This is a genomic window from Caballeronia sp. M1242, from assembly GCF_017220215.1.
Classification (GTDB): domain Bacteria; phylum Pseudomonadota; class Gammaproteobacteria; order Burkholderiales; family Burkholderiaceae; genus Caballeronia.
The window spans coordinates 172,341-230,011 of record NZ_CP071132.1 but is presented as its reverse complement, the minus strand read 5'-3'; the positions used below and the strand labels follow the sequence as shown (position 1 = coordinate 230,011).

The 57,671-nt window shown below is 64.5% G+C and carries 44 protein-coding genes (2 of these 44 cut by a window edge); 35 read left to right on the top strand and 9 right to left on the bottom strand.

Features of this window, described 5'->3' with window-relative positions; translation table 11 throughout:
- The 11 genes from JYK05_RS24560 to JYK05_RS24510 form a co-directional block, all read left to right on the top strand.
- Positions 1 to 89, top strand: the end of a protein-coding gene (locus tag JYK05_RS24560; protein WP_206470864.1) for a glycogen-debranching protein. 2,002 nt of this gene lie to the left of the window's left edge; only the last 89 of its 2,091 coding nucleotides appear in the window; the start codon falls outside the window, past its left edge; its stop codon occupies positions 87 to 89.
- 104 nt (positions 90 to 193) lie between these two features.
- Complete coding sequence (locus tag JYK05_RS24555; RefSeq protein ID WP_206470863.1) at positions 194 to 1,783, top strand: TrkA C-terminal domain-containing protein; 1,590 nt, start codon at positions 194 to 196, stop codon at positions 1,781 to 1,783.
- A gap of 22 nt (positions 1,784 to 1,805) precedes the next feature.
- Positions 1,806 to 2,801, top strand: coding sequence for a 2-hydroxyacid dehydrogenase (locus JYK05_RS24550; protein ID WP_206470862.1), 996 nt, complete (start codon positions 1,806 to 1,808; stop codon positions 2,799 to 2,801).
- A 5-nt stretch (positions 2,802 to 2,806) separates the two neighbouring features.
- Positions 2,807 to 3,499, top strand: coding sequence for a hypothetical protein (locus JYK05_RS24545; RefSeq protein WP_206470861.1), 693 nt, complete (start codon positions 2,807 to 2,809; stop codon positions 3,497 to 3,499).
- Between the two features lie 154 nt (positions 3,500 to 3,653).
- On the top strand, positions 3,654 to 3,809 hold the full coding sequence (locus JYK05_RS24540; RefSeq protein WP_206470860.1) for a hypothetical protein: 156 nt from the start codon (positions 3,654 to 3,656) through the stop codon (positions 3,807 to 3,809).
- Positions 3,810 to 3,969: 160 nt separating this feature from the next.
- Positions 3,970 to 5,196, top strand: a complete 1,227-nt coding sequence (locus tag JYK05_RS24535; protein WP_206470859.1) for a DUF3300 domain-containing protein — start codon at positions 3,970 to 3,972, stop codon at positions 5,194 to 5,196.
- An 8-nt stretch (positions 5,197 to 5,204) separates the two neighbouring features.
- A complete protein-coding gene (locus JYK05_RS24530) occupies positions 5,205 to 6,122 on the top strand; it encodes a DUF2950 domain-containing protein (protein ID WP_206470858.1) in 918 nt (305 codons plus the stop codon).
- A 46-nt stretch (positions 6,123 to 6,168) separates the two neighbouring features.
- Complete coding sequence (locus JYK05_RS24525; RefSeq protein ID WP_175945383.1) at positions 6,169 to 6,642, top strand: glycine zipper family protein; 474 nt, start codon at positions 6,169 to 6,171, stop codon at positions 6,640 to 6,642.
- A 43-nt stretch (positions 6,643 to 6,685) separates the two neighbouring features.
- Positions 6,686 to 7,273 (top strand): hypothetical protein, encoded by a 588-nt coding sequence (locus tag JYK05_RS24520; protein ID WP_206470857.1) that lies wholly within the window; start codon positions 6,686 to 6,688, stop codon positions 7,271 to 7,273.
- Between the two features lie 2 nt (positions 7,274 to 7,275).
- The gene (locus JYK05_RS24515) at positions 7,276 to 7,788 is read left to right on the top strand and encodes a hypothetical protein (RefSeq protein WP_206470856.1); all 513 of its coding nucleotides are present in this window, start codon (positions 7,276 to 7,278) and stop codon (positions 7,786 to 7,788) included.
- Between the two features lie 13 nt (positions 7,789 to 7,801).
- Complete coding sequence (locus JYK05_RS24510) at positions 7,802 to 8,200, top strand: RT0821/Lpp0805 family surface protein (RefSeq protein WP_206470855.1); 399 nt, start codon at positions 7,802 to 7,804, stop codon at positions 8,198 to 8,200.
- 21 nt (positions 8,201 to 8,221) lie between these two features.
- Here the strand turns inward: JYK05_RS24510 and JYK05_RS24505 are convergent, their stop codons facing one another.
- Positions 8,222 to 9,136, bottom strand: coding sequence for a hypothetical protein (locus tag JYK05_RS24505; RefSeq protein WP_241270148.1), 915 nt, complete (start codon positions 9,134 to 9,136; stop codon positions 8,222 to 8,224).
- 299 nt (positions 9,137 to 9,435) lie between these two features.
- Here JYK05_RS24505 and JYK05_RS24500 point away from each other — a divergent pair, with 299 nt between their 5' ends.
- The 6 genes from JYK05_RS24500 (at position 9,436) to JYK05_RS24475 (ending at position 14,881) form a co-directional block, all read left to right on the top strand.
- Positions 9,436 to 9,648 carry a DUF2964 family protein gene (locus JYK05_RS24500; protein WP_206470854.1) on the top strand — a complete coding sequence of 71 codons (213 nt, stop codon included), beginning with the start codon at positions 9,436 to 9,438 and terminating at the stop codon, positions 9,646 to 9,648.
- A 98-nt stretch (positions 9,649 to 9,746) separates the two neighbouring features.
- Positions 9,747 to 10,004 (top strand): RNA-binding protein, encoded by a 258-nt coding sequence (locus JYK05_RS24495; protein WP_175945391.1) that lies wholly within the window; start codon positions 9,747 to 9,749, stop codon positions 10,002 to 10,004.
- A 71-nt stretch (positions 10,005 to 10,075) separates the two neighbouring features.
- Entirely contained in the window at positions 10,076 to 10,894 is an 819-nt protein-coding gene (gene ppk2, locus JYK05_RS24490; protein WP_175946162.1) for a polyphosphate kinase 2, read from the top strand.
- 48 nt (positions 10,895 to 10,942) lie between these two features.
- Positions 10,943 to 12,649, top strand: coding sequence for a SulP family inorganic anion transporter (locus JYK05_RS24485; protein WP_206470853.1), 1,707 nt, complete (start codon positions 10,943 to 10,945; stop codon positions 12,647 to 12,649).
- Between the two features lie 98 nt (positions 12,650 to 12,747).
- Positions 12,748 to 13,686 carry a phosphate acetyltransferase gene (locus tag JYK05_RS24480; protein ID WP_206470852.1) on the top strand — a complete coding sequence of 313 codons (939 nt, stop codon included), beginning with the start codon at positions 12,748 to 12,750 and terminating at the stop codon, positions 13,684 to 13,686.
- 4 nt (positions 13,687 to 13,690) lie between these two features.
- Positions 13,691 to 14,881, top strand: a complete 1,191-nt coding sequence (locus JYK05_RS24475) for an acetate/propionate family kinase (protein ID WP_206470851.1) — start codon at positions 13,691 to 13,693, stop codon at positions 14,879 to 14,881.
- A 44-nt stretch (positions 14,882 to 14,925) separates the two neighbouring features.
- Here JYK05_RS24475 and JYK05_RS24470 read toward each other — a convergent pair whose 3' ends face one another.
- Positions 14,926 to 15,516 (bottom strand): YSC84-related protein, encoded by a 591-nt coding sequence (locus JYK05_RS24470; protein ID WP_206470907.1) that lies wholly within the window; start codon positions 15,514 to 15,516, stop codon positions 14,926 to 14,928.
- 438 nt (positions 15,517 to 15,954) lie between these two features.
- On the opposite strand from JYK05_RS24470, the gene JYK05_RS24465 reads away from it, so the two are divergent.
- From JYK05_RS24465 to JYK05_RS24440, 6 genes are all read left to right on the top strand, one after another.
- Complete coding sequence (locus JYK05_RS24465; RefSeq protein ID WP_206470850.1) at positions 15,955 to 17,055, top strand: AI-2E family transporter; 1,101 nt, start codon at positions 15,955 to 15,957, stop codon at positions 17,053 to 17,055.
- A 323-nt stretch (positions 17,056 to 17,378) separates the two neighbouring features.
- Entirely contained in the window at positions 17,379 to 18,212 is an 834-nt protein-coding gene (locus JYK05_RS24460) for a class II glutamine amidotransferase (protein ID WP_175945399.1), read from the top strand.
- 297 nt (positions 18,213 to 18,509) lie between these two features.
- On the top strand, positions 18,510 to 19,070 hold the full coding sequence (locus JYK05_RS24455; RefSeq protein WP_206470849.1) for a hypothetical protein: 561 nt from the start codon (positions 18,510 to 18,512) through the stop codon (positions 19,068 to 19,070).
- A 43-nt stretch (positions 19,071 to 19,113) separates the two neighbouring features.
- On the top strand, positions 19,114 to 19,620 hold the full coding sequence (locus JYK05_RS24450; protein WP_206470848.1) for an MOSC domain-containing protein: 507 nt from the start codon (positions 19,114 to 19,116) through the stop codon (positions 19,618 to 19,620).
- A 451-nt stretch (positions 19,621 to 20,071) separates the two neighbouring features.
- Entirely contained in the window at positions 20,072 to 20,908 is an 837-nt protein-coding gene (locus JYK05_RS24445; RefSeq protein WP_206470847.1) for an alpha/beta fold hydrolase, read from the top strand.
- A gap of 459 nt (positions 20,909 to 21,367) precedes the next feature.
- Positions 21,368 to 23,074: an AMP-binding protein gene (locus JYK05_RS24440; protein WP_206470846.1), complete on the top strand. Its 1,707-nt coding sequence runs from the start codon at positions 21,368 to 21,370 to the stop codon at positions 23,072 to 23,074.
- A 57-nt stretch (positions 23,075 to 23,131) separates the two neighbouring features.
- Here the strand turns inward: JYK05_RS24440 and JYK05_RS26770 are convergent, their stop codons facing one another.
- The 4 genes from JYK05_RS26770 to JYK05_RS24420 form a co-directional block, all read right to left on the bottom strand.
- Positions 23,132 to 23,533: a hypothetical protein gene (locus JYK05_RS26770; RefSeq protein ID WP_371826487.1), complete on the bottom strand. Its 402-nt coding sequence runs from the start codon at positions 23,531 to 23,533 to the stop codon at positions 23,132 to 23,134.
- Between the two features lie 37 nt (positions 23,534 to 23,570).
- Positions 23,571 to 24,704 carry a formylglycine-generating enzyme family protein gene (locus JYK05_RS24430; protein WP_206470845.1) on the bottom strand — a complete coding sequence of 378 codons (1,134 nt, stop codon included), beginning with the start codon at positions 24,702 to 24,704 and terminating at the stop codon, positions 23,571 to 23,573.
- 56 nt (positions 24,705 to 24,760) lie between these two features.
- Positions 24,761 to 26,428 (bottom strand): sulfatase-like hydrolase/transferase, encoded by a 1,668-nt coding sequence (locus JYK05_RS24425; RefSeq protein WP_206470844.1) that lies wholly within the window; start codon positions 26,426 to 26,428, stop codon positions 24,761 to 24,763.
- Between the two features lie 243 nt (positions 26,429 to 26,671).
- Positions 26,672 to 28,474, bottom strand: coding sequence for an acyl-CoA dehydrogenase (locus JYK05_RS24420; RefSeq protein ID WP_206470843.1), 1,803 nt, complete (start codon positions 28,472 to 28,474; stop codon positions 26,672 to 26,674).
- Between the two features lie 348 nt (positions 28,475 to 28,822).
- Between JYK05_RS24420 and JYK05_RS26490 the strand changes: the two genes are divergently transcribed.
- Both JYK05_RS26490 and JYK05_RS24410 read left to right on the top strand, forming a co-directional pair.
- A complete protein-coding gene (locus JYK05_RS26490) occupies positions 28,823 to 29,182 on the top strand; it encodes a hypothetical protein (RefSeq protein ID WP_241270139.1) in 360 nt (119 codons plus the stop codon).
- 314 nt (positions 29,183 to 29,496) lie between these two features.
- Positions 29,497 to 29,853 carry a BON domain-containing protein gene (locus tag JYK05_RS24410; RefSeq protein ID WP_206470842.1) on the top strand — a complete coding sequence of 119 codons (357 nt, stop codon included), beginning with the start codon at positions 29,497 to 29,499 and terminating at the stop codon, positions 29,851 to 29,853.
- 113 nt (positions 29,854 to 29,966) lie between these two features.
- On the opposite strand, the gene JYK05_RS24405 is transcribed toward JYK05_RS24410, so the two are convergent.
- The 3 genes from JYK05_RS24405 to JYK05_RS24395 form a co-directional block, all read right to left on the bottom strand.
- The gene (locus JYK05_RS24405) at positions 29,967 to 31,412 is read right to left on the bottom strand and encodes a tyrosinase family protein (protein ID WP_175945418.1); all 1,446 of its coding nucleotides are present in this window, start codon (positions 31,410 to 31,412) and stop codon (positions 29,967 to 29,969) included.
- Positions 31,413 to 31,806: 394 nt separating this feature from the next.
- Complete coding sequence (locus JYK05_RS24400) at positions 31,807 to 32,499, bottom strand: hypothetical protein (RefSeq protein ID WP_206470841.1); 693 nt, start codon at positions 32,497 to 32,499, stop codon at positions 31,807 to 31,809.
- Positions 32,477 to 34,504 (bottom strand): alkaline phosphatase family protein, encoded by a 2,028-nt coding sequence (locus JYK05_RS24395; RefSeq protein WP_241270147.1) that lies wholly within the window; start codon positions 34,502 to 34,504, stop codon positions 32,477 to 32,479. Before JYK05_RS24395 ends, JYK05_RS24400 begins: the two co-directional genes overlap by 23 nt.
- A 1,728-nt stretch (positions 34,505 to 36,232) precedes the next feature.
- On the opposite strand from JYK05_RS24395, the gene JYK05_RS24390 reads away from it, so the two are divergent.
- From JYK05_RS24390 to JYK05_RS24345, 10 genes are all read left to right on the top strand, one after another.
- A complete protein-coding gene (locus tag JYK05_RS24390) occupies positions 36,233 to 41,218 on the top strand; it encodes an autotransporter outer membrane beta-barrel domain-containing protein (RefSeq protein WP_206470839.1) in 4,986 nt (1,661 codons plus the stop codon).
- Between the two features lie 265 nt (positions 41,219 to 41,483).
- The gene (locus JYK05_RS24385) at positions 41,484 to 42,728 is read left to right on the top strand and encodes an SGNH/GDSL hydrolase family protein (RefSeq protein WP_206470838.1); all 1,245 of its coding nucleotides are present in this window, start codon (positions 41,484 to 41,486) and stop codon (positions 42,726 to 42,728) included.
- 306 nt (positions 42,729 to 43,034) lie between these two features.
- The gene (locus JYK05_RS24380; RefSeq protein ID WP_241270138.1) at positions 43,035 to 43,304 is read left to right on the top strand and encodes a hypothetical protein; all 270 of its coding nucleotides are present in this window, start codon (positions 43,035 to 43,037) and stop codon (positions 43,302 to 43,304) included.
- Positions 43,305 to 43,781: 477 nt separating this feature from the next.
- Positions 43,782 to 47,909 carry a chemotaxis protein CheB gene (locus JYK05_RS24375; RefSeq protein ID WP_206470837.1) on the top strand — a complete coding sequence of 1,376 codons (4,128 nt, stop codon included), beginning with the start codon at positions 43,782 to 43,784 and terminating at the stop codon, positions 47,907 to 47,909.
- 197 nt (positions 47,910 to 48,106) lie between these two features.
- Positions 48,107 to 48,286: a CsbD family protein gene (locus tag JYK05_RS24370; protein ID WP_159834173.1), complete on the top strand. Its 180-nt coding sequence runs from the start codon at positions 48,107 to 48,109 to the stop codon at positions 48,284 to 48,286.
- Between the two features lie 163 nt (positions 48,287 to 48,449).
- Positions 48,450 to 48,815 (top strand): response regulator, encoded by a 366-nt coding sequence (locus JYK05_RS24365; RefSeq protein WP_241270137.1) that lies wholly within the window; start codon positions 48,450 to 48,452, stop codon positions 48,813 to 48,815.
- A gap of 184 nt (positions 48,816 to 48,999) precedes the next feature.
- Positions 49,000 to 51,927, top strand: a complete 2,928-nt coding sequence (locus tag JYK05_RS24360) for a bifunctional glycoside hydrolase 114/ polysaccharide deacetylase family protein (protein ID WP_241270136.1) — start codon at positions 49,000 to 49,002, stop codon at positions 51,925 to 51,927.
- A complete protein-coding gene (locus JYK05_RS24355) occupies positions 51,902 to 56,545 on the top strand; it encodes a tetratricopeptide repeat protein (RefSeq protein WP_206470834.1) in 4,644 nt (1,547 codons plus the stop codon). The genes JYK05_RS24360 and JYK05_RS24355 overlap by 26 nt, the downstream gene beginning before the upstream one ends.
- Positions 56,546 to 56,592: 47 nt before the next feature.
- Complete coding sequence (locus tag JYK05_RS24350) at positions 56,593 to 57,138, top strand: penicillin-binding protein activator LpoB (protein ID WP_206470833.1); 546 nt, start codon at positions 56,593 to 56,595, stop codon at positions 57,136 to 57,138.
- Positions 57,139 to 57,142: 4 nt separating this feature from the next.
- Positions 57,143 to 57,671, top strand: partial view of a PelD GGDEF domain-containing protein gene (locus tag JYK05_RS24345; RefSeq protein WP_206470832.1) — the start only. 929 nt of this gene lie beyond the right edge of the window; the window shows 529 of its 1,458 coding nt (coding positions 1-529); the start codon lies at positions 57,143 to 57,145; the stop codon falls past the right edge of the window.

Here is a 57,671-nt window from a genome sequence, read left to right as displayed (position 1 = left end):
ATATTGTTTCGGATCGGGAAACGGCGATAAAAGAGACGGACACCTGTCGCGTCTCGCCGCGCAGTGTAGTGGTCCTCGAATTGCACTGAACGCGGCAAGACCGTGCTAAGCAAACGCCGCTGGACTGCTTCAAACAAACCGCCTTTAATGTTCGTGTATCGCTGCGTTGCCTGATTCAAAAACGGGAGGCCGCATGGATGCAGTCAGAACGTTTCTCGAAAGCCAATCGCTTTTCGCATTGTTTCTCACGATCGCATTAGGCTATCTCATCGGCGAGATCACGATCAAAGGCGTCGCGCTCGGCTCGGGGGCCGTGCTGTTCGTCGGACTCGCCGTCGGCGCCTTTGCGCCGAAGTCGGCGCCGCCGGCCTTGCTCGGCACGCTCGGCTTGCTGCTGTTTCTATACGGCATCGGCATTCAGTATGGCGCGCAGTTCTTCAGAGGGCTCACGAGCCGGGAAGGAGCGAAGGCGAACGCGGCCGCTTGCCTCGGCGTGATTGCCGCGGGTCTCGTGTCATGCGCTTTTATCCGCTTCGGCATCACGCTCGCTGATGCGCTGGGCATGTTCGCCGGCAGCGGGACCAGCACGGCAAGTCTTCAAGTCGCCATTGCGTCGATGAAGAGCAACGATGCGGCCGTGGGCTATAGCGTCGCTTATCCGTTCGGCGTGGCCGGTCCCATTCTGTTTCTCTATGCGCTTAACGTGCTGCTGAAAGTCTCGATTCCGAAGCCGCCAGCGAAGGTACTCGAAACGGCAGAAATAGCGCTCAAGAACGCGAGCTTCTTCGGGCTGCGCTTATCGGAACTATTGAGCCGCTTGCCGCTGGGCGTGTCGATTGCGGCGGTGCGGCGCGCGCACCGTAATCAGTTGCCCGCCGACGACTTCATCGTGCAGTCCGACGACGTGCTGCTTGTCACCGCCACGGACAAGCGCCTGCTCGACGAGGCCACGGCCTTATGCGGCGAGTCGCAGCCAGGACGCATCGCGAGCGATCGCGAAGACATCGACTATATGCGCGTGTTCGCATCGAATTCGGCGGTGGTCGGCATGCCGCTCGGCAAGCTGCGCTTTCCCGGCGGCGTGAACTGTTCGATCGCGCATGTGCGCCGGGGCGACGCCGATTTACTCTCGACGCCCGATCTCATTCTCGAAGCAGGGGACCGCGTGGGCGTGCTCGTGAATCGCGCGCATCGCGCGACGATTCGGGCGTTCTTCGGCGATTCGATCAAGGGCACGGCGGACCTCAGCTTCATTTGCCTCGGAATAGGCGCTGCGGCGGGGCTGTTGCTGGGCGCTGTTCCGTTGCGTGTGCCGGGCCTCGGCAGCTTCAGCCTCGGTCTCGCTGCGTTGCTGCTGCTCGCGCTGTGCCTTGGCAAAGCAAGGCGCAACGGACCGTTCGTGTGGGTCATGCCGCTATCGGCGAATCTGGTTCTCCGCAACCTCGGGCTCACGATTTTTCTTGCGCAGGTCGGCATTTCATGCGGGCCGAAATTCGTGGCGACCGTGGGCACAGCGGGGCCGCTGCTGCTCCTTTACGGCGTGATCACGCTGCTCGTGCTCGTGGGCGTCACAGCCGCGTCGTGTCTATGGCTATTCAAGCTGCCCTTCGATACCTCGGCCGGCGTCGTATGCGGCGCGACCGGCAATCCTGCCATTCTCGCCTTCGCCAATCGTATCGCGCCCACGGATCAGCCCGACGTCATGTACGCGATGATTTTCCCGTCGATGACCATCGTCAAAGTGCTGTTCGTGCAGATCGCAATCTCGCTGGCTAGCGGCTAGCTCTCGTATTGGAGATGAAATCATGGACGTGGCGATATTCAGTTCGACGCGTTACGAGCGCGAGTTTCTGGACCAGGCGAACGAATCCGCGCACCACAGGCTCAAATACCTCGACGTGTCGCTGAATCGCGATACGGTCGGAGAGGCCGCAGGATTCGGCGCGGCGTGCATCTTCGTGAATGACAAAGCAGACGCCGCCGTTCTGGAGGCGCTGAAAGGCGGCGGCACCGGATTGCTCGCGCTGCGCTGCACGGGCTTCAACAACGTCGACCTCGAAGCCGCCGCGCGCCTTGGGCTGAAGGTCGTTCGCGTCGTAACTTATTCGCCGAACTCAGTCGCCGAACATGCCGTCGCGCTGTTGCTCGCCATTAATCGAAAGGTGCATCGCGCCTACAACCGTACGCGCGATTCCAATTTCTCTCTCGACGGACTCACCGGCTTCGATCTGTGCGGCAAGACGGTGGCCGTCGTGGGCACCGGTAAAATCGGCTGCGTCTTTGCGAAGATCATGCTCGGCTTCGGCTGTAATGTGATCGGCTACGATCCGTATCCCTCGCAAGAATTCGAGGCGATGGGCCTGCGTTATACGCAGCCAGGTGAGATCGGGGAAAAGGCCGATGTCATTTCACTGCACTGTCCGCTGACGCCCGCGACGCATCACATCATCAATGCGGACACGCTTCAGCGTGCCAAGCGCGGCGCCTTGCTCATCAACACGAGCCGCGGCGCGCTCATCGACACCGGGGCCGTGATAGAAGCACTGAAAAGCGGGCAACTGGGCGGGCTCGCGATCGACGTGTACGAGCAGGAGGCGGACTTGTTTTTCCGCGATCTGTCCAACGAAATCATTCCGGACGACATCATTCAGCGGCTCATCTCATTCCCCAATGTGATCGTGACCGGGCATCAGGCGTATTTGACACGCGAGGCGCTTACGACTATCTGTGAGACGACGATCGCGAGCATTACTGCGTTCGAGCATAACGACCCGCTCGTGAACGAAGTCAAGACCGGGTGATAGTCATGCTGCCGGACACCACCGCCGACGCCGCACTCGCCGAACCGCGCGGCAACACGCGAGCGCCCGTGCTGGACACGGTCGACCGCGTTTCCGAACTATGCTTCGGGTTGTTCATGGCGCTGACGTTCGTCGGTACGGTGTCGGCGGCGACGAGCGGCGAAGATGCCGGCCGCAAGATGCTGTACACGGCCCTCGGCTGCAATCTCGCTTGGGGGCTCGCGGATGCCGTCATGTATCTGATGCGCACGCTCGTGAACCGGGGACGGCGGCGCACACTCGCGTTTGCGATCAAGCGCGAACTCGACGCGGCCGAAGGCGTGCGAGAACTGCGCGCGAGACTTCCGCCGTTTCTCGCGCCATTCTTCTCGGACGCCGAGCTGGAATCGATTCGCAGCCGGATCGCTCGATACGATGCGCTTCCGGAGCGTCCCTCGCTGGAGCGCGACGATTTTCTTGCCGCGCTCGGCATCTTCATCATTATCGTGCTGTCCACGTTTCCGGTCGCCGCTCCGTTCGTCATCATCCGGCATGTTCCCACTGCGTTGCTCGTGTCACGCGCGCTGACGCTCGTCATGCTATTCGGATGCGGCGTTGCTTTGGGATCCTATGCGGGATGGGGTGCGCTGAAAGCGGGGTTGGCGATGGTGACGTTGGGCGTGCTTCTGACGATGGCGATCATCGCGCTGGGCGGGTAAGTCAGATCGACCGGCCAGCCGATGGATGCATCTAAATGACCGCGCCCGAGTCTTGAATTCGCCAAAGGGTTCGCATATCTTTCAATCACTATCTCGTGCTCATGGCCGCGCTCTTTAGCGCGTTGCGCTATAAGCGGCGAAACCAAAGTATCGAATGAAGACGCTGCTTTGCTCGTGTATTTCCTTGCGCATCGCCTCGTTTTCCAGAGTGCCCGACGCCGCCCGATTCGTCTATGAACAGAAGAAGGCGGAAGCCGCGAAGGAGCGTGATGCGGCGATTGCCGCCGCCCATCATGGCGCGGCTCAATAAGGTATTCAAACGCCCTTAAGCGTCTCTTAAGCATGAATGAATGAGTTTTCTCACTGTCTTAAACGATCGGTGAAAGACCCACTGCGCTGCGAGGCACAGCTTGCGCTTTAGGCGAATTGGTAGAACAGGCGAGAGACGGCCACCCGGTGGCAAGAGAACAATGCCCAAGTTCATCAACGTGCTTCTGCTCGTGTCGGCGCTCGCATGTGGCACGCATTCGCTCGCTCAGGCGCCGGCGGCAAGCGTCCCGCCGCCCGCCGCAATGAGTGCCGCGGATATCGACAAGCTCGTCGGTCCCATCGCGCTCTATCCCGACGACCTCGTTGCGATCATTCTTCCGGCTTCGACGTATCCGGTCGAAGTGGTGCAGGCCGACCGGTTTCTCGAACGCAGAAAGACGGACAAGAATCTTCCGGTCGATGAACGCTGGCAAGACTCGGTGAAGGCGCTGCTCAACTATCCCGAGATAGTGAAGAAGATGAGCACCGATCTCGACTGGACGGTTGCGCTCGGCGAAGCGGTCGTGGCGGATCAGAACGCCGTCTTGCAAGCCGTGCAGCGTTTTCGCCGGCAGACTCAATCAGTCGGCAACCTGAAGAGCGACGACAAGCAGACGGTCGTGGTCGAGAAGGAAGTGATCAAGATCGTGCCGTCTAATCCAGAAGTCATCTATGTACCGCAGTACAACCCGTCCACGGTGGTCGTGAGCAGTCCGACGCCGGTCTATACGTACGCTCCGGCGCCTTACCCCGTCTACTACTATCCGTATGCGCCCGGCGCGGCGTTCGCCACGGGAATGATCTGGGGCGCGGCCATCACCGCGGCGTGGAACGGCGGACGGTACGAGGCCAACTATAACGGCGGCAATAACACCATCAACATCAACCGCGAACAGAACGCCAATCGAGCCGACGTGCAGACCAACCTGAGCAATCGCGCGGCGAACCGGTCGGGATCGGGCGCAACGCAACAGTCGAGCACATGGCGCTCCGAGAAGAAGCCGGGACAGGTCTCCGGCACGGGCGGGCGTTCCTCGATGCAGCGCGTGGGCGACGCGCCTTCGCGTGGGAGCGGAGGAGGTGCGGGTTTCGGCGGGGCCGGCGGCACCGAGCGCGCGTCCGCACGCACGCAACTCGCCATGCAGAACACGCCTCGCGCGCATGGCGCGTCGAACTTTCAGGCGCGCGGCGGCGATGCATTGAGCGGCTATGGCTCGGGTCAAAGCGCCCGCGCGGACAGCGCGCGCGGGGCCGCGAGCCGGCAGTCGATGGCAGGCGGCCAAGGCGGTCGCAACTTCCAGGGCGGCGGCTTCGGTGGCGGCGGAGGCGGCGGCTTCTCAGGAGGCGGAGGTCGCAGCTTCGGTGGCGGCCGCGGGGGTCGTCGCTAGGGGCGCCTATGAACACTAAGTTGACTCGTCTCGTCATTTCGTTCGCGACAGTCGCGATGTTGCTCGCGCCCGCGACGGTCTTCGCAGCGACCGACCAGCAGACATTCGCGACACCCGAGGAAGCCGTCAGCGCACTCGTGCAGGCGCTCAAATCGGACGATGACGCCGCGCTCATCAGCATCTTCGGCAGCGCGCACAAGCGACTCGTCGTGACATCCGACGAAGCCGAGAATCGCCAGTTGCGCGCCAATGCGCTCGCCGAATTCGAGGCGTTTCACCGGCTCGAAGAGGCTTCGCCCGACCGACGCATTCTCGTGATCGGCGACGATGCGTGGCCCATGCCCATTCCGCTCGTTCGAGAGAACGGCGTCTGGCGCTTCGCCACGGAAGAGGGCGAGCAGGAGGTGCTGGACCGGCGTATCGGCGCGAGCGAGCGCGAGGCGATCAAGGTGCTGCGCGCGTATCTCGATGCCCAGCGCGAGTACGCTTCCCAAGATCGCATGGGGGACGGCGTGTTGCAGTACGCGCGCAAGCTCGGCAGTTCGCCCGGCAAGCGCGACGGACTCTACTGGCCAGCGGATGCGACTCGGGGCGAAGAACAAAGTCCCTTCGGTCCGCTGATCGCCGCGAGCTCGACCTATTTCAAGGACCGTCACGCGGGCGACCCGTATCACGGCTACCACTTTCGCATTCTCACGCGGCAAGGCAAGAACGCGCCGGGAGGCGCTTTCAGCTACATCATCAATGGGCGCATGCTGGCCGGCTTCGCGATGGTGGCGTACCCGGCGCAATACGGCGAGAGCGGCGTCATGACATTCATTGTCAATAACAACGGCGTAGTGTATCAGAAGAACCGGGGCCCGTCCGCGCAACCGCTGACGGAATTCGATCCGGACCCGACGTGGACGCGCGTGAACGAACCGTGACGGATAGGATCCCCCGTCTGAAATTCCGACACATAAAGGAGTCCATATGAATGCAACGTGCTGGCGCGCGCTCGCCGCCATTGTGATCGCCTCGCTCGCCCTGGATGCTCTTGCGCAAAGCAAGCCAATCGCGTATCCGTCGAAAGGACAAAGCGCGCAGCAGCAACAGAAGGATGACGGCGCGTGCTACAGCTGGGCGAAGAGCAACACGGGTATCGATCCGGCGACCGCATCGACGGCGCCGCCGCCCCAATCGGGCCCGGCTGTAGGCGGCGGCGAGCGCGTGGCCGGCGCGGCGCGCGGCGCGGCCGGCGGCGCGGTGATCGGCGCGATCACGGGGGATGCCGGCAAGGGCGCGGCCATCGGCGCGACCGCCGGCACCATGGCGGGCGGCGTGAGGGCCCGTCAGAACCGGCGCGCGCAGCAGGCCAACGCGCAAGCGCAGAGCCAGGGCGCCATGGACACGTATAACCGCGCGTGGGCCGCGTGCATGCAGGGACGCGGCTATTCCATCCAGTAGCGTTAGCGAGCCTTCTTGCGTCAATTGAATGAGGAGTGTCGAAATGAAGCGTGTCAGTCTGGTCGTCATCTCATGCCTTGTCCTTTTCGCAACCGCATTCGCAGCCGAGCCGCAAACCGACGCGACCATTACGCGGGACGCGAACGGCGCTACCGTGCAAGGTGTGTCGAAAGTGACCGCGACCATTGTCGGCATCGACCCGGCAACGCGCACCGTCACGCTCAAGACAGCGGCCGGCAAGGTCATGGAACTGGAAGTGACGAACGAGGCGCGCAATTTCGACCAGCTTGCGGTGGGCGATCTCGTGACCGCGCAGTATCGTGAATCGCTGACACTGAGTCTCGTCGACAAGAAGACGTCGCCATCGGCGTCCGAGAAGGCGACGGCCGAGCGTGCGCCCGTTGGCGCGAAGCCGGGCGGGGAAATTGGCCGCGAAGTGACCATCATCGCCGACGTCGTGGCAGTTGACCGTCATGCGAAGACCGTCACGCTGCGTGGACCGCGAGGCAATACGCTGGACCTGCATGTCGAGGACCCGGAACGGCTCAAGCGCGTAAAGAAGGGCGATCAAGTGAAGGCCGTCTATACGGAGGCGCTCGCGATATCCGTGGAACCGGCCGCGAAGAAATAGCCATGCCAAAACGCATCGGAGTGGCGTTATCACGCAGCGCATGCATCGCCGTGTTTGCGCTCGCAGGCTGCGCGCAGCCGGAGCAGCACGTCGAGGCGGGTATGGATCAGCAGGCTATCGTCGCGCGGCTGGGAACGCCCAAAGAGACGTATGACCTGCCGGGCGGCGGCAAGCGGCTCATGTGGCCCACGCAGCCGATGGGCAGCACCACCACCGCCGTCGATGTCGATGCATCGGGCAAGGTGGTGAGCGTCCGGCAAGTGCTTCAGGACAACGAGTTCTACCGCGCGGAAGTAGGCAAATGGACGCGCGACGACGTATTGATGAACTTCGGCCGCCCGTTCGAGACGGCGCATTACAAGCGAATGAATCGCGACGTGTGGTCGTATCGGTACATGGAGAACAACATCGATCATATGTTGTTCCACTTTTATTTCGACGAACAGGGCGTGCTGCGCCAAACGCAGAAGCAGCCCGACCCGAAGTACGATCCGAGCCAACGCAACGTGTTATAAAGGACACCGAACCATGATCGGGATTTCGCGCGGTCTCGCATACACGGTCGCCAAATGCAGCGTCGCGGCGACGCTCGCGATGTCGTGCGCGTGCGCGTTCGCCAACAATCTGAACTTCCTGCGCGACACGCCGATCAGCTATATGAAGCCCGCTGACCGCCAGGCGCTCAACCGCGCGGCCCAGCATGCGCTCGACACGCAGAAGGACGGGCAGTCGGTTCCCTGGAACAATGAAGGCACGGGCAATCCGGTTCATATCGAAGGCACCGTCACGCCGCGCGACACCACGCAAAGCGGCGGCGAAACGTGCCGCAGCGTGACGCTCGTTGCCGTCGCGAAAGGGCAGACGCAGCGCTGGACGCCGGTCGCCTGCAAGAAGGCGAGCGGCGAATGGCGCATCAAGAAGCGGTGAAGGCCGCAGGTGGCGAAAGAGTCAAAAGCTAACAGCGAATCCGAAGGACACGCCATGCACGTTGTGTCCGAAGACATAACGCACCATGGCGCGCGTGCGCGTGATGACAATCGGGTACTTTCTGCTGTCGAGTTCCAGACCCACACCGACCGAGGTAAGGTCGTTGAAGCCGAGCGCGCCGGCGCTGTCGCCGAAGTAATGCGAGTACGCGGTTTCGAGCACGTAGCGAAGCGGCCTGTCTAACGCGCTCAGGCCGGTCGGCGCGCGCCAGCGAGCCCACAGGCTGAATTGCTGCGCGGTCGCCGAACCCTGCACGGCATCGGACGACGAGCCGAAGCTGCGTAGATAGATATCGGTCGCGCGCAGTTCCACGTCGACTTCGTAATGCTCGCGATAGTGTTCGAGATCGAGCATCAGCGACCCGCCGACGCCATAGGCGTTGAGCACGCCGTCTTCGAGGAATTGCAGGTTCGCGTCGGCCACATGGTTGAAGACGGTCTGCGCGATGCGCAGGTCGCTCGCCACGCGGCCTACCATGCCGTTCACGATCGGCCGCAAGCGCAGTTCATCGGTAATCGGGAAGTCCCAGCCGATGCCCACCGTCGTGCTCGCCGTGTTCCATTTGGTGGGCACGGGACGTTCCTGATTGCCGTCGGTGGCGATGAAGGTCGGATCGTAGCGGCTATAGGCGACCGTGCCTTCGAGATAGAGCGGAAACGACCTGCTGATGGTAAAGCCGCCGCCGAATTGCGTCTGACCGAAACCCGGGTTGCCGGTAGTGCCGCTATTGATGGAGAGCGAGCTCGTGGTCACGTCGGGCACGGCCGTGTACGACATGATCGCGAGCACCGCGTCCGCGTACTGCTTGACGTTCGCGCCGACGAACGTGCGGCCCGGCGCCTGCGGTGGCGTGTTCTGAGCCTTTGCGTAATCCATCGGCAACGAAAGAACAAGCGGGAGCAACGAAGCCACGAATCCATGCAATCGGCCGTGCTTGAGAATCGCGTTCGGCATGCTCGGCCTCTGTTGAGATGCACGGCTGTCCAAGTCGGACCTGCATCCTTTCGCGCCGCCGGTCGCAGGACCGGCGCGGTGGCTCGATCTTAGGGGCAATACGCTAGCAATTTAGTCCAACGCGCCGAACGCGCCAAGCGGATTGCAGCAAGTGTGTCCACAGGACCACTCAGAATTTCCTAAACTGAAGTATCCGATGCATGGCAACCGCGGAGGCATGGATGAGACGAATCGAGCTTCGAAGCGTGTGTGCCGCAATCGGCGTTTTCATCTGGTTGTTCGGGCTGTATGCCACGATTCACGGTCTTCTGTATGACACCACGTCCGAATTTCGCTATGGCATGTTCGCGCTCGCCATAGGCATCGTCATATTCGTGAGCGCGCTCAATCCGCTCGCGCAGCGCAAATCTAAGGCGCGGGACGAACGCGGTTAATTCGTTAAGCACATCACACGGCCGACGCGCGACATGGTCAGGCACGCGGCTCGTCAAAGTCACTGGCTCTAACCGGTGCATTGAGGGAGAACATCGCAATGAGTGATCTCTGGCTAGGCAATGTCGAACCGAACACGACGGACGATGAGATCCGCGAATTTCTCTGCAAGTACGGGTTTCCTGCGTTCGACGCGATAGAACGCGTTCCCGGCACCGGCGAACGTCCCGCCGCGGTCGTGAGCTTCCACTCGCTCGAGCCGCACATGCTGCGCACGCTGCAGCCGCGCGTCCACAACATGTTCTGGAAGGACCGCACGCTCGTGGTGCAGGTCATGCCCGAGCGCAATGAAACGTGAAGCACGCGCGCGTCGCTTGAAACGAGCGCCACGCTTGAGTGCAGATCGAGAACCAATGGGGAGCCAACGCGATGGAAGACAAGGTTGCCGGGGAATCGGAAGGCGCGCGCTCGGGAAATCGTCTGAGCGGAAAGCAGTATGAGAAGGAACTGGCGCGCCTGCATGTGGAACTCGTGAGGCTACAGCAGTGGACCGTGCATACCGGCGCGAAAATCTGCGTGGTGTTCGAGGGACGCGACGGCGCGGGCAAGGGCGGTACCATCAAGGCACTCACGGAGCGCGTGAGTCCGCGTATCTTTCGCGTGATCGCGCTGCCGGCGCCCACGGAGCGCGAGAAAACGCAGATGTACTTTCAGCGCTATATCCCGCACCTTCCCGCTGCAGGCGAAATCGCGCTATTCGACCGAAGTTGGTACAACCGCGCGGGGGTGGAGCGCGTGATGGGGTTCTGCACGCCCGAGCAAGTGCAGACCTTCCTAAAGGGCGTGCCGCTCGTCGAGCGCGCGATCATCGACTCCGGAGTGATCCTGCTGAAGTACTGGCTCGAAGTGAGCGAAGAAGAGCAGACCCGCCGCCTCGAAGCGCGCATCCACGATGAGCGCAAGATCTGGAAGCTCTCGCCGATGGACCTGCGCTCCTATAGCCGCTGGTACGACTACTCGCGTGCGCGCGACGACATGTTCGCCGCGACGGACACCGACGATGCACCGTGGTACGTCGTGCGTTCGGACGACAAGCGGCGCGCGAGGCTCAATCTCATCAGTCACCTGCTCGAGAACATCCCTTACACCGTGCTTCCCCGCGAAAAGGTGAAGCTGCCGAAAAGGCAGAAGCCGGAGGGCTACCGCGAGAGCGATCATCCGCTGAGGTACGTGCCCGAGCGGTTCTGATGCCTCTTGCCGTCGACGCCGCACCGCCCGCTCACCGAGGGAGTCGCCATGCCGGAACGCGCATCCGCCGCTCGCGCCACCCGCGCCGGGATGATGCCCGAGTGGCTGTCGCGCTACGACAAGCAGTGGGCGCATGCCGACGTGATCGCGGGCGCGACGGCTGCGGCTGTCGTCATTCCGAAGGCGCTCGCTTACGCGACGATCGCAGGCTTGCCCGTGCAGGTGGGCCTCTACACAGCGTGCGTACCGATGCTTATCTACGCGCTCACGGGCGCGTCGCGCGTGCTGAGCGTCAGCACCACCACCACGCTTGCCATTCTTGCGGGCGATACGCTCGGCATGATGACCAAGGCCGGCGATCCGCAGATGCTCGCGACCCTGAACGCCACGCTGACCGCTCTCGTCGGCGGCATGCTCGTGGCGGCGGCCGTGTTGCGAATGGGCTTCGTCGCGGACTTCATCTCCGAGCCGGTGCTCGTGGGATTCAAGGCGGGCGTGGCCATCGTGATCGTCGTGGATCAGTTGCCGAAGCTATTCGGGATTCATTTCCCGAAGGAATCGTTCTTTCACAGCGTGGCGTCGTTGATCGGCAACCTGCCGCACGCGTCGCCGGCCACGACGGCGCTCGCGTTCATCAGCATCGCCGCCTTGGTCGCGCTGGAGCGATTCGCGCCGCACGCGCCTGCGCCGCTCATCGTGGTAGCGGCGGCGATCGCGGCCGTTGCCGTCTTCGGCTTGCGCTCGCATGGCGTCGAGACGGTGGGCGTGGTTCCCGCAGGACTGCCCTCGTGGGTGAAGCCGGACCCGGCGCTTGCGCTCGCGCTCTGGCCGCACGCACTGGGCATTGCGCTGATGAGCTTCACCGAAAGCATCGCGGCGGGCCGCGCGTTCGCACGCAACGACGAGCCGCCGCCCAACGCCAACCGCGAACTCTTCGCGACAGGTATCGCGAATGTCGGAAGCGCGCTCTTCGGAGGCATGGTGTCCGGCGGCGGCACGAGCCAGACCGCCGTCAACCGCCAAGCCGGCGCGCGTACCCAATGCGCGCAGATCGTCACGGCACTCATCGCGCTCGCCGTCATGCTGATATTCGCGCCGCTAATGGCGTTGATGCCGCACGCAACGCTTGCCGCAGTCGTCGTGTATTACTCAATCGGCCTCTTCAGCGTGGCCGAATTCCGCGCGATCCTGAGAGTGCGCAAGACCGAGTTCGTCTGGGCGCTTACTGCATGCGTGGGCGTCGTGTTGGTGGGAACGCTCGCGGGCATTGTCGTCGCCATCGTGGTCTCGCTGCTGATGCTCGCGCATCAGGTGTCGAATCCGCCGCTGTACGTGCTCAAGCGCATACCCGGCACCAACGTATTCCGGCCGGCATCGGTGCGACATCCCGACGACGAAGCGTTTCCCGGCATGCTCCTGCTGCGTCCCGAAGGACGAATCTTCTTCGTCAACGCGCAGCGCGTGGCCGACAAAATTCGTCCAATCGTTCAGGATGCCGATGCACATATCGTCGTGCTGGACCTGAGCCGTGTTTTCGACCTCGAATACACCGCGCTCAAGATGCTCGCGGAAGCCGAACAACGCCTGAGTGCAAACGGCACCGTGCTATGGCTCGCGGGCTTGAATCCGAGCGTGCTCGACAGCGTGCGCCGTTCGCCGCTCGGCGAGTCGTTAGGCGAGGCGCGCATGTTCTACAACCTGGAGCATGTGGTCGCCAGATATCGCGACACCGTTGCAACGAGCGAGGCGCGTTGACCGTCGGCATGACCGAACGTTGGGCGTCGTCGGCATCGCCTTGAAGGTCACGTCATGAGCGCACCTGCGCTTCCTTGAAATTCCTGCTGGAGGCATTCATGGAGCATACGCATGAGAAGTATCAACGGCTGATCGAGATTTCCACGACGCTGCCGCCGCTTGCCACTGCGGTCGTGCATCCGTGCGACCGGACTTCGCTCGAAGGCGCGGTGAAGGCTGCCGAGATGGGGCTGATCGCGCCGCAACTGTTCGGGCCGAGCGACCGGATCCACGAGATAGCCGGCGAGTGCGGGCTCGACATCTCGCGCTATCCGCTAGTCGACGCGCCGCACAGCCACGCGGCCGCGCAACTGGCGGTGGACAGCGTACGCGAAGCGCGCGTCGAAGCGCTCATGAAAGGCAGCCTGCACACCGACGAGGTCATGGCGGCGGTCGTGAAGCGCGAAGGTGGCCTGCGCACCGCGCGGCGCGTGAGCCACTGCTTCATCATGGACGTACCGGGGCATCAGAACGCGCTCATCATCAGCGATGCGGCGATCAACATTGCGCCGACGCTCGCGGATAAAGTCGACATCGTGCAGAACGCGATCGATCTTGGCCATGCATTGCGCCTCGAGGAAGTGCGCGTGGCGATTCTCTCGGCGATGGAAACGGTGAACCCGAAAGTGCCGTCCACGATCGAAGCGGCGGCGCTCTGCAAGATGGTGGACCGGCATCAGATCACGGGTGCGCTCGTCGACGGGCCGCTCGCGCTGGACAATGCCATCGATCTGGAAGCCGCGCACACGAAGAAGATCGACTCGCCGGTCGCGGGGCGCGCGAACGTGCTCATCGTGCCGGACCTCGAAGCGGGCAACATGCTCGCGAAAAGCCTGTCGTTTCTCGCGGGCGCGGATGCCGCGGGCATCGTGCTCGGGGCGCGCGTGCCGATCATCCTGACGAGTCGCGCCGATTCGCTGCAATCGCGGCTGGCCTCGTGCGCGATCGCCTCGCTGGTCGCGGCCAAGCGCCGCGAAGAACTGCACGTGACGGGGTGAAAAGATGGCCGACGTCATTCTGGTTCTGAACGCGGGTTCATCGAGCATCAAGTTCAGCGCATTCGACGCGCAAAGCCCCGATCTAGCGCTCGTTTCGCGCGGGCAGGCGGAAGGGCTCTTCGGCGCGCCGCGCTTCGCCGCGTTCGACGCGCGCGGCGAGCAGACCGGCGCGCATGCGTGGCCGGACGGCTCGACGCTCGAACACGCGCAAGCCATTACGCATATCGCCGACTTTCTGCGCGCGCATGGCGAAGGGCATCGCCTTGTGGGAGTGGGGCATCGCGTCGTGCATGGCGGCGCGCATTTCACGGAGCCGGTGCTGATCGACGCGAATGTGATCGCCGAACTCGACGCCCTCACGCCACTCGCGCCGCTGCATCAGCCGCACAACCTGAAGCCGATACGAATCATCGCGGAGCGCAATCCGGCCATGCCGCAAGTCGCGTGCTTCGACACGGCGTTTCACGCGGCACAGCCCGCGCTGGCGCAGGCATTTGCGCTGCCGGCATCGCTCACTGAGAAGGGCGTGCGGCGCTATGGATTTCATGGTCTTTCGTACGAGTACATTGCAAGCGCGCTGCCGGACCTCGCGCCCGCGGCAGCAGACGGGCGCACCGTGGTCGCGCATCTGGGCAACGGCGCGAGCCTATGCGCGATGTCGGCGGGCAAGAGCGTAGCCAGCACGATGGGATTCACGGCGCTGGATGGCCTGATGATGGGCACGCGCTGCGGCAACCTCGATCCCGGCGTGATCCTGTATCTGCTAGACGAGATGAACATGAGCGCGCGCGAGATCGAGGACCTGCTGTATCGCCGCTCGGGGCTGCTCGGCGTGTCCGGCGTATCGGGCGACATGCGCGCGCTTCTGGCAAGCAGCGACGCACGCGCGCGCTTTGCCATCGACCTGTATGTGTACCGGATCGCCCGCGAGATCGGTTCGATGAGCGCGGCGCTGCACGGCCTGGACGCTCTCGTGTTCACCGCAGGCATCGGCGAACATGCTGCCGAAATACGGCGGCGCGTGTGCGATGAAGCGCGATGGTGGGGCATCGAACTCGATACAGATGCGAACGCGCGCGGTCAAACGCGCATCAGCACGGCGACGAGCAAAGTCGGCGCGTGGGTGATTCCGACGAACGAAGAACTGATGATCGCGCGTCACGCGCGCAGCGTGATGGATCGCGCATCCCGTTGATGCGGGCGCTGCGCGATCTCATGCTCGTAGAAAGCGACGCGGCTTTATTCGTCCAGTCGGCTTATTTTCGTGCCCTGAAGCGAGGCATCCGCCATCAGGCCAGCGTTCGTCAATACGATCGCATTGACCGGCTTGGTGGCGGTGGTCGTATCGAGCTTGCCGTTCGCGCCCATCTTGAGAAGCGCCACCGATGCATCCGCTCCCGCTGACCAGCCCTTGGAGTTGCGGAAGTTGTCGAGCGCCTCTTGCGTCATGAAGAGAAAGATGAGCGCCTTCGACTGCGCGCCGGCCTGCAGGCCGAACGAGCCGGAAGTCGTGCTGTAGTAGCCGACCGTGTGGCCGCCTACGCGAAGCGCGCCTTTGCCGTATTCCGCGCCGACCACGAGGCCGGCCTGCAGTACCGACGGAAACACGAGGATGCCGCGGGCCTTGCCGACCAGTTCCCGCGAACCGGGAACGCTCGCATAAAGCCGCTGGATGGTGCTGTCGACATCGGCGTCGATGGAGCGCCGCTGATCGGCGGCCCCCGCCGCTTGCTCGGTGCCCGCGTTTCTGTTCATGGTGCAGCCATTCAGTGCGAGGCAACTCAGCGCGAGGACGGCGGAAGATGCCGTCACGAGAATTCGTCTTTGCATCATGGTTTCCACCGTTTGGCTAACGAAGCGTTGAATTGAGACACGGGGTGCAAAGAAAGTTATAGCACATGGACCCGGAACCGCGACCCTCGCTTGTCCCTACGGCGCGTTAAGGTGTGCTGCGGGTGCGAAGCGCGTGTTTTGAGCCGTTTTTCCCGGCCAAACGAATCCCGATTACAGCGTAAAACTTCCTCTCGCTGCATCGCAGTGGATTTGTTTGAGAAGTCGGACTGTCCGTCCTAGACTTGGACGGGGAAACGCTTTCTTTAGCGCCTCTGCGGTGAACGTCATGTCCGCGTCGTGTCATTAGTGGTCGTATGTGGTCGTATGCTGTCGGACCGGTGGCTGCTTGCGAGCCGGCGCGCTGAAAGTCGATGGTCCCGGCAACCGTGGTCAGCCGCGCGTCACGCTCCGCGGCAAGCCGCGAGGAGGCACGAAATGCTCACTCCAGTTTCCGAACGCACGCTATCGCGCGAGTTGCTCGATGTCTTGATTCGCGCAGGTCTCGTCGCCGTTCTCGCCGTCTTCTGCTTTCGCGTCTTCGTGCCATTCCTGAATCTCATGGTCTGGGCACTCATCCTGGCGGTCACGCTGTATCCGCTACAGGTCAAGCTTCGCGGTCCGCTCGGGGGCAGGAACGGAGTCATCGCGTCGCTCATCATCCTCGTCGCGTTCGCTGTGATTTTGGTGCCGACGTACCTGCTCGGCGTGGCAATAGCGAATTCGATGGAGCACGCGATGTCCATCATCAGGAGCGGCACGCTGCACATTCCGCCGCCGGCGGATTCGGTCGCCGCATGGCCGTTCGTAGGCCGTCACGTCTATGACTTCTGGGCGCAGGCGTCCACGGATATCACTGTCCTCGCGCAGAAGTTCACGCCCCAGTTGAAGCAGGCTGGCCTCGCCGTGCTCGGCACCATTACCGGTCTCGGCGCCGGGCTCGTCGTGTTCTTCCTGGCCTTGATCGTCGCCGGCATCTTCATGGCTCACGGCGAGAAAGGCTATCAGAGCGCAGTGTTGATCGCATCGCGGATCTCCGGGCCGGAGAACGGACGGCAGATCGCCGATCTGTCCACGGCGACCATTCGCGCCGTCGCGCAGGGCGTGGTCGGCATCGCGTTCATTCAGATGTTGTTGATCGGCATCGCGTTCATCGTAGTGGACATTCCCGGCGCCGGTCTGCTCGCGCTGGGCGTGCTGCTGCTCGGGATCATGCAGCTTCCCGCGACCTTCATCACGCTGCCGGTTATCGTCTATGTCGTGCTGACCGAGGGCTTCAGCGCGGCGACGATTGCTTTCGCGATTTATGTCTTCATAGCGGGGCTCGCCGATAACGTGCTCAAGCCCTTGCTGCTGGGCCGTGGCGTGGCGGTGCCCATGCCCGTGGTGCTGATCGGCGCGCTCGGCGGCATGGTCACGGGCGGCGTGATTGGACTCTTCATCGGCCCGGTCATGCTCGCGGTGGCCTATAAGCTTTTCTGGCGGTGGGTGAAGGATCAGCCTGACCGGGATGCCATCGTGCAGAGCGAGCGCGTCTAAATAGCCAGCGACGCCCTTGTGGATCACGCTTGAGCGAAGTGAAGGAGACACTGCCGAGCAACAGGTACGACGGCGGCTTGCTCATGGCGATGTTCGCGAATCATCGCCGGGCATAGCCACGGCACGCACGGTTGCGCTCGACAGCAGCATGAGCGTGATGCGCGGCAAGATCCTCGAGCCAAGGGCAGCACGCGAACAATCGGTGTATCGTCGATCCTGCTGGCCTGCGCGTGCGAGGGATGCCGGCGCGGCTCAGACCGATCGTCCGGTTTCGTTACTGCGAAGACGCGCCGCCGACTCACGCCCCTTCCACAGGAAAGATCATGTGCCGCTGGCTCGCCTATTCGGGCAATCCGCTTCAGCTCGAGACCGTGCTCTTCAACGCGAAGCATTCGCTGATCGACCAGAGCCTGCACGCCCGGCTCGGCCAGACCACCACCAACGGGGACGGCTTCGGGATCGGATGGTACGGGCATCCGACCGACATTCCGTTTCGCTATCGTTGCATTCAGCCGGCGTGGAGCGATCGCAACCTGCGCGAAGCCGCGCGCGCCATTCACGCGCCGCTGTTCGTCGCGCACATTCGCGCGGCGACCGGCACGCCGTCGCAGGAAACGAACTGTCATCCGTTCCGTTACGGCCGGTGGCTCTTCATGCACAACGGCCTCGTGCGCAATTTTCCGGCGTTGCGCCGCGATCTGATGGTGGCGGTTGCGCCCGAACTGTTCCCGTCGATCGAAGGATCGACCGATTCGGAAGTGCTGTTCTTCCTCGCGCTCACGTTCGGTCTGGCGCATGCGCCTGTCACCGCGCTCAAGCGGATGGTGGCCTTCGTTGAGGACACCGCCCGCCGCCATGGCGTGGCGGACCCGCTGAACATGACGGTCTGCGCAACCGACGGCGAGCAAATCGTGGCAGTCCGCTATTCGAGCGAAAGACAGTCGCGCTCGCTCTTTCACAACACGTCGTTCCGTCACTTGCACGAGTTGTATCCCGACGATCCGCGCATCGCGATGACCGGAGAGGACGCCTTCCTTGTCGTGTCCGAGCCGCTCGCCGATTTGCCCGGATGGTGGCAGGAGATTCCGGAGAGCACGGTGGTCGTCGCGCAGGGCGGCGAAGTCGAACAGTTTCCGTTCGAGCCGCAAGCAGCCTGATACAGGGACCTGACGCGCGGTTCAACGTTTGATCACTGCGCGACTCGTTGTCGGGCTTTCCATGATTCGTCCACGCTGTTCGCCCTGAAAGCGGCCCGACTCGGATGGCTCGTCTACGTGGCCTTGGACGTCATGGCGTCCACTGTGATCAGCGGCGCACTTCGGCTCCGGCCACGATTTCCATTGCGCTAACCGGCAGTGCGCGCGAATCAGCGCGACGACCGGCGCCGCGCGCCCGGCATCTCGTGGGCATGCGGCGTGCTCGCTTCTCCAGCCTTTTCAACGAAAGCGAAACGCATGAACATCGTCTGTGTGGCGTGGGGGTCGTTGCTATGGAATCTCAAAGGGTTCCCCATCGACGGAGAATGGCGCGAGGGCGGCCCGCTGCTTCCGCTCGAATTCGCACGCCATTCGGACGGCGAGATCGTGAGCCTCGTCGTACTGGAGTCGGGACCTTTGCAACCCACGTTCTGGGCGCGGGTCGCTCTCGACTCGCTCGACGCCGCGCGCGAGGCGTTGCGCGCGCGTGAGGATGTGCGGGCCAATGTCGTCGAATGGATCGGCAGCATTCCCGCGCCCTCAGGCATGACGTATCCGCAATCGCATGCAATCGCCTCATGGCTCGAACGCAACGGCGCCGACGCCGTGATCTGGACGGCGCTGCCGCCCAAATCGCGTGAGGTCAACGGCCGCATGCCGAGCGTCGATGAAGCGGTCACCTATCTGCAATCGCTCGGCGAAGAAGAGCGCGGCCGCGCCGAAGCCTATGTCCGGCAGTCGCCCGCCGGCATTCGAACGCCGTTTCGCGAGCGTTTCGAGGAGGTCTTCGGCTGGACGCCGACGAGCGCGGAAACGTGAACCGCACGAGAATGGCCCACTGCCACGTGAACCTCATCGATCGATGCCGCTCAATCCCGATTCCCCTCTGACCCGGCTCATGCTCGCGCCGGTTCGCTCGGGCAAAGTCGTATGGATCGGCCTGCGCGCCGCGCGGCGCGTGCCGCTCGTCGAAGTGCGCTCAGTTCGCGCATCGACAGACGGAGGGTTGGAAGGCGATCACTACAGCCGCACGCGCGGCAATCGGCAAGTCACGCTCATCGCAGCTGAAAGCCTGCGGGCGATTGCGAGCCATCTCGGGCGCGAGCGCGTGTCGCCACTGGACCTTCGGCGCAACATCGTTACAGACGGCATCAACCTGAACGCGCTGAAGGACCGGCAGGTCCGCATCGGCAGCGCGGTCCTTTTCGTGACCGGTGAATGTCATCCCTGTTCGCGGATGGAAGAAACCTTCGGCGTGGGCGGATACAACGCCGTGCGAGGCTTCGGCGGCGTCACGGCGCGCGTCGTCGAAGAGGGCGTCATCGAGACGGGCAGTCTGGTCGAGCCGGTCGGTCTTCTGCAACCGTGAGGCGAAACGGCGGACGAGGGCAGGGCTCTCATCCGCCGCGCATGGCGAACTGACTCCAAGACAGCCGGTGGATTGTCCTTCAACCGGCTTTAGGCTGGTGCATGATGGGCGCGGAATTCAAGCAGCGGTCGCCAGATCGGTGAGAAAGCGCACCCGCTTCAAGCGCGTCGGCGTGCTCGTGCGCAACGCGCCGTGCCGATTATTCCTCTTAGCGTTCAGCATCGCATCGTCCCGATTCTGGTATCCGGACACCTTCGTTGCAAGGCACGTCGCACCAGTGCAACAATGCATTGCATCCGCCGCTCTTCCACCAAGATGCCGGCGTCCGTACTCTCCCCACATCGCGTTGCGCACTTCGTCGTACCAGCCGCCACCCACGGTAGCGGTTGTCATATTGGCGCCGGAAAATGATCGCCGGCTAATGCTCTATAACGTCAAAGAGGAAATGACCATGCCGTACGTCACAACGAAAGACAACGTCGAAATCTTCTACAAGGACTGGGGTCCGAAGGATGCGCAGCCGATCGTCTTCCATCACGGCTGGCCGTTGTCTTCCGACGACTGGGACGCGCAGATGCTCTTCTTCGTGCAGAAGGGTTATCGCGTGATCGCTCATGACCGGCGCGGTCATGGCCGCTCGACGCAGGTTTCGGACGGACACGACATGGACCACTACGCGGCGGACGCCTTCGCCGTCGTCGAGGCGCTCGACCTGCGCAATGCGGTGCACATCGGCCATTCGACCGGCGGCGGGGAAGTGGCGCGCTATGTGGCGAAGCACGGCGAACCGGCGGGGCGCGTCGCCAAGGCCGTGCTCGTCAGCGCCGTGCCGCCGCTCATGCTCAAGACCGAAGCGAATCCCGAAGGCCTGCCGCTCGACGTGTTCGACGGCTTCCGTAAGGCGCTCGCCGACAACCGCGCGCAGTTTTTCGTCGATGTTCCCGCGGGTCCGTTTTACGGATTCAATCGTCCGGGCGCGACCGCGCATCAGGGCGTGATCCAGAACTGGTGGCGCCAGGGCATGATGGGTAGCGCCAAGGCGCACTACGACGGCATCAAGGCGTTCTCCGAGACCGACCAGACGGAAGACCTGCGCGCCATCTCCGTGCCGACGCTCGTGCTGCACGGCGAAGACGATCAGATCGTGCCCATCGCCGATGCCGCGTTGAAGTCGATCAAACTGCTCAAGAACGGCACGCTGAAGACGTATCCCGGCTTCTCGCACGGCATGTTGACGGTCAACGCGGAAACGCTCAACGCGGACCTTCTCGCGTTCATTCAGTCCTAAGCGACAGACGTAAGCGACAGACGTAAGTCACCCATGCCGGGCTCGCGCAAGCGAGCCTGCGCTGCACGCGGCGGCGCGCGGCTCCATCAGGAGTCCACGGCTGCCGCGTTCTTCATTCTGGCATTCCTGAATGCCTTTGCGCCTCGCGCCGTCGAGCGCATCGCCCGCCGCAATAGAATGCAAGTCCGAGCTCGCATGGACTGCGCGCCGGAGCCGAAGCGCGCTTCGTCCGTTTGCGCTGCCGCGTCCCCCCTATTTACGGGTGGGCGACGCAGGACCGTATCGGCGTATTGTTGTGTCGTTCCGCGTCAACGGCGGCCACGTGAACGGAGGTGCGCCGCGCGGATCGACTTGCCATCGCGCCGCGAGCGCGCATCAGCGCTTGGCCGAGCCGACTCGCGCGGCATACGCTCATCGAGTATGGATGCGGCATATTTTAAGAATAGAGTGGGAGACATCATGAGCGGTACGAATTCGGGAACCTTGGTTCATCGGTTTCTGCACTGGGAGCAAACGCAACCGGATGCGATCTATCTGACCGAACCGACGCCGGACGGACACGTCGTCGACTACACGTGGAAGGACGTCGGCGACGAGGCGCGGCGCATGGCCGGCTGGCTGCGCTCGTTACAGTTGCCCCCAGGCAGCTCTATCTCCATCGTCGGCAAGAACAGCGCGCACTGGATCATCGCGGATTTGGCCATCTGGCTCGCCGGCCACGTTTCGGTGCCGCTCTATCCCACGATCAATCCCGATACCGCTCGATACGTCTTCGAGCATTGCAACGTGCGCGTGGTATTCGTCGGCAAGCTCGACGGCGTGACCGACGCATGGAACGCCATCCGCAAGGTCGTTCCTGCGAACGCCCGGCTCGTCGGCCTGCCGATGTCGCCGGCCACGCCCGAAGCGTCCTGGTGGAGCGATATCGTCGCCGACACCGCGCCGCTCGAAGACGTGCATCTGCCGTCGCCGGACGAACTCGCGACGATCATCTACACGTCGGGCAGCACTGGGCGTCCAAAGGGCGTCATGCACAGCTTCGGCACCATCTTCGCGTACGCCACGCGCTCGGGCGACTTCGGCAGCTTCACGCCGGCCGAGCGCGTGCTCTCGTATTTGCCGCTCGCGCACACGGCCGAGCGCTCGTTCGTCGAGGCCAATTCGCTGTGCCACGGCTTTCGCGTGTTCTTCAACGACAGCCTTGCGACCTTCGTGCAAGATCTGCTGCGGGCGCGGCCCACGCTTTTCATCTCCATGCCGCGTCTGTGGACCAAGTTCTATCACGGCATCTGCGCGAAGCTGCCGCAAGAGCAGCAGGCGCTGCTGCCTTCGGACACGCCCGAAGCCGGCGCGCTCAAACGCCAGATCTTGACTATGCTCGGCCTTGACGCCACGCGGCTCGCGTTCACCGGGTCCGCGCCGCTGCCGGAGGAAATCACGGACTGGTATCGCGCGCTCGGTCTCGAACTGCTGGACGTGTACGGGATGACGGAGAACTTCTCGTATTCGCACTACAGCCGCCCCGGACTTGTGCGCCTCGGCTATTCGGGCCAGGCGATGCCCGACGTCGAATGCAAGATAGCCGAGAGTGGCGAGATTCTGCTGAAGTCGCCGACGATGATGCTCGGGTACTATCGCCAGCCCGAGCTGACTGCGGACAGTTTCACGGAAGACGGATTCTTCAGGACAGGCGATCGCGGTGAACTGGACGAGATCGGCCGGCTGAAGATCACCGGTCGAGTGAAGGAGATCTTCAAAACGAGCAAGGGCAAATACGTGACCCCCGCGCCGATAGAGAACCGGCTGAGTCATCCGAAGGTGGAAGCGGTCTGCGTCACCGGACCGGCATTCGCGCAGCCGTTCGCGCTCGTGATGCTGTCGGCGGCGGCACAGGGCGATCTGGACGCCCCCGCGACGCGCGAAGCCTTGCGGGCGGAACTGCGCGCGTTGCTGGACAACGTTAACGCGACGCTCGAAGACCACGAGAAGCTGGACTTCATCGTGGTCGTCAAGGATTCGTGGCGGATCGACAGCGGCCTGCTCACGCCGACGATGAAAATCAGGCGCGGCAGTATCGAGGAGCGTTACCTGTCGGCTGCCCGCGCGTGGGCCGAACTCGGGCAATCGGTCATTTTCGAGGACGAAGTCCTGCAAGCGCAACACTGACGCTGCGGGAGCGTCGCCCGAAACGCCGCGCGCGTGCGAGAGCGCGCGGCGTTTCGCTTATCGGAGCGCGTCTTTTATCGAGGCCAGGCCGAGAAGCGATATTTCGCGTCGTTCGCGAGCATGGGCCGAAACGCCGACGCTCACCATCTCGCAGTCCCACGCGAGTTGATGCTTCGTCGAGAGCAAGGGTTTCCTGAAGGTATCGGCCGAAGGGGTGAGCCGTTGCAGGCCGGCCGCGTCGGCGCCGCTTTGCACGTACGCGACGCGCGCGCACACGCAGCCTTGCTGATGCCGCGCGCCGATATCGCTCGCGAGCCGCATCGCGCGCTCGTCGTCGAACGTCTCGCGGCCGATGATGCTCGCGCTGCGCAACGAAGTAGCACTTCGAAGCGCCTGCCGCGCCGAATACCCGCCGCCGACGTCCAGCGCCGATCCGTACGGATATGGATTCCAAGCCATACCCTCCGGCCAGCCCAAGCGCGGCCGAATGCTGCAGTCAACGGCTATGCGCCCGCTCGGCCTTCCACTCGCTCTGGTCCATCGCGAGACGGAAACCCAGGTGCGACATGCCGTTCATCGGGTCGGTGCCGCGCCGCGCGCTCACGCGGTAGCTTTGGCAATACGTTTCGCTGCACAGAAAGGAGCCGCCGCGCGTCACGCGTTCCGGCGCGTAGGCCGTTGGGCCGTTCTCCGGATCGAAACTCTGCGTCGGTCCCGCCGGATTGCTCACGACATCGCCGCGAGCCGCTTCGATGCGAAACGCGTCGGCGCGATACCAGTCCGCGACCCACTGCCACACGTTGCCGGCCATATCGAAGAGGCCATAGCCGTTCGCCGGAAAACTGCCGACCGGCGACGTGCCGACCTGCACCTTCTCGTGCGCGTCCGGCAGATTGACGGGAAACGTGTGCGCGCTGTCGTTCCACGTGTTGGCCATCTGGCGGCCGCCCGGCGCGAATTCCGCGCCCCACGCGAAGTCCGCCTGTTGCAGGCCGCCACGCGCGGCGTACTCCCATTCGGCCTCGGTCGGCAGCCGCTTGTGCGCCCAGCGCGCATAGGCGAGCGCGTCCTCGTACGACACCTGCACGACCGGATGATTTTCCTTGCCGGCGATGCTGCTGTCAGGCCCGGTCGGATGCCGCCAGTTTGCGCCGGGCACGAATGTCCACCAGCGCGTGTAGTCGTTGAGCGGCACGGGGGCGTCGGTGCCGGTAAAGACGAGCGCGCCGGGAACCAGCGTGCTCTCGGGCGGACGCGGCGTGCCCGGCGGCAACTGCACTTGCAGATCTTCCCAGCGAGGCTTGCGCTCCGCCGTGGTCACATAGCCGGTCGCCGCGACGAAGCGCGCGAACTCGGCATTCGTGACATCGTGCCGGTCCATCCAGTAGCCGCCGAGCTTGACCGTGTGCGCCGGGCCTTCGTTCGGCAGTGCGTGCGGGTGTGCGCTGCCCATCGTGAACGTGCCGCCCGGTATCCATACCATGTCGTTCGGGCCGCTGCGGCCGTCGCCGACGGTCAGCGCCGCAGGCTCGCGCCGCTCGTATTCGTAGTAAGCGAGAGCGGAGCCCGCCAGCATGACGGCAAGCGCCACGACGCTCGCAAAGCGCCGTTGTCGAATCGTGAGCTTCATCTCGAGTCTCGTTCGCGCCTGAGCGCCCGCTCTCGCGGGAGAGCGGGCGCCGCGCATCACTTCAGGGAGATTACGTGGCGTGGCGGGTATTTCTTGAGCACCTCGCGATACCGCTGCATTTCCGCCACGAGCGGCACCGAGACCGGAATGTGACGAATTGCAACGGACTCCTCTTCTTTCGGGTCGCTGTACAGATTGAAGACGAGCGCGGTCCACGCCGACTGCATCGTGCCGGAGAAGCCGCCGTTGTAGCCTTGCCGCGTGACCGAATCGCCCACTTGCATCTTCTGCATCAGCTTGAATTCGTCGACGCGCACGGCCGAGAGGTCGTCGTTCCAGAAGTAGAAGATGCTGCGCCGGTTCGACACGCCTTTGTCGGCGAGCAGGAACGAAGTCTGGTCGATGCCGTCGATATAGCTACTCGCCGGCACGAGCTTCGATACAGCCGCGCCGGGCTGACCGGCGAGGGCGACCGACGTATTGAAGATGTCGGCGAAATCGAACAGGCCGTCCGAGCGGCGCGGCTCGACCATGCCTTTCCAGTAGACGAAAAACGGCGAGCGCACGCCGCCTTCCCACGTCGAACCCTTGCCGCCGCGAAACATCGTGCGTCCGGCGGGCTGCACTTCCTGTTCCGGCCCGTTGTCGGAGGCGAAGAAGATGATCGTGTTGTCCAGCTCGCCATTGGCTTCAAGCGTGTCGATCATCTTCTTGAAGATGTCGTTCACCTCGACGATGCAATCGCCATAGTTCGTGCGCGCCGCCGACCGGCCGCGGTAGTAGTCGTTCGGATAGTTGTCGAAATGGCAGGCGCGCGGCGCGTAATAGAGAAAGAAGGGCTTCGCGGCGTCTTTCTGCCGGTCGAGAAACGCGACCGTGTAGTCCAGCCACTTCCGATCGAGATCCTTGATGGTGTCCGTGTTGATCTCGTAGAGGCTCTCGATCTTGCCGCCTTTCACTGCATGAACATCGCTCTTGTTGAACGGCAGATTCAGGATGTAGCGATACCGCTCCGGACTGAGCGCGACCTCGGGGTTGTACTGCGGATCGCGCCATTCCGTGTACATGTCGGACACGGAGAGGAACCCGCGGAAGTCGTCGAAGCCGACGTTCTGCGGCTGCGAACCTTCGTTCTCGCCCATATGCCACTTGCCGACCGCCTGCGTCGTATAGCCCGCGCGCGACAGCACTTCGGGCAGGGTGGTGAGTCCCGCGAGTCCGCCCGGCTGGCCGTACATCGGCGGCACCTGAATGCCGTGGTGCGCCATGTTCTGCCCGGTCATGATGGTGGCGCGCGTGGGCGAGCAGCTCGGCTGCGAATACGCCGAGCTCAGAATGAGGCTTTGCTTTGCGATGCGGTCGACGTCCGGCGTCGCGTTGCCCACGGCGTCGCCGCCGCCGTTGAAGCCGAAGTCGCTGTAGCCCACGTCGTCGAGCAGAAAGACGACGATATTCGGCCGCTTGCCGGTCTTGCCGCGCAGCGCGGCGAGCTTTTGCGCTGCCTCGTCGGCCTGATCGGCGTGCTCGACGACGGGCTCCATGTTGTCCGCGATCTTCGTCGCGCGGCGCGAGAGATACTGGTTCGGCTGGTTGTAGCCGGGGAGGTTGTCGACCCGGGTGGGCTGCGTGATGGAAGGGCTGCTGGACGTCGCCGCGAGCGTCTGGCTCGCCGCGATGACGGCCGCCGACGCGGCCAGCAGCAGAGCCGGGATGAAACGTTTCATGCTGTCTCCGATGGTTGTTTCCGCGCCGGACGGCGGCGAGTCCGTGCCGGCGAGCGCGGCGCGCGACGCGCTGGCAAGCCGATGCCGCAAGCCCTGCGCACAAGAATGCGCGTCGCTCTCGGCGCCGGCCATGCGGCACGTGACGAGAATAGCAATGCTGAGGAACGCGCCGCCCCCCTCTGAAATGGGGGGCGACGCGTGTAGTCCGTGCGCGGCTTTCGCTGCGAGCGAAAGCGCCGTCGCTCAGAACTGCTCGTCCAGCAGCGCGAGCACGCCGTCGTCGCCCCGTGCGCTCAGAATCGCGACTTCGAGCGTCAGGGCGCGCGGCAGAATATGCGTCGCGTAGAAGTGCGCCGTCGCCTCCTTCGCGCCGTAGAAGAGCGGATCGCCCGCTTCGAGCGCCGCTGCGGCCATGAGCGCGCGCGCCATCTGCCAGCCGCACAGCACGGTGCCGGACAGCATCAGATAAGGCACGCTGCCCGCGAAGATGGCGTTCGGGTCCGACTTCGCATGCGTCAACATGAAGTCGATCGCACGCGCGAGCGCGGCGCGGCCCGCATCGAGATGGCCGTGCATCGCCGCGAACGCCGGGCGGCTGCCGAACGCCGGATGCGCGCGCAATTCGCCGAGCGTCCGGTCGATGCGCGCGAGCATCTGCGTCGCGACCGCCCCGCGATCGCGCAGCGTCTTGCGGCCGAGCAGGTCGTTCGCCTGAATGGCCGTGGTGCCTTCGTAGATCGGCAGAATGCGCGCGTCGCGGTAGTACTGCGCCGCGCCGGTCTCTTCGATGAAGCCCATGCCGCCGTGCACCTGAATGCCGATGCTCGTCACTTCCACCGACAGTTCCGTGCTGTAGCCCTTGACGACCGGCACGAGAAATTCGTAGATCGCGCGGTGTTCGGCGCGCACGGCGTCATCGGCATGGTGCTGCGCGATATCGTGATGCGAAGCCGCAGCGTAGGCGAGGGCGCGCGCGCCTTCCGTGAGCGCGCGCATGGTGGCGAGCATGCGCTTCACGTCCGGATGGCGGATGATCGGAACCGCCCGCTCCGACGAGCCGTCCACCGGGCGGCTTTGCACGCGTTCCTTCGCATACGCGGCGGCCTTCTGGTAAGCGCGGTCCGCCATGCCGATTCCCTGCAGGCCTACAGCGAAGCGCGCCGCGTTCATCATCACGAACATGTATTCGAGGCCGCGATTTTTCTCGCCGATGAGAAAGCCCGTTGCGCCGCCGCCGTCGCCGAATTGCAGCACCGCCGTCGGGCTTGCGCGGATACCGAGCTTGTGTTCGAGCGAGACGCAGTGCACGTCGTTGCGCTTGCCGAGCGAGCCATCCGCGTTCGGCACGAACTTCGGCACGAGAAGAAGCGAGATGCCCTTGATGCCCTCGGGCGCGTCCGGCGTGCGCGCCAGCACGAGATGGACGATATTCGACGCCATGTCGTGCTCGCCCCAGGTGATGAAAATCTTCGTGCCGAACACGCGATACGCGCCGTCTTCCGCCGGCTCCGCACGCGCGCGCAGCAGGGCGAGATCGGAGCCGGCTTGTGGCTCGGTGAGGTTCATGGTGCCGGTCCACTCGCCGCTAATGAGCTTCGGCAGATACCGCGCCTTCTGCTCGGCCGAGCCCGCGAGCAGCAAGGCGTCGATGGCGCCGTCGGTGAGCGAAGGACACGTGCCGAACGATAGATTGGCCGCCATCAGCATTTCGAGGCACGGCGCGGCGATCAACTTCGGCAGACCCTGGCCGCCGAATTCCACCGGATGCATCAAGCCTTGCCAGCCGCCTTTCACAAATTGCGCGAAGGCCTCGGCGAACCCCGGCGACGCGCTGACCTCGCCGTCGCGCCAGATGGGAGGCTGACGGTCGCCCGTCGCGTTCAACGGCGCGAGCACCTCTCCGCACAGCCTCGCGCCTTCTTCGAGAATGGCCTGCGCCGTGTCGCGCGTGGCGTCGGCGCAACCCGGCAGCGTGGCGACCTTATCGAGTCCGGCCAGCTCGGTCATCACGAACATCATGTCGCGAATGGGCGGGGTGTAGCTCATGGTTCTTCCTGAGTGGTCTGAGTGCATGACGACGCCGGCCTCAACACGATTGGGATCGTGGCGGACAACGACTCCGCAGCCGTGCCGGTTCCGACCGGCATGGTGGCGCATCGGTGCGACGCTGCCGCCCCTCGAAACGAGGGGTGAACGCGCGCGTCCGTCATCATCGCGAGGGGAAGGGGTGCATCGCACCGGTTGTTCAGCGACACAAGTCGAGCACGACTGCGTGGTCCGCGTGAAGCGGCCGTCGGGGCTTCGCAAGGCGCCGCGGCAGGTGCGCTCCGTTCAAAGAGACGGGCCGCGGCATTGTGAAAAACGAAGGGGCGCGAAGCGCTGAGGGCGCAGCGCGTGGCCGAAAGCGCGGGCGTCGCCATCCGCTCGCTCGACGAATACTTCCCGACCATGGATTCGCTGATCGGCGCAATGTTCGACGACTATCGCAACGAATTGCGCGATGCGCTGCTCGCGGGTATCGCGGCGTTGCCGGCAAGGGCGACGCTCTTCGACGGCATCCTGCTGACGCTGACGGTCGGGCTCGGCGTGCATCGCAAGAGGATGCTGCTCTATCCGGCCTTCAATGTCCGCTCGATCCACTATGACCAACTTGTGCGGCTGCATCTCGTGAAGGCGGACGAAATCCGGCATCCGTGCGCCACGCCGGCGCTGATGGCGCGCTGCACACGCTGCTTACGCTGCCCCGCGCGATGATGCCCGAACGCCCCGACTATCTCGCCGCGCCGGACACGCCGACTCTGCTCGCGCGGATGATTCACGCGCTCCTCACGACGGAATCGCGTTGAAGGCGCGGCTTTGCCTACCGCTCGCCGGCCGCCCCCTATTCGCGAGGGGGGCGGGTCATCGAGCCATGCGGCTATGCTTGCGGTGCAAAGAGCATCGTGGGCGACGGAGCTTCGCGGTACGAATGATTTCGGATTCGACAGCGGGCGATCGTTGCAGGTCCAGCGTTCAAGAACATCTGCCGCGCTTCGCGTCGACTGGCGCGGTCATTTAAGGGGAACACGTTGAAGCAATTGAAGAAATGCCTCCTTCTTCCGGTGCTGTGCGCGACGGTCGCCCTGGCGCACGCGCAACCCGCGAGCGACGTTTCAGCGAGCGCCGAAGCCGCCTCCGCCCCTCGTCAGCAAGACAAGGCGGCTGATCGCGCGCTGCGCAAGGACGTCATTCGCTCGCTCACCCGCACGAAAGGGCTGAACACTGCGCGCATCACGGTGCGCGTGAAAAATGGCGTGGTGATGCTGCAAGGTTCCGTCGCGGACCAGTCGGAGATCGACGTGGCAACGCGCGCCGCTGCGAACACGCCGGGCGTCGCGTCGGTCAAGAACAGCCTCACCATTCAGGGGCCGATGGGTAGTGAGTAGACAGCGAGTAGACAGCGAGTAGGCCCGCGCGCCCGCGTGACGAAAACACGCGCGCAGAATGAAAAAGCCCGTCGCGATGCGACGGGCTCTTCGCTTCGACATCGGCAGCAGCGTCAGTCCGCGGTCGTCGAGAGTTCGAGGCGTAGTTCGTTCATCGACATGACGACGCCCGTCGGCGAATTGTCGCCGTTCACGCGCACGAGCGAGACGACGACTTGCTTCAGTTCCGCAGGCGTCAGGCCGCGCAGGGCATCGTTCGCAGGAAGCGTCAGCGTGCCGCCGGCATGGTGCATGGCCGCCGACACTTCGAACGGTCCGACCGTTCCGACGAAGCGCGCTTGCGCGCTCGGATCGGCGTCTCCGGCAGACGGCAAGTTGACGTACACGTTATAGAAGTAGCCGCCTTGCTTGCCGAGCGACGTGACCGTCACCGTGTCGAGCACGATCTTCGCGAACTTGGCCTGGCCGGGCGCGGCCTGCGCGTTCGGGCTGGCGTTCGAGGCTGCCGGAGTGGTCAACGTCGAGGTCACCGCGGTTTGCAGCGCCGTCACATCTGACGTTGCCAGCGAAACCGCCGCGCTCACCGATTTCTCGTTGAGCTTGACATTCGCCACGCCGCCGAGCGAGCGGCGACCGTTCCCGATCGTGCGGGGCCCGGTCGCGCTGAAGTTGCCGATGGCCGGGCGCGTGCGAATCGGCGGAATCTGCGCCTGCACGCGGATGATTCTGCCCACCTGCGCGCTAGGCGGCATGGACGTCGGCAACGAATTATTCGCGTACGAATAGCCCAGCAGCGAAGGCTGATACGTCTTCGACTTCGCTATCGTGAGTCCGGACGCATACGTGAACGAACCGTTCCAGTACGAATCCGTCGGCGACGGATAATTGGTTCGCGCGAGGCCCGCCCATCCGTCGAACAGGCGGTCGACGTTTGCGTGATGCAGGTAGAAGATCGGATCGGTCGGCGACTGCATGTCGGCCATCCATCCACCGATAATGTCGTGCACCGGATTGTGCGGCGCATTTTCGAACGACGCTTCGTACGAGTTACTCGTGCCGCGCTGGAAGTTATTAACCTGCGTCGAGAACGGCGCCATGGTCAGCGCGTTATAGACGTTCGAGTTCTGGCGGCCCGACACGTACAACGGATTACCCGTCGCGCTATCGAGAAACTCGCTCGGAATGGTCGGATGCGCGTAGTAGTCCCAATAAGGCAACGTGAGCGAGCTGTCTCCGCTCACGGTTCGGAGCTGCTGCTCGAAATAGTAGAGATAGCCGCGGTGCCATGCAAAAAAGTACGGCGCCATATGCGGGCAGTAGTTCAAGTGAACATTCACCCAGTACGTCCACGAAGTCGGCTTGCTTGCATCCGTGACGGCCTTCATCAGCTTGATGGCGTTGAGGAACGACGCATATTGCGGCGTCGTTTTGAACGTTTGCCATTCGACCCGGACGTGGCCCGTGGTAGCCGTCATGCCGGGAATGGGAAGCGACATCAACGCCGCGGCGGACGCCGAGCTTTTCAGGAAAGTCCGGCGGCTATAGGGGTTCTTGGCCATATTGATTCTCCTACGGCTAAATCGGTGTTTTGTGCGCGGGGACGCGTTAGGGCCGTGTGCACCGGCAGATGCACAGGCGAGATCATGAGTGCGGTATCGGACCGACCGGACATACGATACCCGTCATCGCGCGCGCGGTGAGCCGCAGTTGCCGCCAGAATGTGGCACGCCGCACACTAGGCAGTTCTGCCGGGCAGCGGGTGAAGGGCATTTGTAGGAAAGCCCTCGACGGGTGCGCAATCCGACCGGTCGGTCGCGCAAAGGTGCCGCGGCTCTCGCGCAACACTTTGCACGTGTGCGCTCCGGTAAATCTCGCGCTCACTGCGAGTTGAGAAGCGCGCCGGCCCGCTCAGCGCGTGTATTGGTTCTATTGAGCGGCGGGCCTTAGGCGCGTTCAGTCGTTGTCAAGCTCGGCGTTCGCATCATTGCGCACGAAGCCGGTATCGTGTAGTTGGAAGGTATCCTGCGGCAGACGTTCACTGTCGACCGCCGTCACGCGCCAAACGACGCCCTGCGACGAGGACCAGATCACGAGCGGCAAGCGGTCCTTCTCGCTCCAGCAGACGCGATGCGTCTCGCCCGCCTGCTCGATCCCATACCACCGACACGTCGACAAGGGCGCGTCCGTCTTCGGCGGCGCTTCGGCCGGCACGATGCGGTACGCGCCGACCGGATGCCGCAGTCCGTGCGAAAGATCGAACCAGTCCGAGAAGCGCCCCAGACGCACGAGATTGTTCCGGTCGATGCGCGTCGTGATGCGCTTGTCGTAGTCGACGACGATCATCTGATAGTCGTTCGGGTCCGACGCGTCCCGAATGACGTAGGTGTCGACGGCATCGTCGGTGCGGCGGCGCAGGCGCGACTCGCCGTCGCGCCAGACCTGCATCGTGTGGAGCCCGTCGCGCGCCGCATACTTCACCGTGAAGTGAAGCGTCGGCGGCTCGCCTTGCGCGGAAAACGCGGACTCGAACGTCGGCGCATGCGCCTTCCTCGGCGAGCCGTGCGCGGGAGAACAGAGCAAAAACGCGCAGCACAGCGATGCGAGCATCGCCGCGCGGCCGCGCTTAACGACGAATGGCCTTGGCATAGTCGAAGTAGCGATATGTCTTGTTGTCCACGGTCAGATCCTTGACCGCGAGGTTGATGGTGTAGGTGCCCTGCGCGAGCGACGTGTCGGCGGTGGCGCCGGTCGGGTCCGTGGGCAGTTCGAAGCGCAAGCCCGTCGCGACCGAAGGCGGCGTGACCACCGACGCCGCCACGCTCGGCGTCGCACTGCTCGCGGCATTCTTGAGCGATTCGTTGATGATGCGCCCGTCCGCCTGCGGCATCGAAAGACCGAGCAGGTAGGCGACCGTCGGCGCGACATCGACGTTGCCGGTCGGCGTGCTGACGACCGTCGACGGCTTGAACGACGGACCGTTTGCAATCAGCGTGTTGTGCACGTCGTTGATGCCGAAACTGCCGTGCATGCCGCGCTGTCCGCCGACGCTTTCGAACTCGATGCCAGGCATGCCCTGAACGATCGTCTGATCGTCCCACGTGAAGCTCGCGACCACGTCCGGCTGGCCGTTGTTCTGGCGCTGGGCGTTTTCGAGGTTCACCATCGACAACGGCAGGGTGCCTGGCAGGTTGCCGTAGCGGCTATCCACGAAGATGGCGCCGAACTCTTCGCGCTGTTGCAGCACTTGCACGAGCTTACGGATGGTGGCGGGATCGTGGCCCGGCACGTAGAAGTAGTCGGAACCGCCGTTCGCCGCAATGACGATGCCGTTCGCCGGCAAGCCGCCGACCGCCGGCACCTTGAAGCTCGCGACGGGCGCGGGCAGGTTCGCGCTGATCGCCTGATACTTCGTGTTGGCCGCGCCGCACAGCGTGCCGGTCGTATCGTTCTTCACGGGCACGGTGGGCGTGCCGTTTGCCGTCAGACCGTACATGGCCGAGGTGACGCAGCCGGAGCCGTCGTAGGCGTTGAAGCCGCGGAAAGTGAGGAGGTCGGCCGAGCGCACGTCGCCGGAGAACGAGTAGCCGTTCGCGTTGACGGCGCCGAGCGCGGCGGCGTCGGTGCCGCTCGTCGAGCCGTTGACGGGGCTGCCCGAAGGCGGCGTCGCGGACGGCGTGATCGCGCGCAGCGGATACAGCGCAAGCGGACCCGACACGGTCGAATGCCCGTGGTCCGACACGACGACGATGTTGGTCGTCTCGTAGAGATTGTTGGCTTTCAGGCCTGCGATCAACTCGCCGAGCCGCGCGTCTTGCGAACGCAGGCCGGCCTTCATGTTCGACGTGCCGGGACCATAGCCGTGCTCCACGTTGTCCGGCGTGCGGAACCAGATGAGCGACAGCATGGGCTGCTTCTTCGGCAGGATGTACTGCGTGAAGACGGACATCATGTACTTGTTGGCCGCGTCTTCCGGCGCGCCTTGCGTCGTGTCGGCGCTGTCGCGCGCGGCGACCGTGAGCTTGCCCGCCGGGTCGTAGGCAGTGGTGTTGAACGTGACGTAGCCGGCGCGCGCGGTCGGATCGCCGTTGCTGGACGCGAGCGTGACCGCGTCGTTGCCGGAATAGCCGAACACCGTGTTCTTCGGCACGGCGATGTTCGCGGCCTGGAGTTCGGACACGAGGCTGCGCGGCTGCACGGTGTTTTCGTCGAGGAAGTAGCCGCCCTGGTTCAGGTTCTGGATGTATGCCGCGCCCGATTTGCCGATGGCGGCCGTCACCATGCCGGCGGCCTGCGCGGTGGCGAACAGACTCTTGACCAGCAACAACTGGCCGCCGTAATAGTTATTGAGCGTGGTCAGGACTTGATAGTCCTCGGTGAACACAGGATCGACGTAATCCTGGCTCCCACCCGAAGCTGACTTGCCGACGGGGATAGTGTTCGACGCGCCTTGCGGCGGTGTCCAGAACGTGTTGCCGTAGAAGCCGCTCGTCTTCGGAAACGAGCCCGTCGCGAACGACGAGCCGTTCATCATCGTGAAGGTTGGATACGTCGAGTGATTGTCGGTGAAATTGACGCCGGCCTGACGGAGCGCGTAGAGGTTCGGCGTATCGGCCTGAGTGACCGAGTCGGGGCGCAGTCCATCCCACACCATGATGACGGTGCGCGTTGCCTGCTGGGGATTCGGATGCGACGCATCGTGTCCGCCGCAACCGAGTAGAGACACACTGCCCACCAGGGCCATTGACCAGAAACGCAAGCTCGCCATTCGATTCACTCCGTTAGTCTTGGACATCGTTTAGAGGAGCGAGGCTAATGACGTTGGATTACAAGGAAGTGACAAAGCTTGCGATTGTGTGCATCGGGCGCTTCATGGATTACTAAAGCGATACATTCGATGTACGGACACAGCCTTCCTCCGTTGCATGAAAGATGCGGAGGGTCTTACGGTCGTCGCTGTTCCACCGGTTGCGGGTGCGCGAAGACGGCTGATGGGCTCGTGCGGAATGCGGTCGTCGGAGAATGGGTCTGTCAGCCTTGCTTCGTTTTGCGTTGCTCAGGTCCATCCTGTTCTGCGTCTTGGCGGTCAACTAGTGCCACGAGCGGCGAGAAGGCACAAACCGGGCATGCTTGCACAGGCGCGCAACTTTAAGACCGCGCGTTGGTCCCAACGACATAGTTGACATAAGGTTTATTAACATCGATTTCGATGTTTCGGCAAAGTAGTAATGTCAGATTCAGGCTCGTTAGAATTGTCCGATTTCCGCCCTTGGGCGCATGCTTGCCCGATGCGTGTCGCGGGCTCAATCATGGACAGGCGTGGACTGATCACGGCAAGCATGCGCGAACTGGAACGGATCGAGGTCATCGAGGCGCTCGCAGTTAGAACGCGAGGTCATTAAGACTGGCCTGAACTGGGCACAAGCAAGGCAGGCATAAAAGGAGCAATACGTCCCCGATCAAGAACGTTGGTGCAGGCTTTCAGCGCACGCTATACAGTTGCTGACGAAAGCACAAGAGAGCTTGACGGTCTCTCTATCGGACTCGAAACGCTCGAGTTCGGGCCCGACACGACGTCCTTCTGAATGAGTTGAACGTCGGCTGCTTCGATGATCGACTGTCGTTCTGTTCGACCACTGGCGCACAGAGATCCGCAAGCATCATCTCAACGTTTCGCTTTCCGTCCGCTGGCTACAGACGCGCCCTGACCGAGCAGCCGTTCAGCGTGTAGCGCCGCAGCTGATGCAACTCAGCGAGTGGCCGTCGATCTCGCGCTCATGCCGTGCGCAGATGCCCATGAGGTGGTCGTCGAAGTCCGGCAGCCGGCGTTGATACTTGCCCGCCAGATGTGCCGAAGCGTTACCTATCAGTCGCCGGGAATATTCAGCTTTGGGTCTTAGGCGTCAACGCCGTCTTGGGCTGACGCCGTTACGGTATCGCAGCGGCGCGTTGCCTAGCCTGGGCTTGCAAATGCAAATGGTTATGCAACTGCGTTGCGAGCACGCGCTCGGCCGACCGTTGCTTGATTCGCCCGGCATGACCTACTTGCCCGGGATCCACTCGGCGTTCCCGCCTTGGTTCTGCGCGAGCAATCGATGACGAGCCCAGAAGAGCGCAGGACTAACAAACCCCGCCCCCTCGCCTCATGCCCGAATCGCCGCGCCGCTCACGACGCGCGTTTACCTATACTGCGATTGCTCATTGGCCGTCGCGCAGACTTCCCGATTCACCCGCGTTCTACGGCCTAGCCACACAGTAGAAACAGCGGCGCGCATCGTTGCGCCCGCGCGTAACGGTGCGAGGCGATGGTATGCGCATACAGCGAAATAATAAGCACATCTATGCAGTTAACACGATTCCCCTCCGCCCGCTCGCCGCGGCAATGCTGATCGGGCTCCCGTTTCCCCTCCACGCACTGACGGTGGTCCCATCGAGCGACACATCGCAGACTCTTTCGACTGATTCCGTTTATCAAATCAATAGCGGTACGGTCATCACGACAACGTATCAGAACGCGATCAGCGTCGACGGCATCGCTCCGGTCACAATGACGAACGGCGGCTCGATAACCAGTTCGCTCGACAATGCGGCCGCCGCCGTGCGATTCAACGTGCCCGGCACATTGTTCAACCTTTCATCGGGGCAACTGCTCGGCAACACCTTCGGCGTCGCCTTCAACTCCGGAGATAACAACGCGCTCTCCAATCAAGGCGATATCAGCGCGCGCGCCAGTCACGCCGTCGCCTATCTATCTACAGCAGGCGGCGTAGTGGACAATTTCGGCACGCTGAACGGCAGCCCCTCGACAGGCACGACGGTCAACGGCGTCTTCGTACAGACGTCCGGTAACGTGGTGGTGAACAATCACGCTGGCGGCGTCATCAAGAGCGGCGCCGCAGACGCGACGTATGGCTCCGGCGTACTGGCCGTCGCCGGCTCGATCACCGTCAACAATGACGGATTGATCGACGCATATCACGAAGGCGTCGACGTGCAAGGCGCCAGCTCGGCGCGCGTAACGAACAGCAGTACCGGCACCATACGCGGCAATATTGGCTCCGGCGTGGTGCTCGGGCCGGGCGGCACGCTCGACAATCGTGGCCATATCTCGAGCGCGACGCAATCGGCGGTGCTGATGAGCGGCGCAAACGGCGTAGTGACGCTCGGAACCGGGTCCGTGTTGAACGGCGGCAACGGCACGGACATCCTCAGCATTTCGCCGGGAAACGCGATCATCCTGAGCGGCTCAGGCACTGAAACAGGCAGCTTCGATGCCAATTCGACTTCCAATGGATTTGCCACGTTGAGCGCGAGCACAGGCAGCAACTGGACGCTCAAAGGATTCGTCAGGATGTCCGATCAATCCTCGACGGCGGTGCGCGTGGACGGCACGCTGACACTCGCCAACACATTGATCAACGACACTGGCAGCACGACCGTATCTCCGGGCGGCGTGCTCACGCTGGGGACGGGCGGTAGTAGCGGCAGAGTGACCGGCAACATCATCAATAACGGAGTGTTGCGCTTCGACCGCAGCGACGCATTCACTTTTGACCGCATGCTTTCCGGCAGCGGCACGCTCATGCAAATCGGCAACGGCGCGGCGGTGCTGACGGCCGCCGGTTCGTCACAAGGCGCGGTGAGCGTGAACTCGGGCGCGCTTTCGCTGGCCCAGCCGGGCGCGTTCTCCGCCAACACCTATGAAACGCAGGCCGGCGCGCGGACTATCATTCCCGCCAATTCGACACTTGCAGTCACCAACGGATTCACTCAGCAGCCGGGTTCGACGCTCATCGTCGGACTGCGCAGCGCAGAGCCGGTCATCTCGGCATCGAGCGCCACGCTGAACGGTGCGCTGCTGATCAATGGCTTTGCCCCTTCCGTGCCGGTGACCGCGACCGGTCTTTTGAATACCGCATTCAACGTTATCCATACAACGAGCCAGGCGGGCCTGTCCGGGGATTTCACGGCAGTCCGTTTCGCCGGATCCAGCCCGGTCGACTATCTGCTTCCGGTGGGCGCAAAAACGCCCGACGCGCGCGATTACGACATCCGCCTCGGCCTGACGTGGCGCGCGGGCGCGGCGCAAGGCAACGGCACGTTCACGCTCGCCAACGCCGCAGATACCTTCAACGTCGACGTCCCGCTGACCGATCAATCGGGCCCGTTCGCGAGCGGTTGGGACGGCCGCACGCTGACGAAGAACGGCGCGGGCCTGCTCACTTTGTCGGCCGCGAATGCCTACACCGGCGCAACGCTCGTCAACGATGGCATTTTGCGAACCAGCGTGGCGAACGCGCTCATCGACAGCGCGAGCGTCAACGTCGGCAGCGGCGCGACACTCGACCTCTCCAGCCTGCCGCAGCAGGTCAACAACCTGAGCGGCAGCGGACGCGTCTTGCTCGACAGCGCGGACGTGACTGCACAAAACTCCGCCGACTCCGCCTTCGGCGGCGAAATCGTCGGCAGCGGCCGCCTCATCAAAGGCGGCGCGGGCGCATTGGCGCTCGGTGGCGTGAACACGTATAGCGGCGGCACTAATGTTCTATCGGGCACGCTCGTCGCGCAACGCGGCGGCGCGCTCGGGAGCGGCCCGGTCGAAAACGGCGCCACGCTGCGTCTGGATTTCGCGGGCGCGGGCATCGTGCCCAACGTGCTGTCGGGGTCGGGCGCGCTCGTGAAGACCGGCAGCGGCGCGGCCATGCTCGTGGCGGCGGGCTCGCAGCAAGGCAGCGTATCGGTCGATGCGGGCGCATTGGGCTTCCTGCGCAGCGGCGTCTTTACGACCACCGGCGACTTCGCCACCGCACCCGGCGCGACGACCTTGATCGCGTCGCAATCGCAACTGGCGGTCGGCCGGAATTTCTCTATGAACGGCACGCTGGACGGCATCGCGGGCCCAGCGGACCCGGTCGTCGCCGCGACTACGGCATCCATCGCGCCGAATGCAATATTCAATCTGGCGGGCTATTCGGCGCCCGCATCGGCGAGCGCGCGCGAACTAGCCAACAGCGTGTTCACGGTAATCCGGGTCGCGTCGCCGGGCGGTCTCACCGGAACATTCGGCGCCACGCGCATCGGGGGATCGGTCAGCGCGCCGGATTTCCTGACCTTGACGAGCGGCTACACGCCTCAGAGCTTCGTGGTCGGCGTCGCGCCGAGGTGGTATGCCGGACTCGGCGCAACGCCTCAATCAGCCAACGGCGTTTTCACGTTGCCGGACGCGATGGATTCATTCGACATGGACATCGTTCTGGCCGATCAGGCCGCCAACCCCGCGACGGGCTGGGACGGCAAGACGCTCACGAAGGCTGGGGCCGGCACGCTTCAGTTGTCGAAGGCGAACACGTACACCGGCGGCACCTCGGTGACCGGCGGAACGCTCGCGGCGGGCGCGCCGGACATCATCGCGCGAAGCTCTCAACTGAACGTGGCCTCGGGCGCCACGTTCGACCTGGGCGGCTTCGGCCAGCACGTGAACAATCTCACGGGTTCCGGCAGCGTCGTGCTCGGCGGCGCGGCGCTGAACGTGAACAACACCGCTGATTCCACATTCAGCGGGGTCATCAGCGGCGACGGAAGCCTCACGAAAACGGGCGCAGGCGCATGGACGCTCGCGGGTGACAACACCTTCGCGGGCGTCACGACCATCGCCGCCGGCAGGTTGCAACTGGGGGCGGGCGGCGCGAGCGGCAGCGTCACGGGCGATATCGTCGATGACGGCACGCTCGTGTTCGATCGCGGCGGCAACGTCACGTACGGCGGCGCGATCAGCGGATCGGGCGATGTCGTCCAGCAAGGCAGCGGCACGGTGACGCTCACGCGCACGCATAGCTACGGCGGCAACACCGCGGTCAACAGCGGCGCGCTCGTGCTCGCGGGCGGCGCGCGACTCGCGAACACGCGGCAAGTGACGATCGCGCCGGGAGCGACGTTCGGCGGTTACGGCGCGGTCGGCGGCAGCATCGTCAACAACGGCCTTTTCGCCGTCGCCGATGCCGCGCCGGGCTTCGCAGGCGGGCCGGCCGGTCAGTTCGCGGTGGGCGGCGCGTTAGCCAACAATGGCGAAGTTCGCATGGCGAGCCCCGCGCCCGCGAGCGTGCTGACGGTGAACGGCAACTATTCGAGCAATAACGGCACGCTCGCGCTGTCGACGGTCTTGGCCGGCGACGCATCGGCCACGGACAGGCTGATCGTGCGCGGCGACACGTCGGGACAGACGCGCGTCAGGGTGACGAACGCGGGCGGCGCGGGCGCGGCGACAAGCAACGGCATCCAGATCGTGGAAGTCGACGGCCAGTCGAGCGGCGTGTTCAAGCTCGACGGCCGCCTCGTCGCAGGCCCTTACGAGTACGTGTTGCAGCAAGGCGGCGGCGACTGGTATCTGCGTTCGCTGTCGGACGGCCCCTTCCCCGCGCCGCGCCCCGAGCCCGGCGCGTATCTCGGCAATCGACAGGCGGCGGCCAGCATGTTCATGATGACGCTGCACGACCGCGCCGGTTTCGCCCATCCGTTCGCCGCGCAGCGCGAAGACGGCGGCGCGTCGACCGCGTGGGCGCGAACGCGCGGCGCGCACGTCGACAGCGAGGCGGCGGGCGGAAGAATCGGCGAATCGACCGATACCGCCATCGTTCAGGCGGGCATCGACCTGCTCAATCGCGTGCGCGACGGACAGCGCTGGCAACTGGGCGTGATGGCGGGCTACGGGTCTTCGACGACGGACACGAGAACGCGCAACGGCGCCGCACAGGCGCGCGGCAACACGAACGGTCTGGGCGGCGGTCTGTATGCGACATGGCACGGCATGGCGTACTCCGCAGCCGGTCCTTATGTCGATACGTGGCTGCAGTACGGCCACTTCGACAACAGCGTGAAGGGCGACTCCCTCGCCGGCGAAAACTACGCGAGCCACGTGTGGTCCGCATCGGTGGAAGGCGGCTGGGCGCTTCCGCTCGGCCAGACGTCGACCGGGCCAGTACTGCTCGAACCGCAATTGCAACTGGTCTATACGCACTATCATGCGGACGATCACAGCGAAACCGGTGGCACACTCGTCAGCACTCCGAATAGTAGCAACTGGACGACGCGGCTCGGCATGCGGCTCTTTCATGCGCCGGGGACGACGGCGGCACCGGGATGGCTGCCCTTCGTCGAAGTGAACTGGCTGCACGACACGCGCGTGGCGAGCGCGGCCTTCAATGGCTTCACGGTGTCGCAAGACGGCCCGAAGAATCGCTTCGAAGCGAAGATCGGTGCGCAAGGATTGATTGGCCGGCAGTGGCGCGTGTGGGGTAACCTCGGGTATCAGCAAGGCGCGGGCGGCTTTCACGCATACGAGGGTTTGTTGGGCGCGCGCTACGTGTGGTGAATGCGCGAGTGCCTTCGGCAAACGCTCGACAAGAGGCTACCGTCTTCTCGTCTCGACATGCGCGTCGGGGAAAATATGGCTGCTCGCTCGGCTTCCCCTTTCTGTGTTCGCGGGTAAACGATAGTGACATCGGTCGATGTGTCGTCCATATTTACTTCGTTTTACTGATGTAAATAACACGAACGAAACGGAGGGACACATGAAACACCGATTCTTTGCGCGCACCTCTTGCGGTGCTCTGGCTGCGTGCACTGCGGCCTTGTTAATGCTCGTCGCGCCACTGGCTTCGGCGGACCGACCGGATGCCGAAGCACGAGATGGCTGGGTCGCAACCTGGACCGCCAGTCCCGATCGCAACAACAACATCACGACGCCGCAGAACTTCCCCGCCGCGACGACCATTCGTCAGATCGAGCATGTGAGCGTCGGCGGCGATCGCGTGCGCGTGCGACTCACAAACGAGTTCGGGACCGCGCCCGTGACCGTGGGACCGGTGCATATCGCGCTATCGGCCGGCGGCGCGAAGATCGCGCCCAACACCGACCGCACGCTGACGTTCGGCGGCAAGACCACGGTGACGCTGTATGCGGGCGCGCCGATTCTGAGCGATCCCATCGACATGCGACTCGTGCCGTTGTCTGATGTCGCGATCACCTTCTTCCTGCCCGACGCCACGCCCGCCTATACCGTGCATCAACTCGCCGTACAAAACGCGTATGTGTCGAGCGGCGACAACACCGCCGCGCCCGACCAGCCGTCTCCTCACAAGTACACCAATCGTTTCTTTCTATCTGCAATCCTAACGGATACGGATCGTCCGACGCCCGCTGTCGTCACCTTCGGCGATTCGATCACGGACGGCTATGCATCGACCGTCGATGCGAACCGGCGCTGGCCCGACAATCTCTCCGCGCGCCTCAATAGCGCGGGTCCGCGACGCGGCTACGCGGTGCTGAACGAAGGCATCAGCGGCAATCGCGTGGTGAGCGACGGCGCGGGCGTGAGCGCGCTCGCGCGGTACGATCGCGACGTGCTGAGTCAGTCGGACGTCAAGTGGGTGATCTTCCTCGAAGGCATCAACGATATTGGCTGGCCGAACACGGCGCTGGACCCGTCCGGGCGCGTGGTGTCCGCGGAAGAGATCATCGACGGCTACCGGCAGATCATCGCGCGCACGCATCTGCGCGGCATCAAAATAATCGGCGGCACGCTCACGCCCTTCCGCAACGCGCTGCAAGGCACCGCCAACGAGGGCTACTGGACGCCGCAAAAAGAAGCCATCCGTCATGCGGTGAATCATTGGATTCGCACGAGCGGGGCTTTCGACGCAGTGGTCGATTTCGATGCCGTGCTGCGCGATCCGGCGCATCCAAACGACATGCAGGCGGTGTACGACAGCGGCGATCATCTGCATCCGAACGACGCCGGTTATGTCGCGATGGCCAACGCCATCGATCTGTCCTTGCTGTTGCGCGGCAACGGCGACCGGAGCGGCGATCGAGGCGACTGACGAGCAGGAAAGCGTGATCGTCGCGGTGGCTTACGGGCTACTGCGACGATCGCGCGGCGTGCGGCATCTGCCGCCAGCGCTGCCTCTCCCGATTTCCCGGCAATCACCCCCTCCGCCTTCAGCAAGAACTCACGCGGCCCGACATACTATCGGGCTTGCGGCCTGTCACGCCATCGTCCTCGTAATCGGCGACGATCATGGCCCGCGCCCGCTGCGGCACAGCAATTGCACTGCAGGGCACCGATCCGCATCGACTGCGTGCGGTCGACCAACATTTCTCGAGAGGACCTTATGAAGACGGCAAAGATGAGCATTCTCCTTTCCGCGCTGGTGCTGGCCGTATCGAGCGGCGCATTCGCGCAAGGCTCGGGCGGCGGCCTGCCAGGCGGCAACGGCGCGGGCCAGGGCGGCGTCGGCGTCGGAACGCCGAACGGCAACGGTGAAACTGGCTCGCCGGCCGGTCCCACGGGCAAGCATGCGACGCGCAAGCACTCGAAGAGCAAGAAAGCGAATGTCTCGGGCGACGGCTCCTCCGGGTCCACCGGCTCGACCGGCTCGGCCACGACGACGCAATAAACGGACGCCGCTGTCCGCCTGTCCTCGCGGTGTCCAAGGCGCTCGCGCGCGGTATGTTGCGCGCCGGTCGCGCAAAGGACGCCGCAGTTTGCGAATACTTCGACGCGATGCAATCCGGCGTCGAACTGGCCGGCATGCGCGGACGGCTCCCGCGCGCAGCGTTCCTTCATACCGGTGACAAGCGCGCGAAGCGGCCACGCGGCTACGTTCGAATCAACAGACCCTCGGCGTGTGTGCCCCATGACGACGATAACGAAGACAGTCCCTTGACAACGTAGAATCTGCCATCACGTCGAGCATCGTTCACCGCACGCCCGCCGCTGACGCCCCTTGTCGACCGCATCCGACCGCATCCGACCGCGAAGCGCTGAAGTCCGACGCCATCCACCGTCCGCTTCGCGCAATGTCGTTGCTTATCCGTCTCATACATAGCACAGTAGCGAAGCCGGCCTGTGCCCGGCGCGCGGAGACCACACAATGGAAGCAAAGGCAGCAGACCACCCGAAGAGCTCGGGCCCCGACTTCTCGGTGGTGGGAATCGGCGCTTCGGCCGGTGGCGTCGAGGCGCTTTTGCGGCTTTTCGAGGCGGCGCCCGCGTCGCCCGGCGTGGCCTTCGTGGTCGTGCTGCATCTCTCGCCGAATCACGCGAGCCATGCGCACGAGGTCATTCAGCGCGTGACTCCGTTGCGCGTGCGACAGGTGAACCAACCGGTTCTTCTCGAGACCGACACGGTCTACGTCATCCCGCCCGGCAAGCATCTTTCGATGATCGACGGTCAGTTGCGCCTGAGCGATCCGCACTTGCCCCGCACGCCGCCGACATCCATCGACGTGTTCTTCCGCAGCCTCGCCGACGCGCACGGCTCGCGCGCATTCGCCGTCGTGCTGTCGGGATCGGGCGGGGACGGCTCGGTGGGCATCTCGCGCGTGCGCGAACGCGGCGGGGTCACCATCGCGCAGCAACCGGACGAAGCCGAGTACGGCGACATGCCGCGCAGCGCGATCGGGACAGGCGATGTCGACCTCGTTTTGCCGCTCGATCAGATCATCCCAAAGGTTCTCGCGCTTTCGCTGAACGCGAAGCAGATCGAGCTGCCCGCGCCGTCCGACGAGGAACCCGCGCTCGATGCCCGCGTGCCGGGCCCGCAGGTCGACGCCATCAACGATGTGCTCGACCTCGTGCGTGCCCGCACGCGCCATGATTTCGCGAGTTACAAGCGCGGCACGATCGTGCGGCGCATCGAGCGACGCATGCAGGTGAACGGACTCGCGACCGCGGCCGCCTATCGCGACTATCTCGCGCGTCACAGCGAAGAAACGCCGAAGCTGCTCGCCGACCTGCTTATCGGCGTCACGCATTTCTTTCGCGACACGGACGCCTTCGCCTCGCTCGAAAACACGATCATTCCCGAACTGATGAACAACCTTCGCGGGCGCGATAAGGTGCGCGCGTGGGTTCCGGCCTGCGCGACGGGCGAAGAGGCTTTCTCGATCGCAATCCTTCTGGACGAAGCCGTGCGCCGTTTGCCGCATCGCGTTCAGGTGACCGTCTATGCAAGCGATATCGACGAACGCGCCGTTGCGCTCGCCCGGTCGGCGAGCTACCCGCTCGCCATTCAGAACGATGTCAGCCCTGCGCGCCTCAGCCAGTATTTCACGCGGGACGGCAACCGTTACCGGCTCGTGAAGTCGCTGCGCGATACGGTGATCTTCGCCGCTCACAACCTCTTGCGCGATCCGCCGTTCTCACGCATCGATCTCGTTTCGTGCCGCAACGTGCTCATCTACATGGAACGCCGCGCGCAAAGGCAGGTGCTCGACACCTTCTTCTATGCGTTGCGTCCGCATGAAGGCTTCCTCTTTCTGGGCACCGCCGAATCGGCCGACTTCGCCGAAGAACTGTTTCGCCCCGTCGACAAGCAAAGGCGCATCTATCGCGCACGGCACAGGCCGATCGCGCCGCTCGCCACGGTCACGAGCGCGCTTTTCGCCGACAAGGAAGAAAGCGAAAGCCACGCGTTCGGCGGACACACGTTCTTTCACGATGCGTCGGACGCTCGCCGCGCCGTGCCGCGTCTGCCCAGTCAGGCGCGCGCGCTCGACCTGTTCGGCCCCGCCGTCATCGTGATGCGCCCCGATGGCGCCATCGTGCATCGCTCGGCGCGCGCCGATACGCTCACCGAAAACGTCCGGCACACGCGCGTGACCAACCTCTTCGACATCGTGCGCCGCGATGCCGAGGAGCGCGTGCGGCAGGCGGCAGAGCGTTGCATCGCCAGCAAGCAGCGCGAGGACGAGCTCTCCGTTCCCTTCATCACGGCGGCGGGCGAGATCGAAGCGGACCTCTCGCTGCGGCCGTATCGCGATTTCGCCTACCGGCAGCAACTCGTGTCGGTGATCTGCGACTTCGCCGCGCCCGGCGACGCGACGGATACGCCGCGCGCGTCGACAGGCGTGGAGACGGTGGACTCGCTGCGACAGGCGCTCGAGGGAAGCGAAGAACGTCTGCGCACGTCGATGGATCATCAGCAGGCATCGAGAGAGCAACTGCGAGCGTCCAACGAGGAACTTCAGGCGATGAACGAGGAACTGCGTTCAGCGACTGAAGAGCTCGAAGCGAGCCGGGAGGAATTGCAGTCGCTCAACGAGGAACTCTTGACGGTCAACGCCGAATTGATGACCAAGGTTCAGGAATCGTCGCGCGTCAATGACGACCTCCAGAATCTGATCGCGCTCGTCGGCGTGGCGACCGTGTTCGTCGACCGGACGCTGAGGATCAAGCGCTACACGGCGCCTGCCGATTCGTTCTTCAACATCCGCCCGATGGATCAGGGACGGCCGCTCGAGCATCTGACGCATCAGCTCGATTATCCGGACATGCTCAAGGATCTTCGCGAGGCGTTCGAACAGTTGAAGCGTTCGGAGAAAGAAGTGAAGAGCAAGGACGGCCGCACGCTCCTCGCCCGCGTGCTGCCTTACCGCACCGACGACGACCGCATCGACGGCGCGGTGCTCGCGCTCATCGACATCACCGAACAAAAGGCCGCCCAGGATCAGGCGCGAGTCAGCGAAGAGAAGCTGCGGCTTGCGGCGCAGGGCACGCATGACTTCGCGATCATCGTGGTGGACGAGGACGGCACCATCGTGAGCTGGAACGTCGGCGCCACGCGCATTTTCGGCTTCGACAGCGTGGAGATGGTCGGCAAACATCTGGACCCGATCTACACGCCGGAGGACATCGCCGACGGCGTGCCCGCGCGCGAACGCAAGAAGGCGCGCGAGCGCGGGCGCGCCGAGGACGAACGCTGGCACGCCACGAAACGCGGCACGCCTGTGTTTTGCAGCGGCTTTCTGAGCCGCATCGAGGCGTCCGGTTTCTCCGGCTACGCGAAGATCGTTCACGACGCGACTCAGCGCCGCCTCGCCGAAGGCCGCAAGGACAACGTGATCGAGCAGGAGCGCGCGAACAACATCGAGATACGCAAGTTGAGCCGCCTGAAGGACGAGTTCATCGCGGTGTTGTCGCACGAGCTCAAGAATCCGCTCAATCTCATTCACATGAAGGCGGAGATTCTCGCGCGCATTCCGGAAGCGCGTCATATCGGCCGCGTTCAGGACGTCTCGGATGCCATTCAGAAGTCGGTGCTCGCGCAGGCGCAGATCATCGACGACCTGCTCGACTTCTCGCGCATTCAGACGGGCAAGCTCTCGTTGCGCTTCGCGCCGACCGACGTGGCGGCCATCGTCCGCTCCATCACCGATGCGATGCAGCGCGATTTCGACGAAGGCGGCATCGACCTGAGACTTTCGCTCGCAGACGCGCCGGTTCTGATTCGCGGCGATGCGATCCGCGTCGAGCAGATCGCCTGGAACCTACTGAGCAACGCGCTCAAGTTCACGCCGCGAGGCGGCTGTGTCACGGTGACGCTCGAACAGCGCGACGATGTCGTGCGGCTGCAAGTGATGGACACCGGCTGCGGCATCGCGCCCGCCGCGATTACGTCCATCTTCGACATGTTCCAGCAGACGCCCAACGTGCCCTACCGCGCGCGGCCCGGCGGACTGGGCATTGGCCTGTCGCTCGTGCGGCAACTGGCGCAACTGCACGGCGGCAACGCCGAAGCGTTCTCGGATGGCGAAGGACACGGAACGCGCTTCGTAGTGTCGCTTCCCGCCGATGCCTCGTTCGCTCACCGGCAGGCCGGCGACATGCCCGCCGATCTCTCCGTGTTCAGGAACTTGCGTATTCTGCTGGTAGAGGACTCGGAAGAGTCGCTGACCGCGATGGCCGACCTTTTGTCGCTGTACGAAGCGGTCGTCGTTTCATCGGCGAACGCGGACGATGCGTTGCAGAAGGCGTCGCAAACACAGTTCGATCTCGTCATCACGGATGTCGGCCTGCCGGACATGGACGGTTATCAACTCGTCAGCGCGCTCAGAAAACTGCCTTTGTGCGCGGCGATTCCCATTGCGGCGCTGACGGGCCGCCCCGTCGCGCAGGAAGAAACGTTCGCGCAGGAGGCCGGATGCGACGCGTGTCTTGCGAAGCCGTTCAATTTGCAGGCCCTTGCGGATGTCGTCCACCGCCTGCGGTCCGGTCGATAAACTCCACGGTCCGCGCGCGAACGCTCGCGCCTGCTTGCAAGAATTGCCCGGTTTCGCCGTCAAATGCGCTGGTTTCCACCGGCTGCAGCGGTCCAGAGGCCCGTATTGCACGGGTTTTCGCGCATCACGCATAACAGGCCCGGTCCTTGCTCATACAAAAGCGTGGTCACCCCCACGTAACCGATAGGAGAAACACCATGAATAAGGACCAGGTCAAGGGTACAGCCGAGAAGGTGAAGGGGAACGTCAACGAAGCCGTTGGCAACATGACAGGCGACACCAGCCAGGAAGTGAAGGGCCAGGTGCAGCAGGGCGTGGGCGAAGCCCGCAAGCAGTACGGCGACGTGAAGGAAGACGTCAAGAAGGATCAACGCTAGGACGCCCGTCCCGCAGCCATGCGGGCTTGATCAACGAGCCGCGTGCCGGACAGACGCGGCTTTCGCACATATGGGGCGCGGCGTAATGCGCGATGATTTTGAAGTTTCTCCCAAGTGTGCGATCTGGACATGCCGCCGATGCCATGGCGCGCTGCCGCCTCGCGTGCTTGTCGTCGACGACTATGTCGATACGGCCGACGCCATCGGGATGGTGCTCGCCGTCGATGGCTTTCCGACCGAAGTCGTTTATAGTGGCCAGCAGGCCATCGAGGCATCGGAACGCTGGCGGCCCGATATCGTGCTGCTGGACATTTGGATGCCGGATTTGTCGGGATTGCAGGTTGCAGCCTACCTGCGCTTATCCACCACGCTTGCGCAACCGATATTAGTCGGCCATTCGGCGCTTTCGACGCCTGGCGACTTGCAGGCAGCGAGGCAAGCCGGTTTCGATGCCTACTGCGCGAAACCGACGGACGCGGACAAACTCGCTCCGTTACTGCGTTATTTGTGCGGCGCCGATCCCGCTTAGGGCGCGCCGCCCGCGTGACACGTTGAACAGGACTCCATGCAGACCGTGAAGGCCCGAGCGATATGAAACCAACGCACATTCACTCCGAGCCCGTTGCAATACAAGGAGCCGCCGACCGGGCCGGCCCCTGCCCTGCATAATGCGCGAGCCTGGCGTTGATGCGCGACGCGACCTCTGGCGCAAGATGGCGGCACTCGTAGCCGCTTCGTTGACGTTCGCCTGCGCGCGCGCCGACGACGCAACGTCCCCGCCTTCCATCGCATTGTTCTATGGCGCGCCGGTGCCGGTCGGGCAACTCGCGTCGTTCGATCACGTCGTCGTCGAACCGGACAGCGGCTTCGATCCTGCCGCGCACGCGCCGGCTTCCGGCCAGGCAAAGTGGCTGGCCTACGTGAGCGTCGGCGAGGTGACGCCCTCTCGCAGCTACTTCAAGGACATGCCGCCGGCATGGCTCAAGGGCAGCAATGCGGCGTGGGCGTCGCGCGTCATCGACCAGACCGCGCCCGGATGGCCGCAGTTCTTCGTCGAGCGCGTCATCGCGCCGTTGTGGGACAAGGGCTATCGCGGCTTTTTTCTCGATACGCTGGACTCGTATCAGACGATCGCCACGACCGACGACGAGCGTGCCCGCCAGCAAGCCGGACTCGTCGCCGTCATTCGCACGCTGAAGGCGCGTTATCCCGAGGCGCGGCTCATCTTCAACCGTGGCTTCGAACTGATGCCCGATGTGCACGATCTGGCCTATGCGGTCGCGTTTGAATCGCTGTATCGCGGATGGAATCAGGCGAAGAAGCGTTATGTCGCGGTGCCCGCAGCGGACCGCGACTGGCTGCTGGCGCAAGCCCAGACATTGCGCGAGCGCTACGGCCTGCCGGTGCTATCCATCGACTACTGCCCGCCTGCGGACCGCGCCTGCACGAACGACGCGATCCACGAGATCAGCGCGCAGGGCATCATTCCGTATGTCACCGACGGCGCTTTGCAGACCATCGGCACCGGCCCGGCACGCGCGCCATCGGCGGCGAGCGAAAGCGCCGCGCCGCTGTCCGCATCCGATACCGCCGCCCGGCGCGACGTGCCGCGCACGATCCTCGTCGTGCAGAACGTGCAGCCCGGCGCGAGCCTCAACGTGACCGCCGGCGTGCGCTACGTTTCGATGCCGCTCAACTGGCTCGGCTACCGCGTCGAGTTCGCGGATATCGCAAAGCCGCTGCCCGAGGGCGACTTGTCGAGCCGGTACGCGGGCATCGTCATGTGGCTGGACTCGCCCGCGCCGGATCGCACGGCGTTTCACGACTGGCTCGAAACGCAGGTGGATCATCACGTGCCCGTCGCGATGCTGACGACATTCGGCATCGACATTCAGGGCGATCTCGCGCAAAAGCTCGATCTCGTGCCCGTCGCGGGCCGGCCGGGCAATCGTTTGCGCGTCGAGTCGATGGACACGTCGATGATGGGCTTCGAGATGAAGCCGCAGCCCGATCCGCACGATACGACCAACGTGCGCGCCGGCCCGCGCAGCCATTCGCTGCTCAGGCTCGCATCGGCGGATGCGGGCAACGACTTCGCCATCGACGCCGCCGCGATCACGCCGTGGGGCGGCTACGCGATGCGCCCGTTCGCCGTCTTCGACATGCGGATGGCAAACGAAGCGCGCTGGGTGCTGCAACCGATACGCTTCTTTCGCGCGGCGCTGCGCCTGCCCGACGACATGCCCGCGCCCGATCCCACGACGGAAAACGGCCGGCGTCTTCTGATGACGCATATCGACGGAGACGGCCTCGCCTCGCGCGCCGAATTCGACGTGAACGGCGGGCCGATGAAGGTCTCCACATCCGCCCCGCCGCAGTATTCCGGCGATGCGCTCTACAAGGTGATCCGTCAGTTCGGCCTGCCAACGACCGTGTCCGTCATCGAAGGCGAGATCTCCGACGACGGCCCGTATCCGAAGGATGCGCCGCGCCTGCGCGCGATCGCGCGGGACATCTTCGCGCTGCCGAACGTCGAGATGGCGAGCCACACGTACACGCATCCGTTGCAGTGGATGCGCGTGACCGGCCTCGGCAAGTCCGGCGGCGACACCGACACGGCCGAGGGCGGCAGCCGCGCGAACTACAACGGCCTGTCCATCGACATTCCCGGCTACCGGTACGACACCGACCGCGAGATAGCCGGGTCGATCCGCTACATCGACCGCCTAGCGCCCGCCGGCAAGCGCGTGAAAGTGCTGCTGTGGAGCGGCGACTGTCAGGTGCCCGCGCCGGTCATCGCGGCGGCGGACAACGCGGGCGTCTACAACATGAACGGCGGGGACACGCTCATCACGAAACGCTATCCGAGCTGGGCCGCCATTGCGCCGCTCGGCGTGGACAAGAACGGCTTCTTTCAGGTGTTCGCGCCGAATCAGAACGAGGAGGCGTACACCGCGCTCTGGCAGGGTCCGTACTACGGTTACCAACGCGTGCTGGAAACGTTCGACATGACCGAGCGCCCTATCCGCTTCAAGCCGGTCGATGTCTATTACCACATGTTTTCGGGCACCAAGTACGCGTCGGTGAAGGCGTTGTCGGACGTGTATCGCACGCTGTCGGCGCAACCGCTCATGCCCGTCTACGTCTCCGAATACGCGCAAAAGGTGCTGGACTTCGAGCGCATGGATATTTCGCGCGACGGCGATTTCTGGCTCATTCACGGCAGCGGCGCGCTGCGCACCGTGCGGCTGCCCGAAGGACGCGCGCCCGATCTCGCAAGCGCCGAGGGGGTGGCGGGCTATTTGCCGGGGCCGGGCGGCGTGTATGTGCATCTGACGGGCGCCGACGCCCGCTTTCGCGTGATCGATGCCGCGCGCGCCGCGAAGCTGCCCTATCTCGCGGAAGCCAACGGCGTGATCGATCACTTCGCGCGCACGCCGCGAGGCTTCTCGTTCGATCTCGCGCCGCACGCCGCGCCGCGCTTCGCCATCGGCGGCGAGGCGCGCGCGAACGCTTGCATGGTGAAGGCGGATGGCCGCCCGCTCGCGCCCGGCATGTCTCAGGGACGGCGCGTGTATTCGCCGTCCGGCTCTGCTCACGCAACGAATTCCGTTCATGTCGATGTCGTCTGCGCAACCTGACCGCCAGCGGCTTTTCTCGCCGTTCGTCGTCGCGGCTTTCGGGCTGCTGGTCGCGCTCATGCTCGTGCTCGCGTTTCCTCGCGAGCGGCTGGAAGAGCGGCTGCTCGAAGGCCGCCAGGTCGATACGCTGACCGTCGCTTATCTCGAAGCGTGGCTGCGCATCGAGCCGAACAACGCCGAAGTCCTGACCGAGCTGACGCAGGAGTATTTGAAAGCGCAGCGCATCGCGGACGCGCAGAAAATGCTGCGCCGCCTGTCCGTTTCGTCCGATCCGCAGGCGCAGTCGAGCGCGCTGCGCACGCGCATCGACCTCGCCGAGGCGCAGGCTTATGCGCTGAAGCCGGGCGATCCGGCGCGCGCGGCGCGGCTTGCGGAACTCGACGCTCTGCTCGCCGAGGCGCTGGACAAGCCGTGGGATGCCGCGCAGATGGAAACCTTCGCGAAGAAGGCGCGCGCGCTGAACGACAGCGCGCTCGCCGGGCGCTACTACGAGCGGCTCGCGCGGATGGAGCCGGCGCAGGCGCCGCGCTGGCTCGCTGAGGGCGCGCGACTGAAGCTCGCCGCGGGCGACTACGCCGGTGCCGCCGATGCGTTCTTCGCGGCGCAGGCTCACGCCGCGACGCGCGAGGACGAGCGACGCCTATACCTGTCCGCGTTGCAGGCGTTGCAGTCGGCCAACCGTCCCGCCGATGCGTTAGCCGCCGCCGACGCGCATCTCGGTTCGCTCGCGCGCGACCGCGAGACGCTGCGCTATCTGACGCGGCTCGCGCTCTCGGCGGGCCGACCGGATATCGCGGACCGCTACGCGCGACGCCTGCTCGACATGTCGTCGCGCGAGCGGCGCGACGGCGGGCCGAGGCTCGCGGGGTGGCGTGGGGGGCGCGAGGCGGTGAGGTTGGCCGAGGGCGCGCTGAACGTGCGGAACCTGCGGAACCTCCGGAACGGGGCGAGCGTGGGAAATACAGTGATCGCAGGGAACGCTCTGCTCGTGGTAAGTCCGGGGGACGCGGGAAGCGGGCTGAACGCGGCCGATGCGACAAGCGCGAGAAACCCAGCCAGCCCAGCAAACGCAGCGAATGCGAAGAGCATGCAAAATGCAGTCTTTGCGGTGAACGCTTCGCTCGCAGTGGGCGCAGCGCACGCGGGAAGCGTGCTGAATGTGGGAACTGTGGGGAACGCGGCCAGCGAGACGAGCGTGGTCGGCGCGGCGGACGCAAGGAGCGCGAAAAGCGCGATGAGCGCCGGTAGCGTGGCTAGGGCGACGAGCGCGAGAAACGCAGCGAGCGCGGCGACCGCGAAGAGCATGCAGCATGCAGTCTTTGCGGTGAACGCTTCGCCAGCAGTGGGCGCAGCGGACGCGGGAAGCGTGCTGAACGCGGGGACTGTGGGGAACGCGGCCAACGAAGCGAGCGTGGTCAGCGCGGCGGAGGCAAGAAGCCCGAGAAGCGCGGTGAGCGCCGGTAGCGTGGCTAGGGCGACGAGCGCGAGAAACGCAGCGAGCGCAGCGAACGCGAAGAGCATGCAAAATGCAGTCTTTGCGGTGCACGCTTCGCCCGCAGTGAGCGCAGCGCACGCGCGAAGCGTGCTGAACGCGGCGACTGTGGGGAACGCGGCCAACGAAGCGAGCGCCTTGCGCGCGAGCTACGTGGCGAGCGAAGCGCCTGCGATAAGCGCAGCAAGAAAGACGACGAACGCAACGAAGCTCAGCACCGTTCTGTGCACACGCGCCTGCATGACCGGCCGCGCCCGGAACGCCTTCTCGATCCTCCGCGTGGCGAATCAGGAACCGTCCGCGCCCATCGAAGCGTCGGACTACGAACTCGGCTTCAAGGTGTTCCTTGCCAACGGCGATCTCGCGAGCGCGCAGCGCGTCGCGCAGGACGCAGTGAAGAGCGACCCGGCATCGACCGAATGGCGCGAGCGGCTCGCGCAGGTCGCCGAGTGGAATCACGCGCCCGATGTCGCGCTCGCCAACTATCTCGCGCTCGCCCGCGCGCGCAACGACGAGCGCGACTGGAAGCAGGTCCAGCGCCTCGCGCCCGCGCTCGGCGACAACGACGCGATGCTCGCCGCCGCCATCCACGAATCGGACCGCGCGCCGGGCGACACGAAGCAGCTCGACCGCGTGGTGAGCGCGTACGAAGCGCAGGCCGATCCCGACGCCGCCCTGCGCTTCCTGCAAGCCCGCGCGAACGGCGCCTATCGCCGGCCGGTGCTCGAACGTTACGCCCGGCTCGCCGAACGCAAGGGCGACGACGACCTCGCCATCGCGACCTACGAGCGCCTGATGCGCGAGTTCGGCCCCGACTCGGCGTACGCGCTGAAACTGAGCCTGATGTACTACACGCGCACGCAGTTCGACCGCTCCCTCGCCGTGCTCGATTCGGCAAAGCGCCGCGCTCCCGCATCGGATGCCGACTTCTGGCGCTTCTACGCGATGCTCGCGACCGTCGATCAGCAGGACGGCAAGGCGCGCGAAGGCTACGGCAAGCTCGTGCAGGCAGGCATCGCGACGCCCGACGATCTCTCCGCGATGGTGTCGTTGTACGACAATCAGCCGCTCGAAGCGGGCCGCATCGCGGAGTTCGCGTATCGCAAGACGGGCAACGAGCGCCTGCTCGAACTTGCCGTCTACGACTATCTGCGGGCGCGCGCGACCGGCCGCATCCGCGCGTTGCTCGCCTCGCTCGATCCGGCCTCGCTCGCCGCAGCCGAGCGCTCGCCGCGTTTCTTGCTCGCTCGCGCGCAATACCTGCGTCGCGCGGGCGATCCCGACGGCGCGCTCGCCGACACGCGCGCGGCCGCCGCGCTTGCTCCGGGCGACGACGAGGCCCGCGCCGCGCTCATCTGGGCGCTCAACGAACGCGGCAGCAATGCGGAACTGCGCGCGACGCTCGCCCGCCACGCCCGCGACGCCGAGCGCGACAGCACGCTCTGGGCGCCGTATGCGGCGTCGTATCTGCGCCTGGGCGACGCACGCGGCGCACTGCACATGATGCACAAGGAAGCCGCCTCGCGCCGCGACGACCCGCTGTGGGCGCTCGGCTATGCGGACGCGCTGGAACTGAACGGCCGCATCGACGATGCCTGGCGCGTGCGCAACGCCGTGTGGAAAAAGCAGATGGCGCAGCGCGCGGCGGGCAAACAGCCTGTGACGCTCGACGACGAGCAGCGCGAAGACCTGCGCGCGCGCATGGTCGGCCTCACGGATCAGTTCGCGGGCGGCGACGCGTCGCGGCAAGTGCTGATCGAACTGCTGCGCGCCGATCGTGGCGACAGTGCAGGCGATGAACCCGCGCCACCGCCCTTCGCCTTCACCGATGACGCGATGCAAAGCGTCGCGCATCGCGAAGAGAAGCGGCGGCGCGTGTACTCGGCGGTGGCGCGCGAGGCCGCGCTCGGCTGGCTGCAATCGCACGACGCCTACGACGCCGAAAGCCTCTGGCTGCTGCGCCAGTACATCGACAGCGCGACGCGTCCCGTATATGCGGAAGTGACCATCGCGCTGGCCGAGCACGACCGCGCGACGCTGAACCGCCTGCTCGATACCGAAGCCGACTGGATTCCGCGACAGAATCGCCTCGACGCCGAAGCCGTGACCGGACGTTTCGGCGACGTGCAGACGCATGCATACGAGCAGCAGTTCGCGCTGCCCGACGACGAAATCGTCAATCAGATTCTGCGCGAGCAGTTGCTGCGCAACGCGCAGGCCATTGCGCCGCGCTTTCGCGTGGTGGAGCAAGGCGGGCTGTCGTACACGGAGGCGGGCATCGGCGCGGGCTTGCGCTTGTCGCCGACGCAATCGCTCGCGCTCGATTACGCCGATCGAAACCAGCACGGCGACGCCTCATTGCCGAACGTGCCGCGACACGACCGCCAGTTGTCGCTCGCGTGGCGGCATCTCGGACTCGACGACACCGAGCGCGTGAGAGTCGGCCGGCGCAACGCGCTCGACGACTTCACCACTTTCCGCCTCGACGGCACGCTGTTCGAGCAGCAGAACCTGAGCTTCAACTACGGGCTCGGCTTCAATCAGATGGCGACCGAAACGAGCCAGCTGATCGTCGGCGGCGTGAAGCATCTGGCGAGCGTGGGCGTGAACTATCGGCCGGACCCGCATGTGTTCGCGGGCGGGCGCGTGGAATATGCGCGCTTCTACGGACAGGACAAGTCGTTCCTCGGCACGGGCGCCGTCGCGGACTTCAACGCGGGCTACAAGCTGCGCGTCGATTATCCGGACTACACCGTTCGCGCCGTGCTTACGCACGGGCAGTACAGCGCGTCGGGCAATCCGGGCGGGCAACTCGCGCGTCTGTTGCCGGCGGGCGCGCCGCTCATCGCGCAGCACTTCATGCCGCAGACGTTTACTCAGGAAGGCCTGCTGTTTTCGTTCGGCGACGATCTGGAAGAAGGCTACACGCGGGCGTGGCGGCCGTTCTTCGCCGCCGGGCCGATCCACGATTCGAATCAGGGCTGGACGGCGCAGGTGCGCGTGGGACTGGCGGGCAGCGTCTTCGGCAACGATCAGGCGACCATGTATTACGAGCACGCCGGCGTCACGTCCGGCCGCACGCAGGCTTTCACGGAGTACGGCGTGCGCTATCGCTGGCTGTATTAGCCGCGGTCGCGTCACGGGCATCGAAAAACGAGGCAAGCGGAGCACACATGAAAACGACACGACAATTCGAACGATGGGCGGGCCTCTTGAGCAGCGTGTGGGTCGCGCTCGCGCTGAACGCCTGCGCGGTGGTGGATCGCAGCGACAACGCCAGCGCCCCGCTCGACAAGAACGCGAGCTGGACCGTGCTGCCGATTACCAATCGCACGGAAACGCCGCAGGCGGGACTGCGCGCGTCGGCCATCGCGCAGAGTCTGCTGACATCGGGCGGCGTGGCGCTCACGCGCTATCCGGATAGCGGCGACGAGGAGACGCTCTTCGATACCGCGAAGCCCGGCATCGATACGAAGGCGCTCGCATGGGCGCGCTCGCAGAACGTGCGCTATGCGTTGACCGGCACGGTGACGGAATGGCGCTACAAGGTCGGCGTGGATGGCGAGCCCGCCGTGGGCCTGACCTTCGATGTCGTCGATGTCGCAAGCGGCAAGGTCGTCTGGAGCGCGGCGGGCAGCCGCACCGGCTGGAGCCGCGACGCGCTCTCGGGCGTCGCGCAAAAGCTCGAAAAAGAGCTGCTCGGCGCGTTGACGAAGTAACGCCATGAATACCGTGGACGGCAAACCGCAGGCATCGGCCAAGCCGGGCGGCGCGGCGCGCCCGCGACGGCAACGCGCGGCACAAAGCGGGCAGTCGGTCTCGCGCGACATGCCGTGGGCGCGCGTCATCGCGCCTTCGGGCATTTCCGGCAGGCGGGCGGCGTTCATCGCGATGGAAGTCGCCATCGCGACCGTCGTCATGGCCGGCATCTGCTGGCTCGTCGATCCCGCCGATCCGCTGCTGCTGCGCACCGGCTTCGGCTGGGTGTGGCTGCTGCCGGTCGTCTTCGCGCTGCGCTACGGCACGCTCGCCGGCATGGCGAGCGCGCTCATGCTGCTGCTCGCGTGGTATGTATCGGACGCGGCCGGCCCGCCTCGCCCGCACGCGGTATTTCCCGGCAGCTTCTTCTTCGGCGGATTCGTGCTGACGCTTCTATGCGGCCAGTTCGGCGATATCTGGATCGGCCGTCAGCGGCAGGCGCGCATCGCCAACGACTATCTCGCCGAGCGTCTTTCCATTCTCACGAAGAACC

Bases quoted from the DNA above. Each gene is read 5' to 3' on its own strand.
- JYK05_RS24425 (WP_206470844.1), bottom strand. From the start codon at position 26,428: ATGAAACGTTTCATCCCGGCTCTGCTGCTGGCCGCGTCGGCGGCCGTC.
- JYK05_RS24445 (WP_206470847.1), top strand. From the start codon at position 20,072: ATGCCGTACGTCACAACGAAAGACAACGTCGAAATCTTCTACAAGGAC.
- JYK05_RS24420 (WP_206470843.1), bottom strand. From the start codon at position 28,474: ATGAGCTACACCCCGCCCATTCGCGACATGATGTTCGTGATGACCGAG.
- JYK05_RS24480 (WP_206470852.1), top strand. From the start codon at position 12,748: ATGGAGCATACGCATGAGAAGTATCAACGGCTGATCGAGATTTCCACG.
- JYK05_RS24355 (WP_206470834.1), top strand. From the start codon at position 51,902: ATGTCGATGTCGTCTGCGCAACCTGACCGCCAGCGGCTTTTCTCGCCG.
- JYK05_RS24395 (WP_241270147.1), bottom strand. From the start codon at position 34,504: ATGGTGTGGGATGGACTGCGCCCCGACTCGGTCACTCAGGCCGATACG.
- JYK05_RS24495 (WP_175945391.1), top strand. From the start codon at position 9,747: ATGAGTGATCTCTGGCTAGGCAATGTCGAACCGAACACGACGGACGAT.
- JYK05_RS24525 (WP_175945383.1), top strand. From the start codon at position 6,169: ATGAATGCAACGTGCTGGCGCGCGCTCGCCGCCATTGTGATCGCCTCG.
- JYK05_RS24500 (WP_206470854.1), top strand. From the start codon at position 9,436: ATGAGACGAATCGAGCTTCGAAGCGTGTGTGCCGCAATCGGCGTTTTC.
- JYK05_RS26770 (WP_371826487.1), bottom strand. From the start codon at position 23,533: ATGGCTTGGAATCCATATCCGTACGGATCGGCGCTGGACGTCGGCGGC.
- JYK05_RS24530 (WP_206470858.1), top strand. From the start codon at position 5,205: ATGAACACTAAGTTGACTCGTCTCGTCATTTCGTTCGCGACAGTCGCG.
- JYK05_RS24455 (WP_206470849.1), top strand. From the start codon at position 18,510: ATGAACATCGTCTGTGTGGCGTGGGGGTCGTTGCTATGGAATCTCAAA.
- JYK05_RS24460 (WP_175945399.1), top strand. From the start codon at position 17,379: ATGTGCCGCTGGCTCGCCTATTCGGGCAATCCGCTTCAGCTCGAGACC.
- JYK05_RS24440 (WP_206470846.1), top strand. From the start codon at position 21,368: ATGAGCGGTACGAATTCGGGAACCTTGGTTCATCGGTTTCTGCACTGG.
- JYK05_RS24350 (WP_206470833.1), top strand. From the start codon at position 56,593: ATGAAAACGACACGACAATTCGAACGATGGGCGGGCCTCTTGAGCAGC.
- JYK05_RS24450 (WP_206470848.1), top strand. From the start codon at position 19,114: ATGCCGCTCAATCCCGATTCCCCTCTGACCCGGCTCATGCTCGCGCCG.
- JYK05_RS24485 (WP_206470853.1), top strand. From the start codon at position 10,943: ATGCCGGAACGCGCATCCGCCGCTCGCGCCACCCGCGCCGGGATGATG.
- JYK05_RS24510 (WP_206470855.1), top strand. From the start codon at position 7,802: ATGATCGGGATTTCGCGCGGTCTCGCATACACGGTCGCCAAATGCAGC.
- JYK05_RS24400 (WP_206470841.1), bottom strand. From the start codon at position 32,499: ATGCCAAGGCCATTCGTCGTTAAGCGCGGCCGCGCGGCGATGCTCGCA.
- JYK05_RS24470 (WP_206470907.1), bottom strand. From the start codon at position 15,516: ATGCAAAGACGAATTCTCGTGACGGCATCTTCCGCCGTCCTCGCGCTG.
- JYK05_RS24555 (WP_206470863.1), top strand. From the start codon at position 194: ATGGATGCAGTCAGAACGTTTCTCGAAAGCCAATCGCTTTTCGCATTG.
- JYK05_RS24465 (WP_206470850.1), top strand. From the start codon at position 15,955: ATGCTCACTCCAGTTTCCGAACGCACGCTATCGCGCGAGTTGCTCGAT.
- JYK05_RS24430 (WP_206470845.1), bottom strand. From the start codon at position 24,704: ATGAAGCTCACGATTCGACAACGGCGCTTTGCGAGCGTCGTGGCGCTT.
- JYK05_RS24390 (WP_206470839.1), top strand. From the start codon at position 36,233: ATGCTGATCGGGCTCCCGTTTCCCCTCCACGCACTGACGGTGGTCCCA.
- JYK05_RS24545 (WP_206470861.1), top strand. From the start codon at position 2,807: ATGCTGCCGGACACCACCGCCGACGCCGCACTCGCCGAACCGCGCGGC.
- JYK05_RS24475 (WP_206470851.1), top strand. From the start codon at position 13,691: ATGGCCGACGTCATTCTGGTTCTGAACGCGGGTTCATCGAGCATCAAG.
- JYK05_RS24380 (WP_241270138.1), top strand. From the start codon at position 43,035: ATGAGCATTCTCCTTTCCGCGCTGGTGCTGGCCGTATCGAGCGGCGCA.
- JYK05_RS24550 (WP_206470862.1), top strand. From the start codon at position 1,806: ATGGACGTGGCGATATTCAGTTCGACGCGTTACGAGCGCGAGTTTCTG.
- JYK05_RS24540 (WP_206470860.1), top strand. From the start codon at position 3,654: ATGAAGACGCTGCTTTGCTCGTGTATTTCCTTGCGCATCGCCTCGTTT.
- JYK05_RS24360 (WP_241270136.1), top strand. From the start codon at position 49,000: ATGGCGGCACTCGTAGCCGCTTCGTTGACGTTCGCCTGCGCGCGCGCC.
- JYK05_RS24505 (WP_241270148.1), bottom strand. From the start codon at position 9,136: ATGGATTACGCAAAGGCTCAGAACACGCCACCGCAGGCGCCGGGCCGC.
- JYK05_RS24375 (WP_206470837.1), top strand. From the start codon at position 43,782: ATGGAAGCAAAGGCAGCAGACCACCCGAAGAGCTCGGGCCCCGACTTC.
- JYK05_RS24385 (WP_206470838.1), top strand. From the start codon at position 41,484: ATGCTCGTCGCGCCACTGGCTTCGGCGGACCGACCGGATGCCGAAGCA.
- JYK05_RS24515 (WP_206470856.1), top strand. From the start codon at position 7,276: ATGCCAAAACGCATCGGAGTGGCGTTATCACGCAGCGCATGCATCGCC.
- JYK05_RS24370 (WP_159834173.1), top strand. From the start codon at position 48,107: ATGAATAAGGACCAGGTCAAGGGTACAGCCGAGAAGGTGAAGGGGAAC.
- JYK05_RS24520 (WP_206470857.1), top strand. From the start codon at position 6,686: ATGAAGCGTGTCAGTCTGGTCGTCATCTCATGCCTTGTCCTTTTCGCA.
- JYK05_RS24535 (WP_206470859.1), top strand. From the start codon at position 3,970: ATGCCCAAGTTCATCAACGTGCTTCTGCTCGTGTCGGCGCTCGCATGT.
- JYK05_RS24405 (WP_175945418.1), bottom strand. From the start codon at position 31,412: ATGGCCAAGAACCCCTATAGCCGCCGGACTTTCCTGAAAAGCTCGGCG.
- ppk2 (WP_175946162.1), top strand. From the start codon at position 10,076: ATGGAAGACAAGGTTGCCGGGGAATCGGAAGGCGCGCGCTCGGGAAAT.